The organism is Streptomyces sp. NPDC126503, assembly GCF_040302405.1.
In the GTDB taxonomy this organism is placed as follows: domain Bacteria; phylum Actinomycetota; class Actinomycetes; order Streptomycetales; family Streptomycetaceae; genus Streptomyces; species Streptomyces gulbargensis.
Genome location: NZ_JBEORS010000001.1, coordinates 1 through 53,570, shown reverse-complemented (window position 1 = coordinate 53,570; position 53,570 = coordinate 1). Strand labels below are relative to the sequence as shown.

General features: G+C 74.3%; 57 protein-coding genes, 1 other RNA gene and 1 riboswitch (1 of these 59 running past the window's edge). Of the genes, 30 read left to right on the top strand and 28 right to left on the bottom strand.

Annotated features, from left to right (window positions below; all coding sequences use genetic code 11):
- The 3 genes in view from ABTY40_RS00290 to ABTY40_RS00280 are tightly spaced (each overlapping or abutting the next) and all read right to left on the bottom strand, a layout consistent with a single transcriptional unit that may run on beyond the window.
- Positions 1–929, bottom strand: the 5' portion of a protein-coding gene (locus ABTY40_RS00290) for an energy-coupling factor transporter transmembrane component T (protein ID WP_352057460.1). 229 nt of this gene lie to the left of the window's left edge; only the first 929 of its 1,158 coding nucleotides appear in the window; it begins with the start codon at positions 927–929; the stop codon falls past the left edge of the window.
- Positions 926–1,612 carry an SCO2322 family protein gene (locus tag ABTY40_RS00285; protein WP_352057459.1) on the bottom strand — a complete coding sequence of 229 codons (687 nt, stop codon included), beginning with the start codon at positions 1,610–1,612 and terminating at the stop codon, positions 926–928. Before ABTY40_RS00285 ends, ABTY40_RS00290 begins: the two co-directional genes overlap by 4 nt.
- The gene (locus ABTY40_RS00280) at positions 1,609–2,868 is read right to left on the bottom strand and encodes an SCO2321 family membrane protein (protein ID WP_352057458.1); all 1,260 of its coding nucleotides are present in this window, start codon (positions 2,866–2,868) and stop codon (positions 1,609–1,611) included. Before ABTY40_RS00280 ends, ABTY40_RS00285 begins: the two co-directional genes overlap by 4 nt.
- A 107-nt stretch (positions 2,869–2,975) precedes the next feature.
- Positions 2,976–3,037, bottom strand: a riboswitch (cobalamin riboswitch).
- Positions 3,038–3,209: 172 nt separating this feature from the next.
- Here ABTY40_RS00280 and ABTY40_RS00275 point away from each other — a divergent pair.
- From ABTY40_RS00275 to ABTY40_RS00265, 3 genes are all read left to right on the top strand, one after another.
- Entirely contained in the window at positions 3,210–3,818 is a 609-nt protein-coding gene (locus ABTY40_RS00275) for a hypothetical protein (protein ID WP_352057457.1), read from the top strand.
- Between the two features lie 174 nt (positions 3,819–3,992).
- Positions 3,993–4,643 (top strand): hypothetical protein, encoded by a 651-nt coding sequence (locus ABTY40_RS00270; protein ID WP_352057456.1) that lies wholly within the window; start codon positions 3,993–3,995, stop codon positions 4,641–4,643.
- 99 nt (positions 4,644–4,742) lie between these two features.
- Positions 4,743–5,288, top strand: coding sequence for a hypothetical protein (locus tag ABTY40_RS00265; protein ID WP_352057455.1), 546 nt, complete (start codon positions 4,743–4,745; stop codon positions 5,286–5,288).
- A gap of 45 nt (positions 5,289–5,333) precedes the next feature.
- Here ABTY40_RS00265 and ABTY40_RS00260 read toward each other — a convergent pair whose 3' ends face one another.
- Positions 5,334–5,969 (bottom strand): TetR family transcriptional regulator, encoded by a 636-nt coding sequence (locus ABTY40_RS00260; RefSeq protein ID WP_352057454.1) that lies wholly within the window; start codon positions 5,967–5,969, stop codon positions 5,334–5,336.
- A gap of 216 nt (positions 5,970–6,185) precedes the next feature.
- On the opposite strand from ABTY40_RS00260, the gene ABTY40_RS00255 reads away from it, so the two are divergent.
- The 4 genes from ABTY40_RS00255 (at position 6,186) to ABTY40_RS00240 (ending at position 10,243) form a co-directional block, all read left to right on the top strand.
- The gene (locus tag ABTY40_RS00255) at positions 6,186–7,544 is read left to right on the top strand and encodes a glycosyltransferase family 4 protein (protein WP_352057453.1); all 1,359 of its coding nucleotides are present in this window, start codon (positions 6,186–6,188) and stop codon (positions 7,542–7,544) included.
- Between the two features lie 202 nt (positions 7,545–7,746).
- On the top strand, positions 7,747–8,481 hold the full coding sequence (locus ABTY40_RS00250) for a class I SAM-dependent methyltransferase (RefSeq protein WP_352057452.1): 735 nt from the start codon (positions 7,747–7,749) through the stop codon (positions 8,479–8,481).
- Positions 8,478–9,554, top strand: coding sequence for a prenyltransferase/squalene oxidase repeat-containing protein (locus tag ABTY40_RS00245; protein WP_352057451.1), 1,077 nt, complete (start codon positions 8,478–8,480; stop codon positions 9,552–9,554). The genes ABTY40_RS00250 and ABTY40_RS00245 overlap by 4 nt, the downstream gene beginning before the upstream one ends.
- Before the next feature lie 128 nt (positions 9,555–9,682).
- Positions 9,683–10,243: a hypothetical protein gene (locus tag ABTY40_RS00240; RefSeq protein ID WP_352057450.1), complete on the top strand. Its 561-nt coding sequence runs from the start codon at positions 9,683–9,685 to the stop codon at positions 10,241–10,243.
- An 83-nt stretch (positions 10,244–10,326) separates the two neighbouring features.
- Here ABTY40_RS00240 and ABTY40_RS00235 read toward each other — a convergent pair whose 3' ends face one another.
- From ABTY40_RS00235 to ABTY40_RS00220, 4 genes are all read right to left on the bottom strand, one after another.
- Entirely contained in the window at positions 10,327–11,226 is a 900-nt protein-coding gene (locus ABTY40_RS00235; RefSeq protein WP_352057449.1) for a DUF5336 domain-containing protein, read from the bottom strand.
- Between the two features lie 101 nt (positions 11,227–11,327).
- Positions 11,328–12,245 (bottom strand): N-acetylmuramoyl-L-alanine amidase, encoded by a 918-nt coding sequence (locus tag ABTY40_RS00230; RefSeq protein WP_352057448.1) that lies wholly within the window; start codon positions 12,243–12,245, stop codon positions 11,328–11,330.
- Between the two features lie 270 nt (positions 12,246–12,515).
- A complete protein-coding gene (locus tag ABTY40_RS00225) occupies positions 12,516–13,148 on the bottom strand; it encodes a class I SAM-dependent methyltransferase (protein WP_352057447.1) in 633 nt (210 codons plus the stop codon).
- A 50-nt stretch (positions 13,149–13,198) separates the two neighbouring features.
- Positions 13,199–13,606, bottom strand: coding sequence for an ATP-binding protein (locus ABTY40_RS00220; protein ID WP_352057446.1), 408 nt, complete (start codon positions 13,604–13,606; stop codon positions 13,199–13,201).
- An 84-nt stretch (positions 13,607–13,690) separates the two neighbouring features.
- Between ABTY40_RS00220 and ABTY40_RS00215 the strand changes: the two genes are divergently transcribed.
- Together ABTY40_RS00215 and ABTY40_RS00210 are read left to right on the top strand one after the other, a co-directional pair.
- Positions 13,691–14,539 carry a helix-turn-helix domain-containing protein gene (locus tag ABTY40_RS00215; protein WP_352057445.1) on the top strand — a complete coding sequence of 283 codons (849 nt, stop codon included), beginning with the start codon at positions 13,691–13,693 and terminating at the stop codon, positions 14,537–14,539.
- The gene (locus tag ABTY40_RS00210; RefSeq protein ID WP_352057444.1) at positions 14,499–14,777 is read left to right on the top strand and encodes a DUF397 domain-containing protein; all 279 of its coding nucleotides are present in this window, start codon (positions 14,499–14,501) and stop codon (positions 14,775–14,777) included. The genes ABTY40_RS00215 and ABTY40_RS00210 overlap by 41 nt, the downstream gene beginning before the upstream one ends.
- Before the next feature lie 59 nt (positions 14,778–14,836).
- On the opposite strand, the gene ABTY40_RS00205 is transcribed toward ABTY40_RS00210, so the two are convergent.
- A complete protein-coding gene (locus tag ABTY40_RS00205; protein ID WP_352057443.1) occupies positions 14,837–15,223 on the bottom strand; it encodes a sigma-70 family RNA polymerase sigma factor family protein in 387 nt (128 codons plus the stop codon).
- Positions 15,224–15,329: 106 nt separating this feature from the next.
- On the opposite strand from ABTY40_RS00205, the gene ABTY40_RS00200 reads away from it, so the two are divergent.
- Both ABTY40_RS00200 and ABTY40_RS00195 read left to right on the top strand, forming a co-directional pair.
- Complete coding sequence (locus tag ABTY40_RS00200; protein WP_352057442.1) at positions 15,330–16,823, top strand: MFS transporter; 1,494 nt, start codon at positions 15,330–15,332, stop codon at positions 16,821–16,823.
- On the top strand, positions 16,820–18,109 hold the full coding sequence (locus tag ABTY40_RS00195; protein ID WP_352057441.1) for a phospholipase D-like domain-containing protein: 1,290 nt from the start codon (positions 16,820–16,822) through the stop codon (positions 18,107–18,109). Before ABTY40_RS00200 ends, ABTY40_RS00195 begins: the two co-directional genes overlap by 4 nt.
- Positions 18,110–18,134: 25 nt before the next feature.
- Here the strand turns inward: ABTY40_RS00195 and ABTY40_RS00190 are convergent, their stop codons facing one another.
- Positions 18,135–19,040: an arginase family protein gene (locus tag ABTY40_RS00190; protein ID WP_352057440.1), complete on the bottom strand. Its 906-nt coding sequence runs from the start codon at positions 19,038–19,040 to the stop codon at positions 18,135–18,137.
- 128 nt (positions 19,041–19,168) lie between these two features.
- Here ABTY40_RS00190 and ABTY40_RS00185 point away from each other — a divergent pair, with 128 nt between their 5' ends.
- Positions 19,169–19,855, top strand: coding sequence for a hypothetical protein (locus ABTY40_RS00185; RefSeq protein WP_352057439.1), 687 nt, complete (start codon positions 19,169–19,171; stop codon positions 19,853–19,855).
- Between the two features lie 90 nt (positions 19,856–19,945).
- Here the strand turns inward: ABTY40_RS00185 and ABTY40_RS00180 are convergent, their stop codons facing one another.
- The 3 genes from ABTY40_RS00180 to ABTY40_RS00170 form a co-directional block, all read right to left on the bottom strand.
- The gene (locus ABTY40_RS00180; protein ID WP_352057438.1) at positions 19,946–20,323 is read right to left on the bottom strand and encodes a restriction system modified-DNA reader domain-containing protein; all 378 of its coding nucleotides are present in this window, start codon (positions 20,321–20,323) and stop codon (positions 19,946–19,948) included.
- A gap of 240 nt (positions 20,324–20,563) precedes the next feature.
- Positions 20,564–20,701 (bottom strand): hypothetical protein, encoded by a 138-nt coding sequence (locus ABTY40_RS00175; RefSeq protein ID WP_352057437.1) that lies wholly within the window; start codon positions 20,699–20,701, stop codon positions 20,564–20,566.
- A 47-nt stretch (positions 20,702–20,748) separates the two neighbouring features.
- Positions 20,749–21,897, bottom strand: a complete 1,149-nt coding sequence (locus tag ABTY40_RS00170; protein ID WP_352057436.1) for a hypothetical protein — start codon at positions 21,895–21,897, stop codon at positions 20,749–20,751.
- Positions 21,898–22,214: 317 nt separating this feature from the next.
- On the opposite strand from ABTY40_RS00170, the gene ABTY40_RS00165 reads away from it, so the two are divergent.
- From ABTY40_RS00165 to ABTY40_RS00150, 4 genes are all read left to right on the top strand, one after another.
- Positions 22,215–23,255 carry an ABC transporter substrate-binding protein gene (locus ABTY40_RS00165; RefSeq protein WP_352057435.1) on the top strand — a complete coding sequence of 347 codons (1,041 nt, stop codon included), beginning with the start codon at positions 22,215–22,217 and terminating at the stop codon, positions 23,253–23,255.
- A gap of 152 nt (positions 23,256–23,407) precedes the next feature.
- Positions 23,408–24,226: a Nif3-like dinuclear metal center hexameric protein gene (locus tag ABTY40_RS00160; protein ID WP_352057434.1), complete on the top strand. Its 819-nt coding sequence runs from the start codon at positions 23,408–23,410 to the stop codon at positions 24,224–24,226.
- On the top strand, positions 24,223–24,966 hold the full coding sequence (locus ABTY40_RS00155) for a zinc ribbon domain-containing protein (protein ID WP_352057828.1): 744 nt from the start codon (positions 24,223–24,225) through the stop codon (positions 24,964–24,966). The genes ABTY40_RS00160 and ABTY40_RS00155 overlap by 4 nt, the downstream gene beginning before the upstream one ends.
- Complete coding sequence (locus tag ABTY40_RS00150; protein ID WP_352057433.1) at positions 24,966–26,531, top strand: bifunctional RNase H/acid phosphatase; 1,566 nt, start codon at positions 24,966–24,968, stop codon at positions 26,529–26,531. The genes ABTY40_RS00155 and ABTY40_RS00150 overlap by 1 nt, the downstream gene beginning before the upstream one ends.
- Before the next feature lie 37 nt (positions 26,532–26,568).
- On the opposite strand, the gene eda is transcribed toward ABTY40_RS00150, so the two are convergent.
- Together eda and yaaA are read right to left on the bottom strand one after the other, a co-directional pair.
- Positions 26,569–27,210, bottom strand: coding sequence for a bifunctional 4-hydroxy-2-oxoglutarate aldolase/2-dehydro-3-deoxy-phosphogluconate aldolase (eda, locus tag ABTY40_RS00145; RefSeq protein ID WP_352057432.1), 642 nt, complete (start codon positions 27,208–27,210; stop codon positions 26,569–26,571).
- 65 nt (positions 27,211–27,275) lie between these two features.
- Positions 27,276–28,043: a peroxide stress protein YaaA gene (gene yaaA / locus ABTY40_RS00140; RefSeq protein ID WP_352057431.1), complete on the bottom strand. Its 768-nt coding sequence runs from the start codon at positions 28,041–28,043 to the stop codon at positions 27,276–27,278.
- Between the two features lie 94 nt (positions 28,044–28,137).
- Between yaaA and ABTY40_RS00135 the strand changes: the two genes are divergently transcribed.
- Positions 28,138–29,580: an RNB domain-containing ribonuclease gene (locus ABTY40_RS00135; RefSeq protein ID WP_352057430.1), complete on the top strand. Its 1,443-nt coding sequence runs from the start codon at positions 28,138–28,140 to the stop codon at positions 29,578–29,580.
- Here the strand turns inward: ABTY40_RS00135 and ABTY40_RS00130 are convergent.
- Positions 29,525–30,514 (bottom strand): hypothetical protein, encoded by a 990-nt coding sequence (locus ABTY40_RS00130; RefSeq protein ID WP_502990445.1) that lies wholly within the window; start codon positions 30,512–30,514, stop codon positions 29,525–29,527. The genes ABTY40_RS00135 and ABTY40_RS00130 overlap by 56 nt on opposite strands.
- A complete protein-coding gene (locus ABTY40_RS00125) occupies positions 30,511–31,263 on the bottom strand; it encodes a MerR family transcriptional regulator (protein ID WP_352057429.1) in 753 nt (250 codons plus the stop codon). The genes ABTY40_RS00130 and ABTY40_RS00125 overlap by 4 nt, the downstream gene beginning before the upstream one ends.
- A gap of 95 nt (positions 31,264–31,358) precedes the next feature.
- On the opposite strand from ABTY40_RS00125, the gene rnpB reads away from it, so the two are divergent.
- Positions 31,359–31,757: RNase P RNA component class A (rnpB, locus tag ABTY40_RS00120), an RNA gene on the top strand.
- 31 nt (positions 31,758–31,788) lie between these two features.
- Here rnpB and ABTY40_RS00115 read toward each other — a convergent pair.
- Entirely contained in the window at positions 31,789–32,937 is a 1,149-nt protein-coding gene (locus ABTY40_RS00115; protein WP_352057428.1) for a Fic family protein, read from the bottom strand.
- Positions 32,938–33,104: 167 nt separating this feature from the next.
- On the opposite strand from ABTY40_RS00115, the gene ABTY40_RS00110 reads away from it, so the two are divergent.
- A complete protein-coding gene (locus ABTY40_RS00110; RefSeq protein WP_352057427.1) occupies positions 33,105–33,743 on the top strand; it encodes a flavin reductase family protein in 639 nt (212 codons plus the stop codon).
- A 52-nt stretch (positions 33,744–33,795) separates the two neighbouring features.
- Here ABTY40_RS00110 and ABTY40_RS00105 read toward each other — a convergent pair whose 3' ends face one another.
- Positions 33,796–34,230 carry a hypothetical protein gene (locus ABTY40_RS00105; protein ID WP_352057426.1) on the bottom strand — a complete coding sequence of 145 codons (435 nt, stop codon included), beginning with the start codon at positions 34,228–34,230 and terminating at the stop codon, positions 33,796–33,798.
- 175 nt (positions 34,231–34,405) lie between these two features.
- Between ABTY40_RS00105 and ABTY40_RS00100 the strand changes: the two genes are divergently transcribed.
- Positions 34,406–34,729 carry a nuclear transport factor 2 family protein gene (locus tag ABTY40_RS00100; protein ID WP_345289536.1) on the top strand — a complete coding sequence of 108 codons (324 nt, stop codon included), beginning with the start codon at positions 34,406–34,408 and terminating at the stop codon, positions 34,727–34,729.
- Positions 34,730–34,790: 61 nt separating this feature from the next.
- Here the strand turns inward: ABTY40_RS00100 and ABTY40_RS00095 are convergent, their stop codons facing one another.
- Positions 34,791–35,567 (bottom strand): SDR family oxidoreductase, encoded by a 777-nt coding sequence (locus ABTY40_RS00095; protein ID WP_352057425.1) that lies wholly within the window; start codon positions 35,565–35,567, stop codon positions 34,791–34,793.
- A 102-nt stretch (positions 35,568–35,669) separates the two neighbouring features.
- On the opposite strand from ABTY40_RS00095, the gene ABTY40_RS00090 reads away from it, so the two are divergent.
- Positions 35,670–37,301: an alkaline phosphatase D family protein gene (locus tag ABTY40_RS00090; RefSeq protein WP_352057424.1), complete on the top strand. Its 1,632-nt coding sequence runs from the start codon at positions 35,670–35,672 to the stop codon at positions 37,299–37,301.
- A 74-nt stretch (positions 37,302–37,375) separates the two neighbouring features.
- Here the strand turns inward: ABTY40_RS00090 and ABTY40_RS00085 are convergent, their stop codons facing one another.
- On the bottom strand, positions 37,376–38,458 hold the full coding sequence (locus ABTY40_RS00085; RefSeq protein ID WP_352057423.1) for a Gfo/Idh/MocA family protein: 1,083 nt from the start codon (positions 38,456–38,458) through the stop codon (positions 37,376–37,378).
- 50 nt (positions 38,459–38,508) lie between these two features.
- Here ABTY40_RS00085 and ABTY40_RS00080 point away from each other — a divergent pair, with 50 nt between their 5' ends.
- The gene (locus tag ABTY40_RS00080) at positions 38,509–39,876 is read left to right on the top strand and encodes a Bcr/CflA family multidrug efflux MFS transporter (RefSeq protein WP_502990466.1); all 1,368 of its coding nucleotides are present in this window, start codon (positions 38,509–38,511) and stop codon (positions 39,874–39,876) included.
- 63 nt (positions 39,877–39,939) lie between these two features.
- A complete protein-coding gene (locus ABTY40_RS00075) occupies positions 39,940–40,926 on the top strand; it encodes a small ribosomal subunit Rsm22 family protein (protein ID WP_352057421.1) in 987 nt (328 codons plus the stop codon).
- 25 nt (positions 40,927–40,951) lie between these two features.
- Here the strand turns inward: ABTY40_RS00075 and ddaH are convergent, their stop codons facing one another.
- Complete coding sequence (gene ddaH / locus ABTY40_RS00070) at positions 40,952–41,782, bottom strand: dimethylargininase (protein WP_352057420.1); 831 nt, start codon at positions 41,780–41,782, stop codon at positions 40,952–40,954.
- Between the two features lie 246 nt (positions 41,783–42,028).
- Here ddaH and ABTY40_RS00065 point away from each other — a divergent pair, with 246 nt between their 5' ends.
- Positions 42,029–42,715, top strand: a complete 687-nt coding sequence (locus ABTY40_RS00065) for a TetR/AcrR family transcriptional regulator (protein WP_352057419.1) — start codon at positions 42,029–42,031, stop codon at positions 42,713–42,715.
- Between the two features lie 149 nt (positions 42,716–42,864).
- On the top strand, positions 42,865–43,644 hold the full coding sequence (locus tag ABTY40_RS00060; RefSeq protein WP_352057418.1) for a bifunctional DNA primase/polymerase: 780 nt from the start codon (positions 42,865–42,867) through the stop codon (positions 43,642–43,644).
- Between the two features lie 98 nt (positions 43,645–43,742).
- Here the strand turns inward: ABTY40_RS00060 and ABTY40_RS00055 are convergent, their stop codons facing one another.
- Positions 43,743–44,831: an SCO2278 family lipoprotein gene (locus tag ABTY40_RS00055; protein WP_352057417.1), complete on the bottom strand. Its 1,089-nt coding sequence runs from the start codon at positions 44,829–44,831 to the stop codon at positions 43,743–43,745.
- A 154-nt stretch (positions 44,832–44,985) separates the two neighbouring features.
- Between ABTY40_RS00055 and ABTY40_RS00050 the strand changes: the two genes are divergently transcribed.
- Entirely contained in the window at positions 44,986–45,669 is a 684-nt protein-coding gene (locus tag ABTY40_RS00050; RefSeq protein ID WP_352057416.1) for a PhzF family phenazine biosynthesis protein, read from the top strand.
- A gap of 21 nt (positions 45,670–45,690) precedes the next feature.
- On the opposite strand, the gene ABTY40_RS00045 is transcribed toward ABTY40_RS00050, so the two are convergent.
- Positions 45,691–46,341, bottom strand: coding sequence for a biliverdin-producing heme oxygenase (locus tag ABTY40_RS00045; RefSeq protein ID WP_352057415.1), 651 nt, complete (start codon positions 46,339–46,341; stop codon positions 45,691–45,693).
- A 113-nt stretch (positions 46,342–46,454) separates the two neighbouring features.
- Positions 46,455–47,312: a type I methionyl aminopeptidase gene (map, locus tag ABTY40_RS00040; RefSeq protein ID WP_352057414.1), complete on the bottom strand. Its 858-nt coding sequence runs from the start codon at positions 47,310–47,312 to the stop codon at positions 46,455–46,457.
- 61 nt (positions 47,313–47,373) lie between these two features.
- Here map and ABTY40_RS00035 point away from each other — a divergent pair, with 61 nt between their 5' ends.
- A complete protein-coding gene (locus ABTY40_RS00035; RefSeq protein WP_352057413.1) occupies positions 47,374–47,604 on the top strand; it encodes a hypothetical protein in 231 nt (76 codons plus the stop codon).
- A 172-nt stretch (positions 47,605–47,776) separates the two neighbouring features.
- Here ABTY40_RS00035 and ABTY40_RS00030 read toward each other — a convergent pair whose 3' ends face one another.
- Together ABTY40_RS00030 and ABTY40_RS00025 are read right to left on the bottom strand one after the other, a co-directional pair.
- Positions 47,777–49,114 carry an MFS transporter gene (locus ABTY40_RS00030; RefSeq protein ID WP_352057412.1) on the bottom strand — a complete coding sequence of 446 codons (1,338 nt, stop codon included), beginning with the start codon at positions 49,112–49,114 and terminating at the stop codon, positions 47,777–47,779.
- Between the two features lie 76 nt (positions 49,115–49,190).
- Positions 49,191–49,793 carry a hypothetical protein gene (locus ABTY40_RS00025; RefSeq protein ID WP_352057411.1) on the bottom strand — a complete coding sequence of 201 codons (603 nt, stop codon included), beginning with the start codon at positions 49,791–49,793 and terminating at the stop codon, positions 49,191–49,193.
- Positions 49,794–49,899: 106 nt separating this feature from the next.
- Here ABTY40_RS00025 and npdG point away from each other — a divergent pair, with 106 nt between their 5' ends.
- Both npdG and ABTY40_RS00015 read left to right on the top strand, forming a co-directional pair.
- Positions 49,900–50,670, top strand: a complete 771-nt coding sequence (gene npdG, locus ABTY40_RS00020) for an NADPH-dependent F420 reductase (protein ID WP_352057410.1) — start codon at positions 49,900–49,902, stop codon at positions 50,668–50,670.
- A gap of 110 nt (positions 50,671–50,780) precedes the next feature.
- Complete coding sequence (locus ABTY40_RS00015) at positions 50,781–50,948, top strand: hypothetical protein (protein ID WP_345289831.1); 168 nt, start codon at positions 50,781–50,783, stop codon at positions 50,946–50,948.
- Positions 50,949–50,962: 14 nt separating this feature from the next.
- Here ABTY40_RS00015 and ABTY40_RS00010 read toward each other — a convergent pair whose 3' ends face one another.
- Positions 50,963–51,757, bottom strand: coding sequence for a site-2 protease family protein (locus tag ABTY40_RS00010; protein WP_352057409.1), 795 nt, complete (start codon positions 51,755–51,757; stop codon positions 50,963–50,965).
- Positions 51,758–51,896: 139 nt separating this feature from the next.
- Between ABTY40_RS00010 and ABTY40_RS00005 the strand changes: the two genes are divergently transcribed.
- Positions 51,897–53,570: AfsR/SARP family transcriptional regulator (locus ABTY40_RS00005; protein ID WP_352057408.1), on the top strand; the 1,674-nt coding region annotated here is incomplete at its 3' end.

Sequence of the window (53,570 nt, the reverse complement as noted above, 5' to 3'; positions counted from 1 at the left end):
ACGGTTCGGCGCCCGCCGAGCCGGAGCCCCGCGAGGGCGGCGAGCAGCCCCGCGCCGAGCAACGGCAGCCCGTACCCGGCGCCCTCCGCGGCGAGCAGCCCGTACGAACCGGCGCACACACCGAGGAGACCGCCCAGGACCAGCAGGTTCGTGGTGCGGCGTACGGAGTCGGGGACGAGGGCGGTCCGCCCGTAGCCGCGCGCGTCCATGGAGGCGGCCACGGCGATCGACCGCTCCAGGGCCCCTTCCAGGACCGGCAGGCCGATCTGGAGCACCGCGCGCACCCCGCCCGTGGGCCGGCCCCGCAGGCGGCGGGCGGTGCGCAGCCGCACCACGTCGGCGACCAGGTTCGGGGCGAAGGTCATCGCCACGACGACCGCGACCCCGGCCTCGTACAGGGCGCCCGGCAGCGACTTCAGCAGCCGCGCCGGGTTGGCGAGCGCGTTGGCGGCGCCCACGCAGATCAGCAGGGTCGCCAGCTTGGCGCCGTCGTACACGGCGAAGACCAGCTGCTCGGCCGTCACCCGGCCCCCGATCCGTACCCCCCGCGCCCAGTCGGGCAACGGCACCTCGGGCAGCGTGAACAGGGCGGTCGTGCCCGGGATCGGCGAACCGAGGACCAGCGAGAAGACGACCCGCAGGAGCACGACGAACAGGCCGAGCTTCACGAACGCGCCGTACGAGCGGGCCCAGGGCGCGTCCGTGCGGCGGGCCGCGACCACATAGCCCGCGACGGCGACGATCAGGCCGAGGAGGAGCGGATTGGTGGTGCGGGAGGCGGCGACGGCGAGTCCGAGCGCCCAGAGCCACCAGGCCCCGGCGTGCAGCGCGTTGGACCGGTTCGCCTCCGGGGCCGCGAGCCCGGCCCCGGCGGTGACGATAAGGCCTCCGGGACCGGGCGTGCGGGTGGTACGGCGGGCGGGGGTCATCCGCGCCGGCGGGCCTTCCAGACGGCGGCGCCGCCGAGGGCCAGCACGGCCGCGCCGCCGACGAGCACGCCGAGCGACGGGCCGCCGCCCGAGGGCGTGGACGCGGTGCCGGTCTCCCCGGACGCGGGCGCGGCCGGCGGGGCGTCGGCGACCTGCTCGCCGCAGCCCTTCGCCGGGTAGCCGGCGATCCCGCAGAGCAGGGCCGTGCTGTTGTACCGGAGCGGCTTGACGACCGCGGCCAGGGCGTCGGCGGCCGTCGCCGGCTCCGGGACCTGCGCGCAGCCGGTCCGCAGGACGTCGCGGGGCGGGGTCTCCCCGGGCGGGGCGTCCTTGGGGCCGCCGAAGTCGACGACGACGGCGACCCGCTTCGTCCCCTGCCGCTCGGGCACGTCCCCGCAGATCCGGGCGGCGTCCGGGGCGGTGGAGGGCCGGGCCGCGTCGGCGGAGTCGGCGCTGAGCGCGAAACGGAAGCCGATCGCGGAGCCGTCGGCCGGCCGGGCGGTCGCCGGGCCCTGTGTGGCATACGTCCAGCGGCCGGCGTCGGCCTCCCAGAAGGACCAGTAGCGGTATCCGGCGGCCTCGGCCGAGGGGGCCGCCGCGGCGAGCGCGAGGAGCGCCCCGGCCGAGGCGCCCGCCACCCGGACACGAGTACGGCCGCGGCTGCGGAGGCGGACCGTGGTCACTTCTTGCGGCCGCTCAGGAGGAAGCCGATGCCGACCCCGACGACCGTGCCGATGCCGATGATCCACCAGAGGTCGAAGCCGCCCTCGTCGTCGTCGCTGGTGGAGGAGGCGGAGGTGTCCGGGGTCTTGGGGGCCGGGCCGGTGGCGTTGAGCTGCTCGACCAGGTCGGCCTCACCGAAGTCGCGCGGGTCGGCCTCCATGGCGCGGGCGGCCAGGATCAGCTGCGCGTAGGCGGCGGGGCCGTTCTCCTTCGCCCAGGCGGCGGAGTTCTGCTCCAGCCACTGGAGCGCGGGCTCCGCCTGCCGGCCGACACCGGCGGCGGCGAGCGCGACGACGGCGTCGGCGGTGTTGCCGAAGTCGGGCTTCTCGGCCGGGTCGGTCGCGCCCGGCATCGGCGGGGTGGTCAGGTGACCGGACTTCACGAGCGCCTTCGCCAGGTACGAGGCGCCGTTGAGGGCGGCCCGCTCGGCGGTGGGCTCGGGCAGGTCGACGCAGGTGGGCGCCTGCGGCGGGGAGGCCTTGGTGGCGGCGACGCCCTTGCCGAGGCCGGCCAGGACCGCGGCGGCCGTCGCGTCGGCGTTGGCGAGCAGCTTGCCCGCCTTGTCCGGCTGGTAGGCGAAGGCGCCGGGGCCCGTCTCGTCCTCGCAGGGGAGGGCGAAGGTGAGGAGCGCGTCGTAGGGGGTGCGGCCCGTGGGCGAGGTGAAGGAGGTGGGCTTCACGCCGGTCGCCGCGAGGGCGCTGACCACGATGGACGTGGAGTTGGCGTCGCTGGCGCCGCCGGGGCTGTAACTCCAGCCGCCGTCCTTGTTCTGCACGGACCGCAGCCACGTGGTGCCGGCCTTGACGGCCTTGTCGGCCTTGGCCGGGTCCGCGGCCTGGCGGCGGACGGCGGCCAGCGCCTGTACGGCGACGGCGGTGGCGTTGCTGTCCCGCAGGGTCTTCGCGTCGCACGGCTTGCCGGTGTCCGCCCGGTAGGAGGCGAAGGACCCGTCGGCGCACTGCTGGGCGACGAGCCAGTCCACGGCACGGTCGGCGGGCTGGTAGCCCGTGGCGCGCTGGGCGAGGAAGGCGAGCGACTGGCGCCACACGCCGTCGTAGGTGGGGTCGCCCGTGCCGTACAGGCCGGAGGCGTTCCCCGAGGCGGTGGCGGCCGGCGCGGACGGCGACGGCGTGGCGGAGGCGACGCCGGTGGCTCCCGCGCCGAGCACGACTGCGGCGGCGGCGAGCGCGGCGGCGCCGCGGCGGACGGTGTTCATGGGGCCCTCTCCTGCGGCCGGTCACCGGTACGCCTCACGGCACCAGGCTCCGGCTCCGTAATCCTCGACGGGTGCCGGCCGTCACGTCCCGGGCGGGGCATTCCGACTCGCCGCGCTCGCGACGAGGCGGCTCACGGTTGCGGGTCAGTGCCGGATTCGCACCGGCTTCCCCCCGTACGGGGCATGATGACGACGCGCCCACTCTACCGGCCCGTACGCGCCGCTCCCGGGGGTGGGAGCCGCCTCACACCGGCGCGGGCGGGCGGCCGGACCCGCCCGGCGGAGTCCCCGGCCCCTGTGTGACACTCCCCGCACAAGCGTGCGACAAGGGTGGGGAAGACATGGGGAACACACGGGTGACGGCCGTCGCCGGAGCGATGGCGGCGGCGCTTCTGGCGGCGGGGTGCGGGCCGGGTGGGTCGAGCACGGGCGCCGCGCCGTCTTCCCGCGCCCCGGCCGCCTCCGTGTTCGCCACCCCGGCCTCCACCACCGGCCCCTTCGGTCAGAGGGCGGTGTACGACGAGATCGCGGCGGTCGCGACCGCGGCGAAACTGCCCGGCTTCGAGATACCGCAGTTCGACGACTCCAGCCCCAGCCGGTCCGCCACCGCCCCAGCCACGGAGAAGGAGCGGGTGGTGCGGCGAGCCATGGCCTGCTCCGCCATATGGGGCTCCCTCCCCAGTCCCGTCGACCTGGTGGGGGACGGGTTCGACAAGGCGGTCGCCGACTTCCGGTGGAGGGGCTGGACGGTCGGGGAACCGGAGGAGGAGACCCGGGACGACGGTGCCACCGTGCAGCGCGTCATCCTCACGAACCGGGGCTGGACCATGGTCGCCGGGCGCCATGTGCTGGGGGAGGACGTCCCGGTCGAAACCCTCCTCTTCCTGGCGAGAGAAGACGTCTGCATGGAGCAATTCACCGACCGGGAGTTGGACCTCCTCGGCTGGTGAGGGCGTACAGCCCTGACCGGGACCGCCGTCACGTCCCGGTCAGGGCTGTACGACTCGCCGCGCTCGCGGCGGAGCGGCGCACGGTTGCGGGTCCGTGCCGGATGCGCAGTCGGCGGAGTCCCCGGCCCCTGTGTGAGACTCCCCGCACAAGCGTGCGACGAGGGTGGGGAAGACATGGGGAACACACGGGTGGCGGCCGTCGCCGGAGCGATGGCGGCGGCGCTGCTGGCGGCGGGGTGCGGGCCCGGTGGCGCGGGTACGGGCTCCGCTCCCGCGCCGGTCTCGGGCACCCCGGCCGCCTCCGCCCCCGCCGCCCCGGCCTCCACCACCGGTCCCTTCGGACGGAGGGCGGTGTACGACGAGATCATGGCGGTCGTGACCGCGGCGAAACTGCCGGGCTCCGGCACCCCGGGGATCGGCGGCCCCACGCCCGGCCGGACCGCCCCCGCCCCCACCCCGACCACGGAGAAGGAGCGGGTGGCGCAACGCGCCATGGCCTGCTCCGCCGTCTGGGCCACCTACGCGCGTCCCGCCGACGGGACGGGGGACCGGTTCGACGAGGCGATCACCGACCTCCGGTGGAGGGGCTGGTCGGCCGGGGAGCCGCGGGAGGAGAAGATCGGCGACAAGGGCGACACGATGCGGAGTGTCGCCCTCACGAAGCGGGGCTGGACGCTGAACGCCACGCACCAGGTCATGCGGGAGATGGTCACGGGCGACAACCTCCTCTTCATCGCCACGGAGGACGCGTGCATGAAGCGGTTCACCGCGCGGGAGCTGGAGCTCCTGGAGGAGGGGCCGGATCGCGGGGACGAACAACCCTGACCGACACGGCCGTTGGGTCGGGGTGTCGTTCCCGCGTGCAAAACTGGGCCCTTGATCACGGGGGCAACGGGCCTTCGTGCGCGCGAGTTCGGGAGAGTTGTGCGCAAGGCGAAGTGGGTGGCCGCGGCCGCCGGTGTGGTGATGCTGGTCGCGGGCTGCGGCGGCGAGGGCGCGGACAAGTCCGGCGCGGGCAAGGGCGGTTCGGCCTCGGCGGCCCCGTCCGCCTCGGGCGGCTCCGGGGGCTCCGGTTCGGACGGCGGGAAGCTGGACGCCGCCGCGGTGGGCAAGGAGATCGAGACGGCGGCGACGGTGGCCGGTTTCAGCGAGGACCCGTCGGGCGACCCGGTGGCCCCCGAGCTCAAGGAGTGCATGGTCTCCTGGGCGGCCGACAGCGAGAAGGCCGCCGACCCGAAGAAGTCCTTCGCGGACACCGTCGCCGGACTCACCAAGGGCGGCTGGGCCGAGGGCCAGACCTTCTCCCAGGCCGGTTCGGAGATGAAGACCCTGACCAAGTCCAACTGGACGCTCAAGGCCAGCGGTCACCTCAGCGGCCCGCTGAAGGTCGTCCTCTTCGTCGGCACCGACACCGGTCCGGAGTGCGCGGCCCTCTTCGCCGCCGACCTGGAGAAGAACAAGAAGTCCTGACGGGAGGCGGTCGGCCGGGCCCCGCCACGGGGCCCGCCGGCGCCCTCACCCGGCCGGCGCGTGCTCCGGGGCCCGCCCGGACAGGGCGATCAGCCGGCAGGCCGTCTCTATGTCGATCCTCACCTGCGCGATCGAGGCGCGCCCGGACAGCCAGGTGATCAGCGCCGAGTGCCAGGTGTACTCGATGACCCGCACCACCGACAGCTGCTCCGGCGTCGGCCGCTCGGTCCCCATCGCGTCCAGGATGATCGCCGTCGTCAGCCGCGAGACCGTGTCGACCTCCGGGCTCACGCTGCGGTCCGCGAAGGTCAGCGCCCGCACCATCGCGTCGGCGAGCTGCGGTTCCCGCTGGAGCGCCCGGAAGGCGCGCATCAGCGTCTCCGCCACCCGCTCCGCCGGGTCCTCGCCCGCCGGGGGCCGCCTGCGCAGAGTGGTGTGCAGGTGCTGGAGCTGGTCCTGCATCGTCGCCACCAGCAGATGGATCTTGGAGGGGAAGTAGCGGTACAGCGTCCCGAGGGCCACTCCGGCCGCCTCCGCGACCTCCCGCATCTGCACCGCCTCGAAACCGCCCCGCGCCGCCAGCTGCGCGCTCGCGTCGAGAATGCGCCGTCGCCGGGCCTCCTGGCGCTCCGTGAGGTGCGGTGGCGCCGGTCTGTGGTCCGCTCTGCTGTCTGCGGTCATGGATTCCCGTTCCGTGCGGTGGGAGCGACAGTATGGCGGCCCTCCGGCCGTGGCGTGAATCACCCGTTCCGGCTCTCACCGCGGAGCTACCTGCCGGTAGATTCTGTGCTCCTTGAACGATCAAGAAGATGCATGAGCGATCGACTCTGTAACTTGTTCTAGATTAGCGCGAGCGGATACGCTCGCGCGAAAACGCACGCTCGAAGGGGGTCGCGCATGACCGCTGAGGCCATAGAGGCAGGCCCCCGGCAGGGCGACACCGCCACCGGTGACCGTCCGTTGCGGATCGCTCTCCTGACGTACAAGGGCAACCCCTTCTGCGGCGGCCAGGGCGTCTACGTACGGCACCTCTCGCGCGAGCTCGCCCGGCTCGGGCACACCGTCGAGGTCATCGGCTCCCAGCCGTACCCCGTCCTGGACGAGAGCCCCGACGGCACGCCCCTCGCGGGGCTCTCCCTCACCGAGATCGCCAGTCTCGACCTCTACCGCTCGCCCGACCCCTTCCGCACCCCCCGGCGCGAGGAGTTCCGCGACTGGATCGACGCGCTCGAAGTGGCCACCATGTGGACCGGCGGCTTCCCCGAGCCGCTCACCTTCTCCCTGCGCGCCCGGCGCCTGCTCGCCGCCCGCCGCGGCGACTTCGACGTCGTGCACGACAACCAGACCCTCGGGTACGGGCTCCTCGGCGGGCCGCGCGCGATCGGCGCGCCGCTCGTCACCACGATCCACCACCCCATCACCGTCGACCGGCAGCTCGAACTCGACGCCGCCGCCGACTGGAAGCGCCGCACCTCGGTCCGCCGCTGGTACGCCTTCACCCGCATGCAGAAGCGGGTCGCCCGCCGGCTGCCGTCGGTCCTGACCGTCTCCGGCAGCTCCCGCCAGGAGATCGTCGAGCACCTCGGCGTCCGCGAGGACCGCGTCAAGGTCGTCCACATCGGTGCCGACACCGCTCTCTGGTCCCCGGACCCTTCCGTCGCCGAGGTGCCCGGACGGATCGTCACCACCTCCAGCGCCGACGTCCCCCTGAAGGGCCTCGTCCATCTGGTCGAGGCGCTCGCGAAGCTCCGCACCGAGCACCCGGACGCCCACCTCGTCGTCGTCGGCAAGCGCGCCGAGGACGGGCCGGTCGCGCAGGCCATCGAGCGGTACGGGCTCGGCGGCGCCGTCGAGTTCGTCAAGGGCATCAGCGACGCCGAGCTGGTGGACCTGGTGCGCTCCGCCCAGATCTCCTGCGTCCCCTCCCTCTACGAGGGGTTCTCGCTGCCCGCCGCCGAGGCGATGGCCACCGGCACCCCGCTCGTCGCCACCACCGGGGGCGCGATCCCCGAGGTCGCCGGGACCGACGGGGAGACCTGTCTGGCCGTGCCGCCCGGCGACGCGGGCGCGCTGGCCGCCGCCCTCGGCCGGCTCCTCGGCGACGCGGAACTCCGCGCCCGCCTCGGCGCGGCCGGACGCGCCCGGGTCCTGGACCGCTTCACCTGGGCCCGCGCGGCCCAGGGCACCGCCGAGCTGTACCGCGAGGCCGTCGCGCGCCAGGGCGCCCCCGCGCCCCGCGGAGGCACCCGCCCGTGACCCCCGCCGCGCCCACCCGGCCGCACCCGACGGCGCCCGCCCCCGCCCCGGTTCCCGCGCGCCACCCGGCCGCCGCCGAGCCCGCGCCCCCGCACCAGACCGTCGCCCCGTCCGTCCCGACCGTCGTCCCGACCGCCCCGGCGCCCGCGCCGGTGCGCGGCCGGCCGCATCACCACCGTCCCGACCGCGAAGGCAGGCCCTCGTGCTGACCGTCGACTTCACCCGCTTCCCGCTCGCTCCCGGCGACCGCGTGCTCGACCTGGGCTGCGGCGCGGGCCGGCACGCCTTCGAGTGCTACCGGCGCGGCGCCCGGGTCGTGGCCCTCGACCGGAACGGCGAGGAGATCCGCGAGGTCGCCAAGTGGTTCGCCGCCATGAAGGAGGCCGGCGAGGCGCCCGCCGGGGCCACCGCCACCGCCATGGAGGGCGACGCCCTCAACCTGCCCTTCCCCGACGCCTCCTTCGACGTCGTCATCATCTCCGAGGTGATGGAGCACATCCCGGACGACAAGGGCGTGCTCGCCGAGATGGTCCGCGTCCTCAGGCCCGGCGGCCGGATCGCGATCACCGTCCCGCGCTACGGCCCGGAGAAGATCTGCTGGACGCTCTCCGACGCCTACCACGAGGTCGAGGGCGGCCACATCCGCATCTACAAGGCGGACGAACTGCTCGGCAGGATCCGCGAGGCCGGCCTCAAGCCGTACGGAACCCACCACGCGCACGCCCTGCACTCGCCGTACTGGTGGCTGAAGTGCGCCTTCGGCGTCGACAACGACAAGGCGCTGCCCGTCCGCGCGTACCACAAGCTGCTGGTCTGGGACATCATGAAGAAGCCCGCCCTCACCCGGGTCGCCGAGCAGCTGCTCAACCCGGTCGTCGGCAAGAGCTTCGTGGCGTACGCGACCAAGCCCCACCTCCCGAAGGCCGACGCGCAGTGACCTCGCCCGAACGGATCGCGGAGCACCTGGTCCTGCCGGGGGTCCTCACCGCCGCCCAGGCCGCCGAGACCGCCGCCGGCATCCTCGCCGCCCAGCGCGAGGACGGCGCCATCCCCTGGTTCCGGGGCCACCACCTGGACCCGTGGGACCACACCGAGGCCGCGATGGCCCTGGACACGGCGGGCGAGCACGAGGCCGCCGCCCGCGCCTACGACTGGCTGGCCCGGCACCAGAACCCGGACGGTTCCTGGTACGCGGCCTACCACGACGGCGACGCGGAGCGGGTGACCGACCGGAGCCGGGAGACCAACTTCGTCGCGTACATCGCCGTCGGGGTCTGGCACCACTACCTGTCGACCGGCGACGACGCCTTCCTCGACCGCATGTGGCCGACCGTCTACGCGGCCGTCGAGTTCGTCCTCGCCCTCCAGCGGCCCGGCGGCCAGATCGGCTGGAAGCGCGAGGCCGACGGCACCCCCGTCGAGGACGCCCTACTCACCGGCAGCTCCTCCATCCACCAGGCGCTGCGCTGCGCCCTGGCCATCGCCGAGGCCCGCGAGGAGCCGCAGCCGGACTGGGAGCTCGCCGCCGGGGCGCTGCGGCACGCGATACGCCACCACCCCGAGCGTTTCCTCGACAAGTCCCGTTACTCCATGGACTGGTACTACCCGGTCCTGGGCGGTGCGGTGACGGGCGCGGAGGCGCGGGAGCGGATCGACGCGCAGTGGGACGCGTTCGTCGTCCCCGGGCTCGGCGTGCGCTGCGTGCTGCCCAACCCGTGGGTCACGGGCGGCGAGAGCTGCGAGCTCGCCCTCGCCCTGTGGGCGATGGGGGAGTCCGACCGGGCCCTCGCCGTCCTCCAGGACATCCAGCACCTGCGGGCCGCGGACGGCGGCTACTGGACCGGATACGTCTTCGAGGGCGACCGGGCCTTCTGGCCGGAGGAGCGGACCACCTGGACCGCCGGCTCCCTGCTCCTGGCGGTGGCGGCGCTCGGCGGCGACGAGGCGACCGTCGCGGTCTTCGGGGGCGAACGCCTCCCGCGCGGCCTCGAACCCGACTGCTGCGCCTGACGGCGGGTGCGGGCGGAGCCCTGCCCGCACCCCACCGGCCGTCACTCCGACGGGGTGCCCGGGGGTGCGTCCGCCCCGGGGCCGGGCGAGGCTGACGGCACAGTCCCCGACGCCCCAGGAGTCCCACCGTGCCCCCCTTCGTCCGCGCGCGCCGTGCCCTCGTCGCCGTCCTGCTGTCCGGCACGCTCCTCGCCACGACCGCCGCCTGCGGCGGTGACGACAAGCAGAGCGGTACGGCGAACGGGCAGGCCACCCCGTCGGTCTCGGCGACCGCCGAGCGGCAGAAGCTGGCCAAGACCCGGTTCGTCGCCAACGCGGGTCTCGCCGCGGGCGCCACGTACCAGTGGATCGTCAAGCCGTACCGCGCGGGCACCTTCAAGAAGGGCGCCGACGGCCGCACCGTGGCCCTGGTGAAGGCGGGTCTCGCCGGCGCCTTCGCCTACAACCGGCTCAAGGCCGCCGTGAACAACGCCAAGGGCGACCCGCTCCTGTCGAAGGCGGTCGCCCCGCTCAGCGCGGGCATCGACTCGCTCAAGGACATGGGCACCAAGCTCAGGAAGGGCGAGGCGACGAGCGGTGACGTCGGCGCGTTCGAGAAGGTCATCAACAGCGTGAAGGACGCGGGCCGCAGCGCCGGCGCCGACGTCGTCGACAAGGTGCCGAGCACCTCCCAGCTCAGCGGCGGCTGAACCCCTTCCGTACGCCGACGGCCCCCCGCCCGGAGAGATCCGGGACCGGGGGGCCGCTGCCGTACGGGTGCGGGGCCGGGGTCCTAGCCGCGCTGGATGCCCGTGGTGTCCTGGAGGACGCCGCGGCGGCCGTCCTGCGTCTGCGCCACGAGCGCGGAGCCGCGCTGGTCCACGGCCAGGTACCAGGTGCCGGGCGCCAGCTCGGCGATCTGCGACGGCGAACCGTCCTCCGCGTACAGCGGGCGGGCGACCGGGACCGCGAACCAGAACGGCGCGAAGTCCGAGGCGGTCTGCGCCGGAGCGGCCTGCGCCTGCTGGGCGGCCTGCGGCTCGGGCTGCGCCGGCGACTGGTCGTGCGGGGCGGCCTGCTGGTGCTGCGGCTGCGCGGCGGCGGCGTGCGCGCCGTACGGCTGGCCGCCACCGCCCTGCGAGGCGTCCTGCGGGCCGCCGTAGGGCTGCTGCTGGACGCCCGGGTAGCCGTAGCCGCCGGCGACGCCCGGCTGACCCGGCTGGCCGTGCTGCATGCCGTACGGCTGCGGGGTCTGCGGGCGCGGCGCGCCGAGGAGCGGGGCCTTCAGGGCGGGGACCAGCGGACCGGCCACGGCGGCACCGGCCATCACGAGCGCGGCGATCAGGCCGAGGATCAGGCCGGCACCGGCGTTGTGCGACTCGAACAGCCACATGAGCATGGTCCACGCCGAGGCGATGGTGAAGGCCGTGCCGAGCTGGCCGAGCTCCAGGCCGACGACCTTGCGGGCCTGCGGCAGACCGTGCGAGAGGACGACCAGGGCGGCACCGGCGATGCCGAGGAAGACGGCGCCCCAGCCGAGCTGGGACAGCTCCCAGGAGTTCGTGGACGGCACCTGGTCGCAGATCGCCGCGCTGGCGTCACAGCCGCTGATGTCGAGGAACGAGGCGATGAACAGCACCAGCGCTGCACCGATCAGCACGCCATCGCCTCGAGTGAGGGAGCGGATATTCACGTAAGAGTCCTTCGTCGGGTCGTCGTCGTGTCGGGCTGGCGCCGGAGTCTTGGGCACGGGGGCGGCCCCATCGTACGGAGCGAATCTATCGCCCGCCGGTTCTACCCCTCGAGGTAGGTCTCGATGCCGTCGGCGAGGCCGAGGGCCGCCTTCTGCCGCCACGCGGCCGACGTGAGCAGCCGGGCGTCCTCCGGATCACGCATATTGCCGCATTCGACGAAGACCTTGGGGACGGTCGACAGATTGAGGCCGCCGAGATCCGACCGGACGTCCAACCCGGTACCGGAGCCGATGTAGTTGGAGGGCGCCGTTCCGGTGGCGCGGCGGAACTCCGTCACGATGTTCCGCCCCAGTTCGCGCGAGGGGCCGACGATCGCCGTGGTGTCGGCGGAGCCCTCCTTGACGAGGGCGGGCAGGATCACGTGGTAGCCGCGGTTGCCGGTGCCCGAGCCGTCCGCGTGGACGGAGACGACGGCGTCCGCGTGGGTCTTGTTGCCGATCCGGGCGCGCTCGTCGATGCAGGGGCCCCAGGGCCGGTCGGCGTCGTGGGTGAGGACCACCGTGGCGCCGCGCGCCGTGAGCAGGTCCCGCAGCCGGTGGGAGACGTCGAGGGTGAAGGAGGCCTCGGTGTACCCGGCGTTCGTGGAGGTGCCGGTGGTGTCGCACTCCTTGCGGCCGGTACCGATGTCCACCTTCTGGTTGATCTCCGAGGTGTGGCGGAAGTTACCGGGGTTGTGGCCGGGGTCGATGACGACGGTCCGCCCGGCGAGCGGCCCCGCCCCGGCGGTCGTCGTGGTCGCGGTCGCGGTAGCGGACGGGCTCGGGTCGCCGGGAGCGGTGGGGCCGCCGGTGGTGCGGGGCCCGGTCGTCCCGCCGCCCTTGCCGGGTGCGTGCCCGCCGGGCCGCGCGGCCTGCCCGTCGCCGCAGCCCGCGAGGAGGGCGGCGGAGGCGAGGAAGGTGAGCGCCAGGGCGAGGGGGCGGCGGGCGGTCCGGCGGCGGTGAAGGTGGTCGTACGGCACCCCGCGACTTTAGGCCCTGGGCGGGCCGAAATCCCGTACCGGTGGCCGACGGCTCGGTACCGGCTCGATACCGGCCCGGTGCGGAGGCGGCGGGTTCCGTGCACGCCGTGCGGAACCGGTGAAGGGTGGAGCGGGCGGGTGGAGGCCGTCCGGGGGACGCGCCCGCCCCCGGCCCGACCGGCCGGGGCGCGGCGCCCGGGCCTCCGCGCGACCGGCATCCGGCCCGGGGTCACCGCGCGACCGGCCCCGGGGTGACCGGACCCGCTGCCGTCAGCGGCGGCGCAGCACCCGCAGGGAGTCGGTGACCGAGACCTCCTCGAAGTCCCCCGACTCCAGGGCGCGGAGGTAGATGCGGTACGGCGCCTGGCCGCCGTCCGCCGGGTCGGGGAAGACGTCGTGGATGACGAGCAGGCCGCCCTGGGCGACCTTCGGCGCCCAGCCCTCGTAGTCGCCGGAGGCGTGCTCGTCGGTGTGCCCGCCGTCGATGAAGACGAGGCCGAGCCGACCCGCCCACACCTTCGCGACCTGCGGCGAGCGGCCGACGACGGCGATGACGTGCTCCTCCAGGCCCGCCTTCCGCAGGGTCCTGCGGAAGGTCGGCAGGGTGTCCATGACGCCGACCTCCGGGTCGACCACGGTCGGGTCGTGGTACTCCCAGCCCGGCTGCTGCTCCTCGCTGCCCCGGTGGTGGTCCACGGTGACCGCGACCGTCCCGGCCTCCCGGGCCGCCTCCGCCAGGAGGATCGTGGAGCGCCCGCAGTAGGTGCCGACCTCCAGGAGCGGAAGGCCGAGCTTCGCCGCCTCGGCGGCCGCCCCGTACAGCGCGAGACCCTCCCCGACCGGCATGAATCCCTTCGCGGCCTCGAAGGCGGCAAGGATCTCGGGGCGGGGCTCGGCGGGCATGGGCAGGTCCTCCTACTGGCGGGTACGCGGGTACGGGCGCCCATCGTGCCTCATGCGTCGCACTCGAACCACACCGTCTTCCCGCCGCCCGTCTCCTCCACCCCCCAGCGGTCCGTCACGGCCTCCACCAGCACGAGTCCGCGCCCGCCTTCGTCCAGTGGGCCGGCGGCCTTGGCGGCGAGGCTGCCCGGCACGGCGTCGGCGACCTCCACCCGCAGCCCGTGCGGTTCGCGGAGGATGAGCACCGAGCAGCGGTGGTCCGGCACGTGCCGGACGACGTTGGCCACCAGCTCCGTCAGCGCGAGCCCGGCGGCATCGGACAGCCGGTCGAGTTCCCAACGCGTGAGGAACATGCGCAGGATGCGACGCATGTGACCGGCCGAGTGCTCACCCACGGTGAACCCCATGCGGTAGCTCGACGCAAGCTCCGCAGGGTAGAGGTCAGTTACCTGATTCATGCCACCAGGATGGAGTCATCCGGTTACGCTCGGCTACGGACAGGACGCAACGCTTCGACGCGTGAGCTTGGGGGTGACCTCGCCGTGGCCAACATCCGTGACCTGGATCCCAGCGCCTCACCGCTGGACTACTACGGGTCCGAACTCCGCCGTCTGAGGGAGGAGGCCGGACTCAACCAGCCGCAGCTGGGCAAGATCCTCTACTGCACGGGCTCGCTCATCGGCCAGATAGAAACGGCGAAGAAGGTCCCCACCAGGCGTTTCTCGGAGCAACTGGATGCCGCGTTGATGACCGGCGGACTGTTCTCGCGCCTGGTGGGGCTGGTGCTGCGGTGCCAGCTCCCGACCTGGTTCCAGCCGTTCGCGGAGATGGAGGCGAAGGCGGCCTACCTCTCCTCGTTCCAGGCGCAGTTGGTCTACGGTCTGCTCCAGACCGAGGCGTACGCCCGGGCCGTTCTCGGTGTACGGACCGAGGGCGACCTGGACGCCAAGGTCGCCGCCCGCATGGAACGGCAGCGGATTCTGGAACGGGACACGCCACCCCTGCTCTGGGTGGTCCTGAGCGAGGCGGCCCTCCGCCAGGAGATCGGCGGCCGGGACGTGATGCGGGACCAACTCGCCCACCTGTTGCGAATGCAGGAACGGGAGTGGGTGAAGATCCAGATCCTCCCCTTCGAGGCCGGGGCACACACCGGACTGATGGGCTCCTTCAGCTTGCTGCGGTTCGAGGACGATCCCGATCTCGTCTACACCGAGGACTTCGTGCAGGGGCACATGACCGCCGATCAGGCCGCCTTCCGCGAGGGCTCGCTCCGTTACGATCACCTTCGAGCGGCCGCCCTCTCGGTCGAGGGTTCGGCCGAGCTGATCGCCCGCGTGATGGAGGAGCACTATGGGGACCGACCTGAACCTGACGGCCGCGCGCTGGCGTAAGTCCTCGTACAGCGGGGACACCGGCGGAGAGTGCGTCGAATGCGCCCCGCTCGGCACCGCCAACTGGCGCAAGTCCTCGTACAGCGGTGACACCGGCGGCAACTGCGTCGAGGTCGCCGACCTCGCCGCGCACGTCGCCGTCCGCGACTCCAAGGACCCGGAAGGGCCGGCCTTCCTCGCCACCCCCGCCGCCTTCGCCGCCTTCGTACGGGCGGCGGCCGGCGGACACCTCGCCTGAGTCGAACGCGGCCCCGGAGGCTCCACCGCCTCCGGGGCCGCGCCGTGTCCACCTCCCCTTCAGCGGCGCAGCACCGTCTCCCGCTCCATGTGCGAGAGCTTCCCGGGATTCCGCACGGCGTACAGCCCGGTGATCAGCCCGCCCTCGACCCGCAGCACCAGCACGGTGTCGACCTCGCCGTCCCGCCGGAAGACGAGCGCCGGACGGCCGTTCACCTCCACCGCGTGCAACGTCATCCCCGCCGCCATCCGCACGACACCGGCGGCCAGCAGACGGGCCACCTTGTCGGCCCCGGCGATCGGCCGCGGCGCCGCCCTCCGCACCTCGCCACCGTCGCCCACGGACACCACGCCCGGCGCGAGAGCCCCCAGCAGAGCGTCCAGTTCACCCGTCTCGACGGCCTTCCGGAACGCGTCGAGCGCCCCGCGCGTCTGCGCAGGCGACACCGGGCCGCCCCCGTCCACAGGACACCGCCGGTCCGTGACAGTCCGCCCCCGGTCCCGGGACCAAAGTCTCATGTACGGGGCGGGGAGGGTCTGGGACCATGACGGGATGCCGCAGACCGACCCGGCCGGTACGGCCCTCCCCACCACCGCACCGCACTCCGCCACCGCTTCCCCCACCCGTACCCCACGGCCCTGGCTCGTGGTCCTGACCGCCTGCGCGGGACAGTTCCTCGTCGTCCTCGACGTCTCCGTCATGAACGTCGCCCTGCCGTCCCTCCGTGCCGACCTCGGCCTCTCGCCGCTCGGGCTGCAATGGGTGCTCAACGCCTACGCCATCGCCTTCGCCGGCTTCATGCTGCTCGGCGGGCGGGCCGCCGACCTCTACGGGCGCAAGGCGATGTTCCTCGGCGGTCTCGGCCTGTTCACCGCCGCCTCCGTCGTCGGCGGCCTCGCCCCCGAGGGCGGCTACCTGATCGCCGCCCGCGCCGCGCAGGGCCTCGGCGCCGCCGTGCTCTCGCCCGCGACCCTCACCCTCGTCACCTCCGCCGTCCCCGCCGGGGCCGCCCGCACCCGGGCGATAGGCACCTGGACGGCGGTCGGCGCCGCCGGGGGAGCGGCGGGCGGCTTCGTCGGCGGCCTCCTCGTGGACCTGCTCTCCTGGCGGTGGGTCCTCCTCGTCAACGCGCCCGTCGGCGTCCTCGTCCTCGCCGCCGCCGTCCTCTGGCTGCGGGAGAGCCGCACCGGCGGCGGCCGGCGCCTCGACCTGCCCGGGGCCGTCCTCGTCACGGCGGGCCTCGCCGTCCTCGCGTACGGCATCGTGCAGACCGAACTCACCGGCTGGACCGCCCCCGCGACCCTGCTGCCGCTCCTCGGCGGACTGGCCCTGCTGGCCGTGTTCGTGGCCGTGGAGGCCCGTACCGCCGCGCCCCTCGTACCCCTGGGCATCTTTCGCAACCGGGCCGTGACGGCGGCCAACGCCGGGATCCTGCTGTGCGGCTCCAGCTCTTTCGGCATGTGGTTCTTCATGACGGTGTACGCGCAGAACGTCCTCGGCTACACCCCGCTCCAGGCCGGACTCGCGCTCGTGCCCAGCTCCCTGGCCGTCCTGCTCGGCTCCAAGGCCGCCCCGCGCCTCATGCCGTTCACCGGCGCCCGCGGACTCGCCGTCGCCGGCATCCTCGTCGCCGCGGCCGGCTTCGCCTGGCAGTCGGCCCTGAGCACCGACGGGACCTTCGCCGGGACGATCCTCGGCCCCGGCATCCTCATGATGGGCGGCATCGGCCTGGCCACCACCCCGCTGGCCGCGCTCGCCACCTCCGGCGCGGCCCCGGGCGACGCCGGCCTCGTCTCCGGACTCGTCAACACCTCCCGCACCATGGGGGGCGCGATCGGCCTCGCGGTCCTCACCACGGTCGCCGCCGCGGCCACCCCTCTGACCGGCGGCACCGGCGAACCGGCCCCGGCCGCCCTCGTCCTCGGCTACGCCACCGCCTTCCGCGTCTCGGCGGCCGTGCTGCTCGTGGCGGCCGTCCTCATGCTGCTGTGGCTGCCCAGGCCGGCGGGAGCCGGCCGGAAGGAGCGGGCGACAATGCCCGCATGACCATGATCACAGGCAGGTTCCGATCCGCCGTCGCCGCGCTCGCCGTGGGCGCCTCGCTCACCCTGGCGCCCTCCGCGTCGGCGGAACCGGTCCTCGCCGTCACCACCGGCGCCCTGTTCAACGACCCGACCAGCACCGACCCGGCCGCCACGGGACGGATCCTCTTCCACCTGACCGGCCTCGTCGACGGCGCCGAAGCGGGCTCGTCCATCCGGATCTCGCTCTACCTCTTCCACTCGCAGTACATGGCCGACAAGCTGGGCGCCGCCCACCGGCGCGGGGTCACCGTGCAGGTGATCCTCGACAGCGACAGCTCCTCGCGGGCCGCCGACAGCCTGCGGAGCCAGCTGGCGGAGCCGGGCGCCGCCGGGTCCTGGGTGCGCACCTGCAAGGTCCGGGAGGCCTGCCTCGCCCGGGACCCCGGGACCACGGCGGCCGACCCGGACGGGACGTACGACAACGTCAACCACAACAAGTTCTTCCTCTTCTCCCGTACCAAGGGGAAGGGGACCGTCCCCGTGGACGACGTGGTGGTGCAGTCCTCCGGGAACCTCACCGGCAACGACACGGCGAAGTGGTGGAACGACGCGCTCACCGTGGCCGGCAACACCACCCTCTCCAGCGCCTACGCGGCGTACTTCGAGGCGCAGGCGGCGGCCGCCGCCGGGCAGGCGCCGCAGGTCGCCGACTACGCCCACGACACGCAGGCGGGCCCGGCCAAGGTCTACTTCTTCCCCCGGTCGACCACCGACCCGGTCGTCAACATCCTCAAGACGGTGGCCCCCGCCGGCACCGCCACGCCCTGCGCCGGGAACTCCCCGGGCGTCGGCACCCCCGACGGCCGGACGAGGATCCGCATCGCCCAGGGGCACATCACCCGCACCGCCGTCGCTCAGCAGTTGTGGAACCTCGCCGAGGCCGGCTGCCACGTCGAGATCGTGTACCGGTCCCTGGAGAACTGGACGGTGGACGGCACCCCCATGTCCCAGGTGGCCTCCTGGCTCTCCCGCCCGACCTCCGGCAAGGGCCGCGTCATCCTCCACGACCTCGACAACGACGGCCGCGGCGGCACCGACAGCCACACCAAGTACCTGCTGGTGGAGGGCACGTACCTCGGCGGCGTGGACAAGCGGATCGTCTTCACCGGCAGCCACACCTACACGGGGACGGCCCTCACCTACAACGACGAGACGCTCCTCAAGTACGAGGACCCCGCCGTCTTCGCGCAGTACGTCGCCAACTTCGAGGCCCAGCGCGGGGCTTCGCTCGCGGAGCGCGACCTGTAGCCCGGGACGCCCGGGGAAGCGCCGGTCAAGCGCGGGCGAAGGCGTCGACCACGATGTCGGCGAGCAGCGCGCCCGCCGTGCCGTCCGGGTCCAGATCGGGGTCGTAGATGGTGACGTTGAACCCGGCGCAGAGCGGAGAGGCGAGCAACGGCCGCAGGAGCTCCACGAGTTCGCCGGGCTGCAGCCCGTCCGGGTCTGGGCTGTCCACGGCCGGCATCACGGACGGGTCCAGCACGTCGGCGTCCAGGTGCACCCAGAAGCCGGACACGACCCCGCTCTCGAAGGACTGCGCGGTGGCCCGCGCGAGCGTCCGGGCGCCCCACTCGCGCAGATGGCCGACGGTCACCAACGGGACCTTCAGGGCGGCCAGCTCCACGCAGTCCGCGTCCTCCCGAAAGGCGTCCCGGATCCCGAAGAACCGCAGGTCCTCGTCGCGCAGATAGGGCTTGAGGCCCTCCAGATCGGTCAGGTCGTCCTGCCCGCGCCCGGTGGCCAGCGCGACCTCCTCGCCGCCGGCCGCGCCGATCCGGTCCGAGATGCCCGGGTGCCGGAAGTCCGGCGAGGCGTCGACCGCGACCAGCCCGTACCGCCCCAGGCGGCGCAGCGCGAGCGAGGCACCGAGCTGGATCGAGCAGTCGCCCCCGAGCACGACGGGGAAGTCCCCGGCGCGGACGTGGTGCTCGATCCGGTCGGCCAGCCTGCGCGTGTACGAGGCGAGCGCGGCGGCGTTGAAGACCCCGTCGCCCTCCCGCCAGTCCCCGCGGTCGTACCGCGGCGGCACCACCACCCCGCCCTCCAGCGCACCGAGCCGCCGCAGGAGGCCCTGCTCCCGCAGGGCGCCGGCGAGCTTGTAGCAGCCGGGCACGGTGCCGGGGGCGGGCGGGCGCAGCCCCAGGTTGGACGGGGCGTCGAGCACGACGAGATTCCGCATGCGCCCATCCTCCGCGACGGGGGGCGGCCCCACCACCGGATTCGACGGAAGCCCGCACGGGCGCGCCCCGGTGATCATAAGATCGTCGCGACCGCCGTGGAGGCGGGCGGACAGAGGGAGTTGCGGCCATGGCGACAGGTGTCGGCGACGGGCCCGCCGCGGAGGCCCCGGGCCCCGGACAGCGCGTACTGGACCTGGTGGACAAGGCGATCGACCTCCAGAGCCCCCTGGTCCGCAGGAACATCGACCGGGCCCGGCAGCGGAAGCCCGACGCCACCCCCGAACAGGTCATCCGCACCCTGGAGCGGATGTACATCAGCGCCCTGGCCGGGACGGGAGCCGCGGTCGGCGGGGCCGCCGCCGCGCCCGGCGTCGGCACGACCGTCTCCCTCGCCCTCTCGGCCGGCGAGGCCCTCTCCTCCCTCGAACTGAGCGCCCTCTTCGCCCTCTCGGTCGCCGATGTCCACGGCGTCTCCCTCGACGAGATCGAGCGCCGCCGCACGATCGTCCTGGGCGTCCTCCTCGGCGGCAGCGGCTCCACCACCATCACCAAGGTCGCCGAACGCACCGGCCGGCACTGGGGCCGCCAGGTCGTCGCCAAGGTGCCGGTCGAGACACTGCGCCGCATCAACGGGATCCTCGGCCGGAATTTCATCACCAAGTACGGCACCAAGCAGGGCATCATCGTCCTCGGCCGCGTCGCCCCCTTCGGCATCGGCGCCGTCATCGGCGGCGGCGCCAACGCCGCCCTCGCCACCCTCACGGTCCGCTCCGCCCGCCGCGCCTTCGGCCCGGCCCCGGAGGCGTGGGACTGAGGGGCGGTCGGGAGTCTGCCCGCAGGTCCGCGCCGCGTCGAATACCGGGCGCTCCGGCGACGCGACGCGCAGAAGCGCGGCACGCGGTGCCTACGACGAGTGGCGCAGCGACCCGATGATCACGCCGTCCCGTTCCCGGCGCCAGGCGGTCCACCCGTCCGCCTGCGACCCCGCTGCGGCGACGGCCGCACCGGACGGTGTGCGGTACGGCTTGCCCTCGAACGACATCCAACCGTTCTCCAGGACCGTCGCCTCGTGACGCACGCCCAGGCGCGGACGGGACCAGTAGAGCTTCTCGCCGACCCGCAGGTCACCCGCCTCGATCATGGGTGCCAGGCCTCCGGGGGTGGTCTGGGTGGCCGATGTCTCCGTGGCGGCCTCCGGAGTGATGTCGATGTGCAGGTCCTCCCCGACCGTCCTGGTCTGCACGGTGACACCGGGGATGGCGACGCGGATGATGACACTCATGGATACCTCCGAGCCTTGTCAATCTGACTCTTCTGAGGCTACGGGTCCCGTGAGTCGTCGTCAAGTAGGGCCCTGTGCTTCGATTCGGGGGCGCTCGCCGGTTGTCGGCGCCCTCTGGGTGGGATCGCATCTTGGCGGTCTCCCGTCGCCGTCTCGTCGGCGCCACCCCCGAACCGCGAAGGGCCCCGGGAAGCCAGTGGCTTCCCGGGGCCCTTCGTACGTCCCGCTCCCCTCGCGGGATCAGCGCGCCTGCGCGTCGGGCTCACGGCGGTGGCGGCCGTGCGGCGAGGACGCGGAGTCCTCCACCGGCGCGGCCTGACCGCGGTGCCTTCCGGAGCCGTGCCGCTCCTGCCCGTCCGTGCTGCTGCTCTCCGACATGGTGGAACTCACCCCGTAGCAATCGATCTTGTGGTGCGGCCCGGAGTCTAACGAGCGGGTCGACGGTCCGTCAGGGGAGCCTGCTGCAAAGGCACCGGGCGGCACACCCGGGGCTCCTCGACCACCACGACCGGCTGCGGGGCGGGCTCCGGCGGCACCGCGAGGGACGCCAGTCCGCACGGCGCCCCGGGCGTCGCGTACGGGAGCCGCAGCACCCCCTCCGCCGTCCACAGGCCCGCGCCCGCCAGCCATCCGGCCGGCGCCGCCAGCTGCCGCATCCGGCGGGCGGACGGCCTCCAGACCCCCACCCAGCTCCCGGCCGCCGCGTCGATCCGCAGCGCCACCGCGCAGCTCTCCGGCATCAGCACCTGCCCCGGCTGCACCGCGAACGGCGTCACCGCCGCGTCGTCGAGCCGCAGGCACTCCGGGAAGCGCACCGGCAGCAGGCTCCCCAGGACCCCCCAGCCGAGCCGCTCGTGCCCCGGCGACGGCGCGTCCGAACGGATCAGGAGCAGGCCGCTCTCCGGGTCCGCGAGCAGCAGCCGGTCGTCGCTCTCCTCCGTGATCTGGAGCAGCGGCGTCACCTCCCCGCCCCGCTCCAGATCGATCGCCACCGTCTTCACGGGGCCGCCGCCGAGCCGCCGGTCCAGGGCCAGCATCCGGCCCGTACGGTCCAGCCAGACCCCGCCCGAGCAGTGGCCGCGCACCTCGGCGACCTGCTCGGGCCCGAAGGCCCCGCCCGCCACCAGCCACAGCGTCGTCGTCTCGGGGCCGACGCACATCGCGTACGCGCAGATGCCGTCCGGCGACGGCGGCAGCAGGACCAGCCGCTCGGAACCGGGCGCCTCGACCGCGCCCAGCTGGAGTTCACCGGTGCCGGGGCCGGTGGGGTACAGCAGCGAGAACGTGTTCCGCCGCCCGTCCACGCGACGGGCGACGAGGACCCGGCCGTCGGCCAGGGGCAGGAGCTGTGTGCCGCGCTCCTCCGGCTGGCCGAGGGGGAGCGGCACGGCGTACGGCTCCGGGCCGTCGAGGGTCCACCGCTCCGCGTACAGGGCGTCCCCGGCACCCGCGAGCCTGGCGGCGTAGGCACCGTTCGCCGTGATGGTGAACCCGGTCGGCCATCCATTACCAGGGGCACGGTCCCCGTCGTGATCGTCGTCCTCGGCCGTGGTCTCGATGGCACACGCTGTCATCGACTCGTCACCTCCAGCGACGACGCTAGTTTTCGCACTTCCAGCCGAACAACACGAGCAGGGTCACTTCACACATAAGGGTGGCCGTCCGGTGATTCTGCTGAGGGGAGGGGGCCCGTTGTGCTGATGGGGAGGAAGGTACGTAAGGTAAGGCGACCCTAAGCGGACCCTGTGGCTCCGCTGTCACCCTCGTGAGCTCGGCGTACGCCCGCGCGCGCCCGGAGGTCCGTACGCCCGCCCGCCCCGGGTGCGCACGACCGGCCGGCCGCCGCGCCCGGACCCGCCGCACTCCACGTACCGGAAGAGGAGCCCCGCCCATGTCCTTCCGCCGCCGCGGCACCGCCGCAGCCGTCGCCCTCGCCGCCGCGCTCTCCCTCGCGGCCTGCGGAGGCGGCGACACCGCCTCCTCCGACCCGGCCAAGAAGGAGGACACGGCCAAGAAGAAGGACGTCGCCGCCGGCGGCAAGGACTTCGGCGACGCCGCAGCCAAGACCGCGGCCATGGGCACGGACGCCAAGCCGGGCCAGTTCCCGCGCACCCTCACCCACGCCATGGGCACCACCGAACTGAAGGCCGCCCCCAAGCGGGTCGTCGTCCTCGACGTCGGCGAGCTCGACAACGTCGTCTCGCTCGGCTTCCAGCCCGTCGGCTACGCCCCCTCCGAGGGCGACGACGGCATCCCCGGCTACCTGAAGAAGGACGCCGGCGCCCCCAAGTCCGTCGGCACCATCAACAACCTCAACCTGGAGGCCATCGCCAACCTCCAGCCCGACCTCATCCTCGGCAGCCGGCTCCGCGCCGCCGACAAGTACGACGAGCTGTCGAAGATCGCGCCGACCGTGTTCTCCATCCGTCCGGGCTTCACCTGGAAGGAGAACTACCTCCTCAACGCCGCCGCCCTCGACAGGACCGCCGAGGCCAAGGCCGAGCTGGCCGCGTACGAGACCAAGGCGAAGCGGCTCGGCACCGACATCGGCCCGGACAAGCCGACCGTCTCCATGGTCCGCTACCTCCCGGGCAAGATCCGCCTGTACGCCAAGGCCTCCTTCATCGGCACCATCCTGGAGGACGCCGGCCTGCCCCGGCCGAAGAACCAGCAGATCGACGAGCTGGCCGCGGAGATCAGCCCCGAGAAGATCGACGAGGCCGACGCCGACTGGATCTTCACCGGAGTGTACGGCGACCCGAAGGCCACCAAGCGCGACGCCGCCCAGGCCAACCCGCTCTGGAAGAACCTCAAGGCCGTCAAGGCCGGCCGGGCCAAGGACGTCCCGGACGAGACCTGGTACCTCGGCCTCGGCGTGACCGCCGCGAACAGCGTCCTGGACGACCTGCGCGCGGACCTCGTGAAGAAGTAGGAAGAGGCAGCAGGGGAGGGGGGGCGCCGAGCCCGGACGTCCGGCCCGGGGGCCCTGGCCCCGGGACCCGGGGGGCGGCGCCCCTCCCGGCGGCGCGGTGCTTGTCCACAGGCCCGGACGGCGGGGCGCGGAGGACAGGTAGCCTTTCCCCCGTGCCCCGTCTGTCTGAAGTCATCGCCGCACTCGACGCCCTCTGGCCGCCCGAGCGGGCCGAGACGTGGGACGCCGTCGGCACGGTCTGTGGCGACCCCGACGCCGAGGTCCGCCGCGTGCTGTTCGCCGTCGACCCCGTGCAGGAGATCGCCGACGAGGCGATCGCCCTCGGCGCCGACCTGATCGTCACCCACCACCCGCTCTATCTGCGCGGGACGACGACCGTCGCCGCGGGCCACTTCAAGGGCCGCGTCGTCCACAGCCTCATCAAGCACGACATCGCCCTCCACGTCGCGCACACCAACGCCGACACCGCCGACCCGGGCGTCTCCGACGCCCTCGCCGGCGCCCTCGGGATCCGCGTCACCGGACCGCTCGTCCCCGAGAACAACCTCGGCCGGATCTGCGAGCTGGACCGTCCGGAGACGCTGGGCGAGTTCGCCGCCCGCGCCGCCGAGCGGCTGCCCGCCACCGCGCAGGGCATCCGGGTCGCCGGCGACCCGGGGATGACCGTGCGCCGTGTCGCCGTCAGCGGCGGTTCCGGCGACAGCCTCTTCGACGCCGTACGGGCCGCCGGTGCGGACGCCTTCCTCACCGCCGACCTGCGCCACCACCCGGTCTCGGAGGCGACGCAGCACTCCCCGCTGGGACTGGTCGACGCCGCCCACTGGGCCACCGAATGGCCCTGGTGCGAGCAGGCCGCCGCCCAGCTCGACGAGATCTCCGACCGTCACGGCTGGGACCTCCGCGTCCACGTCTCGAAGACGGTCACCGACCCCTGGTCCTCCCACCACACCTCTCCTGGAGCCCCCAACTGAACGCCGCGCCCGCCGACCAGATCCGCCTCCTCGACGTCCAGGCCCTGGACGTACGCCTCCAGCAGCTCGCGCACAAGCGCCGGTCCCTGCCCGAGCACGCCGAGATCGAGGGGCTCACCAAGGACCTCACCCAGCTGCGCGACCTGCTCGTCGCCGCGCAGACCGAGGAGAGCGACTGCGCCCGCGAGCAGACCAAGGCCGAGCAGGACGTCGACCAGGTCCGTCAGCGGTCCGCCCGCGACCAGCAGCGGCTCGACTCCGGCGCCGTCTCCTCCCCGAAGGACCTGGAGAACCTCCAGCGCGAGATCACCTCGCTCGCCAAGCGCCAGGGCGACCTGGAGGAGATCGTCCTGGAGGTCATGGAGCGCCGCGAGTCCGCCCAGGAGCGGGTCACCGAGCTGACCGGCCGGGTCGAGGCCGTGCAGGCCAAGGCCGACGACGCCACCGCGCGCCGCGACGCCGCCGAGGCCGAGCTGGACGCCGAGGTTGCCACCGTCACCAAGGAGCGCGAGCTCGTCGCCGGGTCCGTCCCGGCCGACCTGCTCAAGCTGTACGAGAAGCTGCGCGAGCAGCAGGGCGGCGTCGGCGCGGCCCGCCTCTACCAGCGCAAGTGCGAGGGCTGCCACATCGAGCTCAACATCACCGAGCTGAACGAGGTCCGCGCCGCCGCCAAGGACACGGTCCTGCGCTGCGAGAACTGCCGCCGCATCCTGGTCCGCACGGCGGAGTCCGGCCTGTAATGCGCGAGCTCGTGGTCGAGGCCGACGGCGGCTCCCGGGGCAACCCCGGGCCCGCCGGGTACGGCGCGGTCGTCCTCGACCCGGCGACGGGCGAGACGCTCGCGGAGGCCGCCGAGTACATCGGCGTCGCCACGAACAACGTCGCCGAGTACCGGGGGCTCGTCGCGGGCCTGAAGGCGGCCCGCGCGCTGTTCCCGGACGCCCTGGTGCACGTCCGGATGGACTCCAAGCTGGTCGTGGAGCAGATGTCCGGCCGCTGGAAGATCAAGCACCCGGACATGAAGCCGCTCGCCGCGGAGGCCGCCCGGATCTTCCCGGCCGGCCAGGTCCGCTACGAGTGGATCCCGCGCGAGCGGAACAAGCACGCCGACCGCCTGGCCAACGAGGCCATGGACGCCGGCCGCGCCGGCCGCCGCTGGGAGCCCTCCGGCTCGACGGCTGCCCTCGACGCCTCCGCCGCCCGCAACGCGGCGGCGCCCCCCGCCGGCCCGCCCGGCGACGCCACGGCGGGCGCCGCCCGCGCCCGCGCGGCCCTGGCGGCGACCCGCCGGGCGACGCCGGAGGGCGGGGACGAAGGCCTCTTCGCCACGGAGCCGGTGACCGGAGCCGTGTCCGCGACCGGTGCCGGGGGCGAAGGCCTTTTCGGTGCGGGGACGGAGACCGGGCCCTCGCCCGCCTCAGGCGCCGGGGCGACCCGCGCGGACGCGGGGGACGAGGGCCTGTTCGGTGCCGAGGCGCTGGGCGGCGCCGGACACGCGACGACGCCGGAGGCTCCGGCCCCGGGCGCCTCCGCCACCACACCCGCCTCGCCCGCCACCGGGGACTTCGAGGCCGAGGCGGGCAAGGCCCAGGAGCCGGGTACGCGCGCGCGGCGCCCGGCCGTCGTACCGGCGGGAATCGTCGCGGACAGCCGGCGGGGCTGGACGGGCGGGCCCGACATGGCGGCGCCCGCGACGTTCGTGCTGCTGCGGCACGGGGAGACCGCGCTCACGCCCGAGAAGCGGTTCTCGGGGAGCGGGGGCTCCGACCCCGAACTGTCCCCGGTGGGCCTGCGCCAGGCCGAGGCCGTCGCCGCCGCGCTCGCCGCGCGCGGCACCGTCCAGGAGATCGTCAGCTCTCCGCTGACCCGCTGCCGCCAGACCGCGGCCGCCGTCGCCGCCCGCCTCGGGCTCGACGTGCGCGTCGAGCAGGGCCTGCGGGAGACCGATTTCGGGGCGTGGGAGGGCATGACCTTCGCCGAGGTGCGGGAGCGGTACCCGGAGGACCTCGACGCCTGGCTGTCGTCCCCGAAGGCCGCCCCGACGGGCGGCGGCGAGAGCTTCGCCGCCGTCACCCGCCGGGTGTCCGCCGCCCGCGACCGGCTGACCGCCGCGTACCCGGGCCGCACGGTCCTCGTCGTCTCGCACGTCACCCCGATCAAGACCCTGATCCGCCTCGCCCTCGGCGCCCCGCCGGAGTCCCTGTTCCGGATGGAGCTGTCGGCGGCGGCGCTCTCGGCGGTGGCCTACTACGCGGACGGCAACGCCTCGGTACGGCTCCTCAACGACACCTCGCACCTGCGGTAGGCGCGCCCGGTCCGGGCCCCGGACCGGGGCCCGGTCGTCACCCCGCCGCCACCGCGCTCCGCAGCCCCGCCGCCTCCCGCGCCAGCGCTTCGACGCGGGGCCAGTCGCGGGCCGCGAGGGCGTCGGGCGGAAGCATCCACGTACCGCCGACGCAGGAGACGTTCGGCAGGGACAGGTACGCGGGGGCCGAACCGGCGGAGATGCCGCCGGTGGGGCAGAAGCGGGCGCCGGGGAGCGGGCCCGCCAGGGACTTCAGGTACGGGACGCCGCCCGCCGCCTCCGCCGGGAAGAACTTCATCGCCTCCACGCCCCGCTCCAGGAGCGCGACGACCTCCGACGCCGTGGAGACCCCCGGCAGGAACGGCACGCCGGAGTCCCCGAGCGCGCCGAGGAGCCGTTCGGTCCAGCCGGGGCTCACCAGGAAGCGGGCACCCGCCCCGACCGCCGCCGCGACGGCCTCCGCCGTGACGACGGTGCCGGCGCCGACGACCGCCTCCGGCACCTCCGCCGCCACCGCGCGCACCGCGTCCAGCGCCGCCGGCGTGCGCAGGGTGATCTCGATCAGCGGCAGGCCGCCGGCCGCGAGGGCGCGGGCCAGGGGCACCGCGTCCGCCGCGTCCTCGATCACCACGACGGGGACGACAGGGACTTCCGGGGCAAGGTCGAAGACGCTCGTCATGGCCCCATCCTGCCCACGGCGAGCGAAACCTGCAACGAGCGTTGCGCAGAGTGCAACGGGTGTGGCTAGTGGATCTCGTCCACCAGCACGTCCAGCGCCCCGGCCCTGCCGCCCTCCTCCACCACGTACCCCAGCTCCCGCAGCGCCCCGGCCAGCTCGGCCGGCGACCCCGGCTCGGCCCCCGCCTCCAGCAGGCTCCGTACGATCCGGCCCTTCGTCGCCTTGTTGAAGTGGCTCACCACCTTCCGCGTCGGCGCGTGCAGCACCCGCACCGTCGCCGTCCGGGCCGCCACCTCACCCTTGGGCCTCCACGCCGTCGCGTAGGCCGCCGAGCGCAGATCGAGCACCAGCCCGTCCCCGGCCGCCTCCGGCAGCACCGACGCCATCGCGCCCCGCCAGTGCGCCCCCAGCGCCCCGAGCCCCGGCAGCTTCACGCCCATCGAGCAGCGGTACGACGGGATGCGGTCCGACACGCGGACCGCGCCCCACAGCCCCGAGAAGACCAGCAGCGACCGCTCGGCCCGCTCCCGCGCCGCCGCGCCGAGCGTGGCCAGACCCAGCGCGTCGTACAGCACGCCCGTGTAGATCTCCCCGGCCGGCCGCGCGCCCGCCGTCCGCAGCTCCGCGTTCTTCGCGACCTCGCCCCGAAGCCCCTCGCTCAGCCCGAGCACCTCGCGGGCCTTCTCCTCGTCGGCCGCGCACAGCTCGACCAGCTCGTCCAGGACCGCCGCCCGCGCCTCCGCGAGCCCCGGCAGGGACAGCGACTCCGGCTTCAGCGGCGCCCCGGTCCCCGAGGACGCCTTGCCTTCGGAGGGCGGCAACAGCACGAGCACGGTGGTTCTCCTTCGTACGGGGGAAACGGGGGTGCGGCCCCGGACAGCCAGCGTACGAGGTGCCGCCCACCGCTCCGCCCCCTACGCTCGGTCCATGCCCCGCCGCCCCCTCCACGTGACCGGCGCAGCCGAGGCTCCCCTGCGGGCCGCCCTGCGCGCGCTGCGGACCGAACTCGCGGTCCCCGACTCCTTCCCGCCCGGTGTGCTCGCCGAGGCCGAGGCCGCCGCCAAGGCCCCGCGCCTTCCCGCGTACGACGCCACCGACCTGCCCCTGCTCACCATCGACCCGCCCGGCTCCACCGACCTCGACCAGGCCATGCACCTGGCCCGCCGGGCCGACGGCGGCTACCGCGTCCACTACGCCATCGCCGACGTCGCCGCCTTCGTCACCCCCGGCGGCGCCCTCGACGCCGAGGCCCACCGGCGGGTCCTCACCCTCTACTTCCCCGACGACAAGGTCCCCCTCCACCCGCCCGTCCTCTCCGAGGGCGCCGCCAGCCTCCTGCCCGGCGAACCCCGGCCCGCCCTGCTGTGGCGCATCGACCTCGACGCCGAGGGCCGCCGCGTCGCCACCGACGTCCGCCGCGCCCTCGTCCGCAGCCGCGCCCGGCTCGACTACGCGGGCGTGCAGCGGCGGATCGACGCGGGCACCGCCGAGGAACCCCTCGCCCTGCTCCGCGAGATCGGCCGCCTCCGCGAGGCCCTCGAAATCGAACGCGGCGGGATCTCCCTCAACGTCCCCGAGCAGGAGATCGTCGCGCACGACCACAGCTACTCCCTCGTCTACCGGGCCCCGCTCCCCGCCGACGGCTGGAACGCGCAGATCTCCCTGCTCACCGGCATGGCCGCCGCCGACCTCATGACCGCCGCCGGCACCGGCGTCCTCCGCACCCTGCCCACCGCCCCCGACGGCGCCGTCGCCCGGCTGCGCCGCTCCGCGCACGCCCTCGGCGTCGACTGGCCGCACCACGTCCCCTACGCGGAGGTCGTCCGCACCGCCGACCCCGCCAACCCGCGCCACGCCGCCTTCCTCCAGGAGTGCACGACCCTGCTGCGCGGCGCCGGCTACACCGTCTTCACCGACGGCCACGTCCCCACCCCGGCCGTGCACGCCGCCGTCGCCGACGAGTACACCCACTGCACCGCGCCCCTGCGGCGCCTCGTCGACCGCTACGCGGGCGAACTGTGCGTGGCGGCCGTCGCCGGGAACGAACCGCCCGAGTGGGTCCGGTCCGCGCTGCCCGCCCTGCCCGACACCATGGCCACGGGCACGCGCCGCGCGAGCGCCGTCGAACGCGAGAGCGTCGACGTGATCGAGGCGGCGCTCCTCGGCGGGCGGATCGGCGAGGTCTTCGACGCGTACGTCATCGACGTGAAGGAGCGCGAACCGGCCGTCGGCACCGTGCACCTGGAGGACCCGGCCGTCGTCGCCCGCGTCGCGGGCGGCACGGCCCCGCTGCCGCTGGGGGAGTGGCTGCGGGTCAGGCTGGCCGAGGCGGATCCGGGACGGGCGAAGGTGCTGTTCGCGCCCGCGTGAGCGCCTCCTCCACCGCGCGGACCAGCGCGGTGGGGTCGTCCGCGTGACAGCGGACCAGCCGTACGGGCCGGGGCGCGCCCAGCAGCCGGGGCGCGTCCACCGGCGCGTTCAGCTCGATCGTGACGGAGGTCTGCGAGCCGACCGCCAGGTTCAGCTCCCCCTCCGCCCTCCCGTGCGTGAACAGCGTCTCCCGGCGTACGGCGGCGATCCGCTCCAGCGGCACGCGCACGTCCACGTGGGCCGCCTGCCGCAGCCGCAGGGCGTCCCCGAGGAGCAGGTGCGGGCGGGTGGCCGAGGCCGCGTGCAGCCCGAGGACGAACAGGACGGTGTACACGTCCAGGACGAGGACCACGGCGTGGGCCACGGGCAGGTCGGCGAGCAGGTACGACATGCCGGCCGTCTCCACCACGCACACGAACGCGAAGCCGTACATCATCGCCGCCTGGTCCCGGGCGTGCGGGAACACCGCCCGCGCGCCCGCCACCCCGTGCGGCCGGCGCGCCACCCACCGGCCGAGGCTCGCCATCAGCCGCAGCTCGTGCCCGATCAGCCGCGCCACGGTCTCCGGCACCAGCTCCGCCACCGCCTCCCGCCGCGAGAGCCCCCGCCGCCGCAGCCGCGTCCACACGACCACTTCGGCCAGGAGGAGCGCCACGACGAGGGCCTCGGCGACGGCGAGGACGGCCTCCGGTATCCGCGCCCCGGCCACCAGACAGACCGCCAGCACCAGCTCGGCCGGCAGGACCGCGTACGCCACCCACCGCAGACCCCGCGCCACCGGGCCGCGCCGCCCCGGCACCGGCGCCCCGGCCCGCCCGTCGGTCCCGGCCTTCCCACCCCCCGGCGCGGGGCTCTCGGCTCCCGAACCTCCCGGCGCCGGTCGCGCGACCCGCGCGCCGCCCTCCCGCTCCCGCTGCCCTCCGCCGACCGTCACCGCGGCCCCTCCTTCCGTTCCCGCACCCACCGCATCGCGAGCCGTACGGCCGCCTCCTGGCCGGGGGAGAGATCGGCGAACAAGACGTCGGCGAGACCCCCGGACCCCTCCGCCGGCAGCTCGGTCCCGCCGACCTCGTCCGGCAGACAGCCGGCGAGCGCCCGGGCCGCCTCCGCGACCCGCGGATCGTCCGCCGCCGCGCCGGCCAGCGCGTCGAGCAGCCCGTACACCTCCCGGGCGCTGCCGGCCGTACGCCGCAGCAGCTCCATCAGCCGGGCCCGCTCCTCCTCCGGCACGACCGTGTCGAGCAGGGCCAGGATCTCCCGGTCCTTCACGGCCATGGGGGAGTCGGGCAGCTCGCCCAGCCCGGCGAGGATCCCGGACAGCTCCGGCGACACCGGGCCTTCGGTGGTCAGCCGCCCCGCCCGCGCCTCGCCCAGCAGTTCCGCGAGCCGCGCCCGCCGGGCCCGTACGACGGCCTCCTGACGCGCGAGGTCCTCGTCCAGCTCCTCCAGGACCTCCACCAGCTCCCGCCCCTCGTCGTCCGCGAGCACGTCCCGCACCTCGTCGAGCCCGAGCCCCAGCTCCGCCAGCCGCCGCACCCGCGCGAGCAGCACCGCGTCCCGCACGCCGTACTCCCGGTATCCGTTCGCCCGCCGCGCGGGCTCGGGCAGCAGCCCGAGATGGTGGTAGTGCCGCACGGCCCGGGGGGTCACCCCCACGAGCGCGGCGATCTCGCCGATCCGCATGGCCCCAGTAGAAACCCTGCCGTCGCGACAAGGTCAAGCACCGCTGCGCGGCCCGGCCGCCCCGAAACGGCGGGTAGCATGGTCGGCACGGCAGACGAGCCGGGCGGGCGGCCGCGTGGGGATCCCCGGATCCCCCCGAGGAACGTCCGGGCTCCACAGAGCAGGGTGGTGGCTAACGGCCACCCGGGGTGACCCGCGGGACAGTGCCACAGAAAACAGACCGCCGGGGGCCTCGGCCCTCGGTAAGGGTGAAACGGTGGTGTAAGAGACCACCAGCGCCTGAGGTGACTCAGGCGGCTCGGTAAACCCCACCCGGAGCAAGGTCAAGAGGGGACGCCCCGGCGTCCCTGCGCGAATGTTCGAGGGCTGCTCGCCCGAGTTCGCGGGTAGACCGCACGAGACCGGCGGCAACGCCGGTCCTAGATGGATGGCCGTCACCCCGACGACCGCGAGGTCCCGGGGCACAGAACCCGGCGTACAGCCCGACTCGTCTGCCCCTCACTCTCACGGCCCGTCAGGGCGCCGTCATACTCCGCTCTCGTACGGATTGCGAATGGTGTGGCGGGCGGACGCCGTATCCAGAACGTCCTGCGGAAAGCGCGCCCCGGGCACGTAGTAGCGGCCCTTGGTGTTGCCGACCGGGGTGAGGAGGTCCCGGCGCATCAGGTGCTGCATGTCGCGCTGAGCCTGCTGTTCACTGATTCCTTCCGCCTTCTCGTAGCGGGAGCGGCGTACCCGGCCGGTGATGGCGACCTCGTGCAGGGCGGTGATCTGACGCTCGGTGACGGCGAGCGTCTCGCGCTGTTCTTCGAGCTGGATCCAGCACCTGTTGGAACGGTCGACGCGGTGCTGGACGCTCTGAGTCTGCTCGTGATAGGCGCGGAGGTTGAACCGCACCCAAGGGCCGGTGTCCCGAGACGGGCTGTAGACGGGGCCGCCGACCTCGCGGAGCACTTTGTAGTAGTCCCAGGTGTGTCCAGGCATGCCCAGCCACGCCTCGATCGAGGAGAACTCAGGGGCGAGAACGCCTTCCCGGGCGATCAGGAGGGTCTGCAGGGAGCGGGACATCCGTCCGTTGCCGTCGGCCCACGGGTGGATCTTGACCAGGTTGAAGTGCGCCATCGCGGCCCGGACCAGCGGGTCCGCCTCGAGGTCGCCGGTGTTGAGCCAATCGATCAGTTCATCCATGAGGCCCGCCACGGCGTCTTCGTGCGGGCCTTCGTATTCGGTGGCGTGGGGGTCACCGACGGCGGTGATGAAGACCGGGCCGCGGCGCCACTGTCCGGCGAGCTTGCGGGGGTGGTGGTGCCCCTGGAGCATCCAGTGCAGCGCGTTGAGCAGACCCTTGCTGTACTCGAAGTCCGGGGCGTCATGCAGTGACTGGATGTAGGTCATGGCCTGCTGATAGGCCACGGTCTCCGCTCGATCGGCCTCGGTGACGTCGACCTTCTCCTGGGCGTCGTCCATGAGGTCAGCGACATCGCGAGCGTCGACCTTGTAACCCTCGATGGTGTTGGACGCGGCAATGGCCGACGCGGTCAGATGCCGGCGCAGGTCAAGGGTCCACTTGGTCGGAGCCTGCTGTACGGCGTCCCGCAGAGCGCGTCGCATCTCGGCGACTTCGGCCAGGACCTGGCGGTCAGCGGCGGACAGCCGCGGAGTGGAGTACAGCATGACGTAATGATACCCGTACGGTGTCATTACGTCGCACCGTGGGCGGCCCGGCCCAACGCGATGTCGGGATTCCGCCAGCGGCGGCCGCGCCCCGGGCGGGAGAGTCGGAGCGGCCCGCGAGGGGATCGCGGGTTCCGTCGTCCGGCGCTCTGTGGAAGGTGCGGCCCATGCACGTCGTCCCCGGGATCAAGGTCCTGTACTTCGGGACTCCCGTGGTGCTCGTCAGTTCGCTCAACGAGGACGGCACGGCGAACCTCGCGCCGATGTCCTCCGCCTGGTGGCTCGGGCAGTCCTGCATGCTCGGGCTCGGGAACAGCGCCCGGACCACCGAGAATCTGCTGCGGGACGGGGAGTGCGTGCTCAGTCTGCCGTCGGCGGCGATGGCCGGGGCCGTCGACCGGCTGGCGCTCACCACGGGAAGGCCGGACGTGCCGGAGCGCAAGGCCGCCCAGGGTTACCGGTACGAGCCCGACAAGTTCGGGACGGCCGGCCTGACCGAGCAGGCGTCGGAGCTGGTGGGGGCGCCGCGGGTCGCGGAGTGTCCCGTGCAGCTGGAGTGCCGGGTCGTGGCGGCCCATCCGTTCGGGGGGACGGACACGCGAGCCACCGCCTTCGAGGTCCGGGTGCTCCGGACGCACGTGGAGGAGGAGCTGGTCATCCCGGGGACGCGGTACGTGGACCCGGTCGGCTGGGACCCGCTGATCATGAAGTTCTGCGAGTTCTTCGGTGGCGGGGAGCAGGTGCACCCCTCGCGGCTCGCCGGGGGATGGGCCATGCCGCACCGGCGCCCGCCCGCCTCCGTCTGATCGCCCCGCGCCGGCCGCTGCGGGGCGACGGCGAGCACCCCCGCGCCGCCGGTCAGGCCAGGACTTCCAGCCTCCAGTAAGGAGCCCGGTCGTCCGTGCGCACCAGGACCGGCTTCGGGCCGGGCGTGCGGGGCTCGAAGAGGTCCCGGCCGAGGGCCAGGCCGCGCCGGTCGATCACGTAGGTGCCGTCCCGGAGGTCCGCGAGCGAGGTGAGCGTGGTGGCGCCCTCGTCGTCCACGTACTGGAGGCGCCACACGGAGGCCTCCGTGGTGTCCGGGCGGACGGCCGCCGGCGCGCGGTCCGTGCCGGTGGCGGCGATCACCTCGTCCGTGCCCTTCAGGGCGAAGCGGAACCCGCCGTCCGTCAGGCGCACGGACCATTCGGCGGCTCGTTCCCCCGGTGCCGGGAGGGCGACGAGCCCCCCGTCCCGGACCCCCACCGGAGTCCCCTTGGCGTACAGCTTGACGACCTTCGCGGCGTCCGACATCGCTCCTCCTGAGCTGGCTCCGGCTGCGGCATATGCCCCGATCCTGCCCGGAAGGCCCGGCTCCGGGCCGGAGAACACGCGCGGCCGTCGTCCGTGTCGGTCATCCGGGGCAGCCCGCGGGGGCCGTTCGGCGCGCACCGCGCCCCGGGGCGGGCCCCCGGTGTACGGGTGGGGCATGACCATCCCCGTGCACCAGCTCAGCGACCCGGCCGTCCGCGCCTTCGTCACCGCCCTCAACGCCCACGACGAGGAGGCGCTCCTCCACGCCCTCACCCCCGACGCGACCATGTCCGACGACGGCTCCGACCGTGATCTGCGGAAGTGGCTCGACAGCGAGGTGCTGGCCTCGCGCGGACACATGGACGTCGAGAAGGAGACGGACGGCGGGCGCGCGCTCGTCGCCCGCTACCGCAACGACACCTGGGGCGAGATGCGGACCGCCTGGCGCTTCACCGTCGAGGACGGCCGCGTGTCCCGCTTCGAGGCCGGCCAGGCCTGAGGCGACGGTCCCCGGGGCGCCCCGCGGTGGCCGGCCGGCCACCCCGGGGCGCCGCGCCCCCTCAGCCCCGCCCGATGTACGGCATCGTCGTCGCCATCACCGTCGCGAACTGGACGTTCGCCTCCAGCGGCAGCCCCGCCATGTGCACCACCGTCGCCGCCACGTCCGCCGCGTCCATCACCGGCTCCGGCGCCAGCCGGCCGTCCGCCTGGAGGATGCCGGTCTGCATGCGGGCCGTCATCTCCGTCGCCGCGTTCCCGATGTCGATCTGGCCGCAGGCGATCCGGTACGGGCGGCCGTCCAGCGACAGGGACTTCGTCAGGCCCGTCATCGCGTGCTTCGTCGCCGTGTACGCGATCGAGTGCGGGCGCGGTACGTGCGCCGAGATCGAGCCGTTGTTGATGATCCGGCCGCCCTGCGGGTCCTGCTCCTTCATCGCCCGGAAGGCCGCCTGGGCGCACAGGAACGCGCCCGTGAGGTTGACGTCGACCACCGCGCGCCAGGTCTCCGGGTCCAGGTCCTCCACCGGGACGCCGCCGCCCGCGAACGTACCGGCGTTGTTGAACAGCAGGTCGACGCGCCCGTACCGGTCCCGTACCGCCGAGAAGAGGGCCGCCACCCGCGCGGCGGACGTGACGTCCGTCGGCACGCACAGGAAGTCGCCGTCCGGGAGGGCCGCCGCCGTCTCCCGCAGGGCCTCCTCCCGGCGGCCCGCCAGGGCCACCGACCAGCCCGCCTCCGCGAGGGCCAGCGCCACGCTCCGGCCGATGCCCGAACCCGCTCCCGTCACCACTGCGATGCTCATGGCCGCGCAGCGTACGCCAGACGCGTGCCCCATGAACTCATCCGTCCGACACGTGGATGTCCTGTCCCCGACAACAGGATGACGCCCCGCACGCCTCGAATACCGGACGGACATCATCCGTCAGGGGAGGGGCACATGACTCAGGGACAGCAGCACGACCGGGAACTCCGCGCCGCCGCACGCCACTTCGGCCGCCGCCGGTTCCTCACCGTCACCGGCGCCGCCGCGGCGCTCGCCTTCGCCACCCAGCTGCCCGCGGCGGGTACCGCGGCCGCCGCCGAACTCGACGCCCGCCGCCTCACCGAGGACCCGTTCACCCTGGGCGTCGCCTCCGGCGACCCGCTGCCGGGCTCCGTCCTCCTCTGGACCCGGCTCGCGCCGCGCCCCTTCGAACCGGGCGGCGGACTGCCCGCCCGCCGGGTCTCCGTCCACTGGGAGCTCGCCCGCGACGAGCGCTTCACCCGTGTCGTACGGCGCGGCCGGGCCACCGCCCACCCCGAGTTCAGCCACACCGTCCACGTCGAGGCCGAACACCTGGAGCCGGGCCGCGCCTTCTTCTACCGCTTCCGCGCCGGCGACTGGACCAGCCCGGTCGGCCGCACGCGTACCGCCCCCGCCCCGGGGGACCGGCCCGCCGGGCTCACCCTGGCCGCCGTCTCCTGCCAGGCCTACCACGACGGCTACTTCACCGCCTACCGCCACCTGGCCGACGAGGACCTCGACGTCGTCCTCCACCTCGGCGACTACCTGTACGAGTACGCCGTGAACGCCACCGGCGGCGCCCGCGCCTACACCGACCGCACCCTCCCGGCCGTCTTCAACCGCGAGACGATCACCCTGGAGGACTACCGGCTCCGCTACGGGCTCTACAAGTCCGACCCCGACCTGCGGGCCGCCCACGCCGCCCACCCCTTCGTCGTCACCTGGGACGACCACGAGACCGAGAACAACTACGCCGGCGGCACGCCCGAGAACGGCGTCCCGCCCGAGGAGTTCCTGCTCCGCCGCGCCGCCGCCTACCGCGCCTACTGGGAGCACCAGCCGCTGCGCCACCCCCAGCTGCCCGAGGGCCCGGACATGCGGCTGTACCGGCGGCTGCGCTTCGGGCGCCTCGCCCAGTTCGACATCCTCGACACCCGGCAGTACCGCTCCGACCAGGCGTACGGGGACGGCTGGCAGGTCCCGGGCCCCGCGTCCGAGGACCCGGCGCGCACCATGACCGGCGCCGCGCAGGAACGCTGGCTGCTCGACGGCTGGCGCGCCTCCGACGCCCGCTGGAACCTCCTGCCGCAGCAGGTCGTGTTCTCCGAGCGCCGCGACCGGCCCACCGCCGACTTCAAGGTGTCCATGGACTCCTGGGACGGCTACCCGGCCTCCCGGCAGCGGGTCCTCGCGGGCGCGGAGGCCGCCGGGGTGGAGAACCTGATGGTGCTCACCGGGGACGTCCACGTCGGCTACGGCTTCGACATCAAGGCCGACTTCCGCGACCCGTCCTCCCGGACCCTCGGCACCGAGATCGTCGCCACCTCCATCGCCAGCGGCAAGGACGGCGCCGACCGTCCCGCGAACTACGACCGGCTGATGCAGGCCAATGGGCACCTGAAGTTCTTCAACGGGCGGCGCGGTTACGTCACCGTCGCGCTCACCGAGGACAGCGCCCGCGCCGACTTCCGTACGGTCCCGTACGTGACGACCCCGGGCGCCCCCGTCACCACCGCCGCCTCCTTCGTCACGGAGGCGGGGAACCAGGGGCTCACGCCGGCGTGACGAGCAGGTCCCGGGCCGGTGCGGCGGCCCGGGACTCAGGCCGGCGTGATGACGGGATCCCGGGCCGGCCGGGCTCAGGCCGGCGTGACCACCGGCTCGGCGCGGCCCACCGCCGGCGGGACGGTGCCGGCCTCCCGGGGATAGCGGACGCCGACGCGCTCACGCACCGCGTCGAGCGTCCGCATCACCGCGAGCGTGCCCTCCAGCGGCACCAGCGGCGACTCCTTCTCACCCCCGCGCAGACACCGCATCACCTCGGCCGCCTCGTGCCGCAGCGAATGCGGGTCGTCCGCGTTCACGAACTCCTCCGGCTCCGCGCCCCCGTTGCGCACCAGCGTGAACCGCTCGGGGAAGAAGAAACCGCGCGGGACGTCGATCCGGCCCTCCGTCCCCGTCACCGATGCCGTCAGCGGAGTGTCCGCCACGATCGAGCAGGACAGCAGCGCCGACGCGCCCGACTCCCAGCCCAGCAGCATCCCGGTGTTGAGGTCCACCCCCTCGGGGGAGAGCAGCGCGTGCGCCTGGACGGCGGACGGCTCGCCGAGCAGCAGCTGTGCGAACGACACCGGGTAGACTCCCAGGTCGAGCAGCGCCCCGCCGCCGACGGCCGGGTCGCGCAGCCGGTGGCCCGGGCCGAACGGCCCCGCGAGCCCGAAGTCCGCCTGAACCGTGCGGACTTCGCCGATCGCCCCGTCCCGTACCAGCTCCGCGAGGCGCCGGATCAGCGGATTGCAGTACATCCACATGGCCTCCATCAGGAAGAGGCCCCGGTCCCGGGCGATGCCCACCAGCTCCTCCGCCTCACCGGAGTTGAGCGTGAAGGCCTTCTCGCAGAGGACCGCCTTTCCCGCCTCCAGGGCGCGTCCGGCCGCCTCCCGGTGCGCGTGGTGCGGCGTCGCGACGTACACCACGTCCACCTCCGCGTCGGCGAAGAGGCCCGCCCAGCCCCCGTACGCCCGGGGAATCCCGAACCGGTCCGCGAAGGCCCGCGCCGACGCCTCCGTACGGGACGCCACCGACACGACCTCAGCGCCCTCCAGGCCCCCCACGTCGGAGGTGAACCGCTCCGCTATCCCGCCGGTCGCGAGCACGCCCCAGCGCACCGTCCGGTTCCCGACCTTGTTCCCGTCCATCCCCACCCCACAGGTCTCGACCATGCCGATCGAGCTGAGAGCATAGGCAAGGATTCAACGAAATGGAGCTGTCGATGCCGGAGAGCGGCAAGACCACGACGCACGGACCCATATCCCCGACCCCCGAACCGGCCGCCGCCCCTCCGGCGGACGGCGACCCCGCCGCCCGCTCCGGCACGTCCGCGACGGGCGCCGCCACCCCGGCCGGGCCCCCCGCCCCCACCGCCGCGCTCCGGCGGGCCGGTCTGCTCGTCACCCTCGTCCTCGGCGGCCTCACCGCCCTCCCGCCGCTCTCCATGGACATGTACCTCCCGGCCCTGCCCGAGGTCACCCGCGCCCTGCACGCCCCCGCCGCCACCATCCAGCTCACCCTGACCGCCTGCCTCGCCGGCATGGCCGTCGGTCAGCTCGTCGTCGGGCCGATGAGCGACAAGTGGGGGCGCCGCCGGCCGCTCCTCGCCGGCATGGCCGTGTACGTCCTCGCCACCGCCGTCTGCGCCCTCGCCCCGACCGCCGACCTCCTCATCGCCTTCCGGCTGCTCCAGGGACTCGCGGGCGCCGCCGCCATCGTCATCGCCCGTGCCGTCGTCCGCGACCTGTACGACGGCGTCGAGATGGCCCGCTTCTTCTCCACCCTCATGCTGATCTCCGGGGCCGCGCCCATCGTCGCCCCGCTCATCGGCGGCCAGATCCTGCGGATCACCGACTGGCGGGGCGTCTTCCACGTCCTCGCCGTGATCGGGCTCCTGCTCACCGTCGTCGTCTGGCGCTTCCTCGGCGAGACGCTGCCCGCCGAACGCCGCCACCAGGGCGGCGTCGCCGACGCCCTGCGGACGATGCGCGGCCTGCTCGCCGACCGGGTCTTCACCGGCTACATGCTCGCCGGCGGCCTCGCCTTCGCCGCGCTCTTCGCCTACATCACCGCCTCGCCCTACGTCGTCCAGGAGATCTACGGCGCCTCGCCGCAGACCTTCAGCCTCCTCTTCGGCCTCAACTCGGTCGGCCTCGTCGCCGTCGGCCAGATCAACGGCAAGCTGCTCGTCGGCCGCGTCAGCCTGGACAAGGTGCTCGGCTGGGGACTCGCCGCCATCCTGCTCGCCGCCGCCGCGCTGCTCCTCATGACCACCGGGGTCTTCGGGGAACCCGGACTGGTGCCGATCGCGGCCGGACTCTTCGTCCTGATGTCGGCGATGGGTCTCGCCATGCCCAACACCAACGCGCAGGCGCTCATGCGCACCCCGCACGCCGCCGGCTCCGCCTCCGCGCTCCTCGGCACCTCCTCCTTCCTCATCGGCGCGGTCGCCTCCCCGCTCGTCGGCATCGCCGGGGAGCGGACGGCGGTGCCGATGGCCGCCGTGCAGCTCGCCTGCGCCGTCCTCGCCCTCGGCTGCTTCCTCGGCCTCTGCCGCCCCTGGCGGCGCCCGGTGGCCACCGGCAGCTGAGACGGCCCGCCCCCGAAGCCGGGGGGCCGGTTCCGGACACGCGGGGGCGCCTAGACTGTCTCGGTGAACGCCTCTCCTCCCTCCGCCGAGTCCCTGCGCGCCGCCCTCGCCGGGCTCCTCGACGGGCTGCCGCCCTCCCGGGCCGCGAAGGCCGTCGAGCGGCTCATCACCAACTACCGGGGCACCACCCCGACGGACGCCCCCGTGCTGCGCGACCGCTCCGACGTCGCCGCCTACGCCGCGTACCGGATGCCCGCCACCTTCGAGGCGGTACGGGGCGCCCTCGCCGCGCTGCGCGAGGCGGCACCCGGCTGGGCGCCCGGCACGCACACGGACGTCGGCGGCGGCACCGGCGCGGCGAGCTGGGCCGTCGCCGGGGCCTGGGAGGAGAACCCGCCCCGGACCACCGTCCTGGACTGGGCCGAGCCGGCCCTCGCGCTCGGCCGCGAACTGGCCCGGGGCGTCCTCGACGCCGAGTGGCGGCGCGAACAGGTCGGCACGGCGCTGCGCCTCGCCGACACGGACCTCGTCACCGTCTCGTACGTGCTCAAGGAGCTGACCGTCGCCGACCGGACCGCCCTGGTCACCGAGGCCGCCCGCGCCGCCCGGGGCGCGGTCGTCATCGTCGAGCCCGGCACCCCCGACGGCTACGAGCGGATCATCGCCGCCCGCGACCAGCTCGTCGGCGCGGGCTTCACGGTCGCCGCGCCCTGCCCCCACAGCGGGGCCTGCCCGATCGTGCCCGGCACCGACTGGTGCCACTTCTCCGCCCGCGTCACCCGCTCCTCCCTGCACCGCCGGGTGAAGGGCGGCTCGCTGCCGTACGAGGACGAGAAGTACGCGTACGTGGCGGCGGTCCGGTTCCCGGTGACCCCGGCGGCCGCCCGGATCACCCGCAGGCCGCAGATCCGCAAGGGCCAGGTGCTCCTGGAGCTCTGCGGCCCGGACGGTCTCGCGCGCGAGACCGTCACCAAGCGGCACGGCGCGCTCTACAAGGAGGCCAGGGACGCCGAGTGGGGCGACCCCTGGCCCCCGGGGGAGCCGGCCTGATCCGGCCTGACCCGGAAGAACGACCCTAGGGCCGCAGCTCCTGGGTGCAGCACTTCACGCTGCCGCCGCCCTTGAGCAGCTCGCTCAGGTCCATGCCGATCGGCTCGAAGCCGCGGCGCCGCAGCGGTTCGAAGAGGCCCACCGCCGTCTGCGGGAGCAGCACGTGGCGGCCGTCGCTGACCGCGTTCATGCCGAGCGCCGCCGCGTCCTCCTCGGTGGCGAGCAGGGCGTCGGGGAAGAGCCGGGCGAGGACCGCGCGGCTGCCGGGGGAGAAGGCGCCGGGGTAGTACATGACCTCGTCGCGGGCGTCGTCCAGGACGCACAGCGCGGTGTCCAGGTGGTAGTAGCGCGGGTCCACCAGCTCCAGGCCGATCACCGGGCGGCCGAAGAACTCCTGCGCCTCGTCGTGGGAGAGCGGGCTGGAGCGGAAGCCGCGCCCGGCGAGGATCCAGGAGGAGGTGACGGCGAAGTCGCCCTCGCCCTCGTTCACGTGGTCCGGCTCGCGCAGGTCCTCCTCCGCCCAGCCGTTCCTGCGGAACCAGGCCAGGTGGACGGCCGCCTCGTCGGTGCGTTCGGGATACGCGAACTTCGCGCCGAGGACCCGGCCGTCGACGACGGTGGCGCCGTTCGCGGCGAACACCATGTCGGGGAGGGCGGGGTGCGGGTCGAGCAGCTCCACGGTGTGGCCGAGCGAGCGGTAGCGGTCGCGCAGGTCCTCCCACTGGGCGAGGGCCAGCGGAAGGTCGACCGGCTTCGTGGGGTCCATCCACGGGTTGATGGAGTACGTCACCGTGAAGTGCGTGGGTGGGCACATCAGGTAACGGCGGGGCGAGGGCGTGCGCGGAGTGGGGCGCAATGCGGGCTCCTCACGAACGGACGGACGGAAGAACCGAGAATCGGTGTCCCCATGGTCCGCTCCCGGAGGCCCGCGCGCTGTGGACCGTTCGGGTGGTTCGGAGCGGTGCCGCCGGGTCGTCGGCGGGGCGGGGGGAGACGGGTGAGGACAGGGGAACCCGTGGTGCGGGGGAGGCGGGCCGACCGATTCCGGCCCGGTCCGCCGCTGGCGAGACGTACCGTCTCGTGAGCTGCTAGATTGAGCACCATGTCTTCCGATCCCCGGCCGACCCGGACTCCCCAGGCCCCCCGGACGTCCGCGACACCCGCGGCGCCCGGGAAGGCCAAGGCGCCCGACGCCTCCCGCCGCAGCGAGCGCTCCCGCCGCGCCATCTTCGACGCCGCCCTCGCCCTCGTCTCGGAGACCGGCTACGCGAAGACCACCATCGAGGGCATCGCCGCCCGTGCCGGTGTCGGCAAGCAGACCATCTACCGCTGGTGGCCCTCCAAGGCCGCGGTCCTCCTCGACGCCTTCCTCGACCTCGCGGCCCGAGCGAACGAGGCCCTCGGCGGCACCGCCGAGAGTGAGATCCCCGACACCGGCGACCTCGCCGCCGACCTGAAGTACGTCCTGCGCGCCACCGTCGACGAGATGAACGACCCCGCCTTCGAGGTGCCCACCCGGGCCCTGGCCGCCGAGGGGATCGTGGACCCCGACCTCGGCGCCCGCTTCACCGAGGCCCTGCTCGAACCCCAGCTCGCGTACTACACGCGCCGCATCGAGGCCGCCCGCCGGGCGGGCGACATCGCCCCGGACACCGACCCGCGCCTCGCCGTCGAACTGCTCGTCGGCCCCCTCCACCACCGCTGGATCCACCGCACCCTGCCGCTCACCCACGCCTACGCCGACGCCCTGGTCGACCACGTCCTGCGCGGCCTGGCACCGCGCCCCTGAGGGCCCTGGACGGCTCCCGCCGGGCCCCTCCCCGGGGCCGCCGGGGTCCCGCGTTCCGCACCCCGGTTCCCCACTCCGGTCACCCGGAGCGCAGGATGGTGGGACCATGGGCAGAGCCGAACGGGCGAGCATGAGGTGTGAGGGGATAGATGGGCGACGGTATCGGCCGCTACCGCGGCACGGAGAGCAAACTCGCACAGTGGCTGCGCAGGCGCCCCAAACGGACCGCGGCCGAAGACCAGAACGACCGCGAGAAGCTGCTCCTGGCCGTCGCCGCCGCCGGGCTGCCCCTCGCCCCCGCCGCGTACCCCGTCGGCTACAGCTGCTCCTGTGAGCGGATCGGCTGTCCCACCCCCGCCCGCCACCCCGTCTCCTTCGCCTGGCAGACCCAGTCGACCACCGACCGCGCGCAGGTCGAGCGCTGGGCGCGGAACGAGCCCCGGGCCAACTTCATCACCGCCACCGGCATGGTCCACGACGTCCTGGACGTGCCGCTGTCCGCCGGCCGCGCCGCCCTGGAACGCCTCCTCGCCGAAGGCGTCGACGTCGGCCCGGTCGCCGAGTCCCCCGACAGCGTCGGCGACGCCGGCCGGATGCTGTTCTTCACCGCCACCCGCGGCACCCCCGAGGACGAGGACGAATGGTGGCCGTGCGAGCTCGACTGCCATCCCGAGACCATGGACGAGCACCCCGGACTGCGCTGGCACTGCCGCGGCAGCTACGTCCTCGTCCCGCCCGCCCGGCTCCCCGGTGACGAGGACGCCCATCCCGCCGTCACCTGGGTCCGCGGCCCCGAACACGCCCTGCCCGACCCGCTGAACCTCCTGGAAGCCCTCACCGACGCCTGCGCCCGGCACGTCGCCGCGCGGGAGTCGGAGCACGGCGAGGGCGACGCGGCCCACGAGATCGCCTGGCCACTGACCCGCTGACCCGCTTGAGCCGGGGCCGCGCTGAGCCGCCTGAGCCGGGGCCGCGCCGGCCGTGCTGAGCCCGCACCGCGCTGAGCTGCTTGAGCCGGGGCCCCGCGTCAGGAGCCCTCGGCCGCCACCACGCCCTGGAGGCGGCCCAGGACCACGACCCCTTCGCTGTCCGCGCCCGCCGGCTTCACCAGCGCCGCCTGGTCCGACACCCACTCCTTGGTGACCGTGCGCGAGACCTCGCCGGTCATCAGCGCCTTCACCTCCGGCGCCACCTTCGGCCGGTAGCCCTGCGCCGCCGTCTGCCGCTCGAAGTACCGGGTCGCGAAGAGGACGAGCGCGCCCCCGTCCTTGGTCCGCAGCCCCAGCGGCGCGAAGTCACCCTGATCGGCGACCTGGTCGAGGTACTGGGTGGCGAGCCCCGGCCGCTTGGCCGCCTTCAGCCGGTCCGCGCGCCAGCGCGTGGTGTGCGGGCCCGCCGCGAGCGGCCCCTGCTCCCCGTCCTTCAGGAACGCCACGTACCGGGCCCCGAGGTCCTCCGGCGCGACCGACAGGGCCGAGGCGCCCTCGCCCTCGCCCTCACCACCCGCGCCCGCGCCGGCGGCGACGGGGACCGCGTACCCCTCCTCCTCGGCGAACTCGGGCACCGTGTCCGTACCGAGGATCACCAGGTGCGCGACCTCCCACGGCTGGTCGGGCCCGTTCCGTACGAAGGTCAGCAGCCAGCGGTTGTCGGCGGCACCCTCGTCGACGTCCCGGTTCGAGTCGGCGTCCGCGAGGAACCAGCGCGGCCAGCCCGCCTTGCGCGGCAGCGCGAACCGCGCGTCCGTCAGCTCCAGCGGCAGGTGGTTCGGGTTCCCGCCCGGGGCGGTGACCGCCCGCGCGCGCAGCCCCGCCTGATTGATCGCCCCGAACGGCCCGGTGACCCGCCCCGCCGCGAGGGCCGGGTCGTGCTTCTTGTCGGCCCGGTTGTACGCGGCGGTGAACTCCGCCAGCGCCCGCGCGGCCTCCTCCCGGCCGGCCGGCGGCAGCAGCTCCAGCTCGCCGTGCACGGTCACGCAGCCGCTCGCCGTCAGCGCGAGCGCGAGCGCCGCCGCGGTCGTCGCGACCCCGCGCGCCGCGCGCACCGGCAGCCGCGTACGCGCCTGCGGTTCCGACTCCGACCGGGACTGCTCCAGCGGTCGCCTCAGCCTTCTCATCGGTCGCCTTCTGCTCCTCCACCCGGCACGGACGCCCCCGACCTTATCGGGGCCGGGAAGGGAGCGGATCCGGGGACCGGGCACCGTGACCGGGCCGGGACCGGAATCCGTGGTGCGCCCCTGCCGTCCGGTTCCCGGGTGGTTCAATTCCGACATGAACACGACCGCGTACGGCAGTTCCGCCACCGAGATCGACGTCCTCCGGGTCTTCTGCGCGGGCGACGGCCGGCACGGCAACAGGCTCGGGGTCGTACGGGACGGGCGCGGGCACGCCGACGAGGCCGCCCGGCAGGCCCTGGCCAAGGAACTCGGCTTCAGCGAGACCGTGTTCGTCGACGATCCCGAGCGCGGGATCGTCGACATCTACACCCCGGGCGTGCGCCTGCCCTTCGCCGGGCACCCGCTCGTCGGCGCCGCCTGGCTGCTCGACCTGGAGGTCGTGCGCCCGCCCGCGGGCGAGGTGTGGGTGCGCGGGGACGGCGAGTTCACCTGGATCGAGGCCCGCGCCGAGTGGGCGCCGCCGCGCACCCTGCGCCGGTACGGCTCCGCCGCCGAGGTGGAGGCGCTGGAGGTGCCCGCGCCCGGCGAGTGGATCTACGCCTGGGCGTGGGAGGAGGAGGCCGCCGGCCGGATCCGCGCCCGCGCCTTCCCCGGGCGCGGCGACGGCATCGACGAGGACGAGGCCACCGGCGCGGCGGCCCTGCTGCTCACGGCCGAACTCGGCCGGGCCCTGAACATCACCCAGGGCCGCGGCTCCCAGCTCCTCACCGCCCCCGGCCCCGGCGGCGTCGTGGAACTCGGCGGCCGGGTCCTCCTGGAGGCCACGCTCACCCGGTGACGGGTCCCCGCTCCCGCCGCTTCACGCGCTGAGCGGGAACTCGGCTCCCAGCTCGCGGAAGACGGCCGTGTTGAAGGCGAAGGCGCGCCGGCACTCGTCCACGATCCGCTGCTTCTCCAGGTCGTCGGCGTTCACCCCGTCGAGCAGTTCCCGGTACGCCCGCTTGAACGCGGCCGGGTTGCCGATCTCCTCGAAGACGTAGAACCGCACGCCGTCGCCCTTGCGCGCGAACCCCCACGTCCGCTCGGCCTTGTCGCGGATGATCTGACCGCCCGACAGGTCGCCGAGGTAACGGGTGTAGTGGTGGGCCACATAACCGGCCGGCCAGTCACGGGCGCACGCCGCGACCCGCTCGGCGTACGCGGCGGTGGCCGGCAGCGCGGAGGCACGGGCGCGCCAGCCGTCGCCCCGCAGGTGGGCGAGGTCCCGCTCCAGGGCGGCCGTGCGGAACAGCTCCGGCCGCACGAACGGTCCGGCGACCGGGTCGTCACGCAGCGCCTCCGCGCCCTCCTCCAGGGCGCGGTAGACGAACCAGAGCTGCTCCGTGTAGCGCGCGTAGGCGTCGACGCCCAGGCGTCCGCCCAGGAGGTCGGTCATGAAGGACGACGTCTCCGCCTCCGTGTGCTGCTCGTGCGACGCCGTGCGGATGAGCGTGGAGAAGGGCGTGTCCAAGGCGGGCCTCCGGGACCGATGGGACGGGAACCGATGACGATCCTGCCTACTTAGGCATACCTAAGTCAACGGTTCCCGACGTCCTGTCGGTAAGACGCTACCCGCTTCGGGGGTCAGGGCAACGTGAGAATTTCGGCCCCGTTCTCGGTCACCACGAGGGTGTGCTCGAACTGCGCGGTCCGCTTCCGGTCCTTGGTCACCACGGTCCAGCCGTCCTCCCACATGTCGTACTCGTGGGTGCCGAGGGTCAGCATCGGCTCGATCGTGAAGGTCATGCCCGGCTTGATGACCGTGGTGTGGTGCGGGGAGTCGTAGTGCGGCACGATCAGGCCGGAGTGGAAGGACGAGTTGATGCCGTGCCCGGTGAAGTCCCGCACGACGCCGTAGCCGAAGCGCTTGGCGTACGACTCGATGACCCGGCCGATGATGTTGATCTGGCGGCCCGGCCTGACGGCCTTGATGGCGCGGTTCAGGGACTCCCGGGTCCGCTCCACCAGCAGCCGCGACTCCTCGTCCACGTCGCCGCAGAGGTAGGTGGCGTTGTTGTCGCCGTGCACGCCGTGGATGTAGGCGGTGACGTCCAGGTTCACGATGTCGCCGTCCCGCAGCACCGTGGAGTCCGGGATGCCGTGACAGATGACCTCGTTGACCGAGGCGCACAGCGACTTCGGGAAGCCGCGGTAGCCCAGCGTCGACGGGTAGGCGCCGTGGTCGCACATGAACTCGTGCGCGACCCGGTCGAGCTCGTCGGTGGTGACGCCCGGGGCGATGTGCTTGGCGGCCTCCTCCATCGCCTGCGCGGCGATGCGGCCGGCGATCCGCATCCGCTCGATGGTGTCGGAATCCTGCACCTCGGGCCCCGTGTACGGGGCCGGGGCGGGCTTCCCCACGTACTCGGGGCGGCGGATGGAGCCGGGGACGGAGCGGTGGGGGGAGAGCTCCCCCGGTACGAGAAGCGACTGGCCAGACATGCCAGCGAGTCTAACGACCACGGGTGGGGCAGCATGGTCTCGGAGGAAGGAGCCCCCGACGATGGCCCTGTTCAAGAAGCGCACCGCCGGAAAGCCGGGCGAATGGTTCTACTGCCTGGAGCACAAGAAGGTCGAGGAAGGCCCCGAGTGCCCGGCGAAGAGCCGTTTCGGCCCGTACCCCAGCCGGGAGGAGGCCGCCCACGCCCTGGAGACCGCCCGTGAGCGGAACCTGGAATGGGAGACGGACCCCCGCTGGCACGACGCCGCCGGGAAGGACGAGAACCCGGACTAGCCCGCACGTCCTGCCGCGCGGCCGGGGCCTCCTCCTCGCCGGGCGCCGGAAAGGAGGAGGCCCCGGGCGTCGCGGACACCGACCGTGACGCGCGCCGCCCCGAGCGCCGTCCGCCTCCGGCCTCGGCGGGCGGTGAGGACGGCGGCGTCCCGGCCGGCCGACGAGGGCGGGCTCAGACGGCTCCGGTGGTCCCCGACCCGGCGCCGTCCTGGGCCGGAGGCATCGCGCCCGTCCGCGTGGCGGCGTCCCGCTGCGCGGCCCTGCGGGCGAGCGAGTCCTCGTCCGTCTCGGAGTCGTACGTAAGGAGTTTCGGCAGCGCCAGGCAGAGCAGGCCCACGGAGGCCACGCAGGCCAGGCCGCCCGACCAGACCGCCGCCCGGGTCCCCGTCCAGCCGGCCATCGCGCCCGCCCGGACCTGACCCAGCTGCGGGCCCACGCTGTAGGAGAGCACCTCGATGCCCGCCAGCCGGCCGCGCAGCTCCTCCGGGACGGTCTGGTTCCAGATGGTCGAGCGGCCCAGACCGCTCAGCATGTCGCCGGCGCCCGCGCACGCCAGGCAGAGCAGCACCAGCCAGATGTTCCCGAACCAGCCGGCCGCCGCGATCGCCACGCCCCAGCCCGCCGCGCCGAAGACCACCAGCAGGCCGTGGCGCCGTACCCGCGACGTCCAGCCGCTGGTCAGGCCCAGGACCAGCGAGCCCACCGAGCCCGCCGCGTACATCAGGCCCAGCGCCCAGTCCGCGTCCAGCTCGTCCGCGAGGAACGGGAAGATCGTGTTCGGGAAGGCGAAGAACATCGCGGCCAGGTCCACCGCGTACGTCCCGAGCAGCACGGGCCGCGACCAGGCGTACCGCGCCCCCTCCGCGATGCCCCGCAGCGAGGGCTTCTCGGCGTCGTGCGCGGGCGGCGCGGGCGACAGACGACGGCAGAGCAGCACCGAGAGCGCGAAACCGGCCACCGTCAGCGCGTAGGCGGGGGCGTGACCCGCGTACGCCACCACCAGCCCCGCGATCGCCGGCCCCGCGACGGCGCCCAACTGCCACCGCAGCGAGTTCAGGGCGGCCGCCGCCGTCTGGTGCTCGTGCGGCACGATCCGGGCGAAGAGCGAGTCCAGGGCGGGCCGCTGGAGCCCGGCCAGCGCCGACACCCCGGCCGCCACCACGTACAGCGGCCACAGCATCGGCTCCGGGAGCAGGGCGTTCAGGAACAGCAGCAGGGCCAGCAGACCGAGCCCCGCCTCCGTCCCGAGGATCACCTTCCGCCGGTCGACCGCGTCGGCGAGCGCCCCGCCGTACAGGCCGAACACCACCAGCGGCACCAGCTCGACCGCGCCCATGGCGCCGACCGCGAGCGGCGAACCCGTCAGCTCCTTGATCTGCAGCGGCAGCGCGATCATCGCCGTGGCGCCGCTGAAGTAGGTGACGAGCCCCTGGACCCACAGCAGCCGGAAGTCGCGCGAGGCGCGCCACGGCGCCAGGTCGGGCAGCACGGCGGAGAGCTTGGAGAACACGAGGAGACATGCTCCGTCCGCCCGGCGCCGCCCGGCAACCGGATTACCCGGTGCGTCCCGCCCCCGGGGGGCGGGCTCACCAGCGCGGCGGGGGAGGGGCCGTCAGCCGGTCCGCGAGCCGGGCCAGCCGGTCGGCGAACCGGCGCCGGCCGCGCGGCGAGGGCAGGCTGTTCTCCCCGGCCGCCGCGCTCACCAGGTGCTGCACGGTGTCCAGGTCCACCTCCGCGCCCTCCGTCACGGTGAGCTCCTCGTGCGCGAGCCCCCGCACCTCCGCGTCCCCGCCGTCCAGGGCCAGCACCGTCGCCCCCGCCCGGCGGGCGTCGTGCACGCGCTGGAGCAGCCCGGCGTCCGGCCGCTCCGGCGCCACCAGGAGCAGCGTCGACCCGCGCCCGGCCGCCGCGAGCCGGCCGAGGCCGACCGCCAGATGCGCCGGATCACCCGGCCGCACCCGGTGCCGCACCAGCGTCGGGGCCAGCTCCGGCAGCCCGGACCAGGCCGACTCGTCCACCAGGTGCGCGGCCAGGTGCCAGGGCTCGTACTCCTCCGTGCCCACCAGCAGCAGCCCGCCCCGGTGCGGTACGACCGAGGCGCGGAGGGCACCGGCGAACCGGCGTGCGGCCCGCGGCCACTCCGTCCCGGCGAGCACCTCCCGCAGCAACGCGACCCGAACGGCATCCATGGGGCCGCATCCTGCACCAGGCGGCGCCCGTACGTGGCCCGTTGCCGCCGGTTCCACCCGTACGGGCAAGGCCAGGCGCACCCGACCGGTCGGTAATGTCGGGGTCATGACTTCCACGACGGAACCCCTGGACCCCTCGGCCTCCAAGGCCCCCCTGGCCGCCGCTCCCGTGGTCCCCCCGCTGGCCACCGAGCCCCGGAAGGCCCCCAAGGACCCCTGGGACCTCCCCGACGTCTCCGGCCTCGTCGTCGGCGTCCTCGGCGGCACCGGCGAACAGGGCCGCGGCCTCGCCTACCGGCTCGCCAAGGCCGGGCAGAAGGTCGTCCTCGGCTCCCGCGCGGCGGAACGCGCCCGGGAGGCGGCCGCGGAGATCGGCCTCGGTGTCGAGGGCGCCGACAACGCCGAGTGCGCCCGCCGCAGCGACGTCGTCATCGTCGCCGTGCCGTGGGACGGCCACGCCAGGACCCTGGAATCCCTCCGCGGGGAACTCACCGGCAAGCTCGTCGTCGACTGCGTCAACCCGCTCGGCTTCGACAAGAAGGGCGCCTACGCCCTCAAGCCCGCGGAGGGCTCCGCCGCCGAGCAGGCCGCGGCCCTGCTCCCGGACTCCCGGGTGACCGCGGCCTTCCACCACCTCTCCGCCGTCCTCCTCCAGGACACCACCGTCGAGGAGATCGACACCGACGTGATGGTCCTCGGCGAGGAGCGCGCCGACGTGGAGATCGTCCAGGCCCTCGCCGGGCGCGTCCCCGGCATGCGCGGCGTCTTCGCCGGCCGCCTGCGCAACGCCCACCAGGTGGAGTCCCTGGTCGCCAACCTGATCTCCGTCAACCGCCGTTACAAGGCGCACGCGGGCCTGCGGATCACCGACGTCTGAGCCGGGACCGCCCCCGGACGGAGGCCGAGTCCGGACGCTTCGGGGCATGGGGGACACTGGACGGGCACCACCAGCCGCACGCACCGGTACCCGAACAGGAGCCGACCCCCATGCCCCGCCTCGCTCTCTACGCCCTCGTCGTCTGCGCCCTGGCCGTCGCCGCGGCCGTGGTCTCCTTCGTCCAGGGCAGCTTCCTCGGCATCGTGTGGGTGCTCCTCGCGGGCCTCTCCTCCAACATGGCCTGGTACTACATCCGCCGCGCGAAGGCCGGGGCGTAGGGCCCGGCCCCCGGTCAGACCGCGCAGAACTCCGGCGCGTCCGTCCAGAAGCGGAACAGCTGCGAGCCGCAGTACCGGGTCAGCTCCGGCACCCCGAGGCCCCGCATCAGCGCGTCGATCGCGTCGAAGAAGGCCGCGTTGACCGCCGGGACGAACAGCAGGGCGATCACCACGAAGAAGCCGTACGGCGCGTACGGCTCGACCTGCCGCCGCACCTTGTACGACAGCCAGGGCTCCAGCACCCCGTAGCCGTCGAGCCCGGGCACCGGCAGCAGGTTCAGGAGCGCCGCCGTCACCTGGAGGAACGCCAGGAAGGCCAGGGCGTACCGGAAGGCGACCGGCACGCCGTCGAGCGCGTCCAGCCAGAACGGGGCCGTGCAGACGAGGGCGAAGAGGACGTTGGCCAGCGGGCCCGCCGCCGAGACGAGACTGTGCTTCCAGCGGCCCTTGATCCGCCCCTGCTCGATGAAGACCGCGCCGCCCGGCAGGCCGATCCCGCCCATGATCACGAACAGCAGCGGCAGGACGACGCTCAGCACGGCGTGGGTGTACGCCAGCGGGTTCAGCGTCAGATAGCCCTTGGCGCCCACGGTGACGTCGCCGCCGTGCAGGGCGGTGCGGGCGTGCGCGTACTCGTGGAGACACAGCGACACCACCCACGCCGAGACCACGAAGAGGAAGACGGCCAGACCGGGGGAGGCGGCGAAGTCCGTCCACACCGCCCAGCCGGTCACGGCCATGACGGCGAGGATCGCCAGGAAGACGGGACTGACCCGCCGCTCGTGGCGCCGGGTGGTGGCCGTGGTCATCGGGGGCTCCCAGGGGACGGAGGAGTGGGCGGGCCGTGCATCGGTCTGCGGGAAACGTACCGGTGGGCCGCCCGAGTTCCACCCCCGAGGTGCCGGTGCGGGACGGCAACGGTCCCGCGCGGGACGGCGCTCACGGAGAATGGGGGGCGTGCGCTACTCCGTCCTCGGCCCGACCCGGGTCCACGCCCCCGACGGCACCGGCGTGGCGGTCGGCGGCCCCCGGCTGCGGGCGCTCCTCACGGTCCTGGCCCTGCGGGCCGGACGGACCGTGCCCGCCGGCACCCTCGTCGACGAGGTGTGGCACGGCACGGAGCCGCCCGCCGACGCCGTCGCCGCGCTCCAGGCCCTCGTCGGGCGGCTCCGCCGGGCGATCGGCCCGGACCGCGTCCTCTCCGCCGTGGGCGGCTACCGCCTCGCCGCCGATCCGGCGGACGTGGACCTCCACCGCTTCGCGCGCCTCACCGCCGACGGCACGGCCGCGCTCGACGCCGGGGACCCGGGCCGCGCCGCCGCGCTCCTGGACGAGGCCCTCGGCCTGTGGCGGGAGCCGCCCCTCGCCGACCTGCCGGACCGGGAGGCGGAGGCCACCCGCTGGGAGGCCTGCCACCTCGACGCCCGCCGCGCCCGTCTCGGCGCCGCCCTGGCCCTCGGCGACGCGGCCTCCGCCCTCCCCGACCTCACCGCCCTCTGCGCGGCCCACCCCCTGGACGAGCCCCTCCACGCCCTGCGCATCCGCGCCCTGCGCGCCACGGACCGCCCGGCGGAAGCGCTCGCCGCCTACGAAACCCTCCGCCGCGCCCTCTCCGCCCACCTCGGCACCACCCCGTCGCCGCCCCTCCTCGCCCTCCACGCCGAACTCCTGAATCCGGAGGCGGCGCCCACCGCCGGGACCGGGTCCGGCCCCACGCCTGTGGGGGAGCACGGGACGGCCGCCGCGCCGCCCGGCAACCTCCGGGCACGGCTGACCAGCTTCGTCGGGCGGGAGCAGGAGATCGCCGCGATCCGGGACGACCTCGATGCGTCGCGGCTCGTGACGCTGCTCGGGACCGGCGGGGCCGGGAAGACGCGGCTCTCGCAGGAGGTGGCCGAGCGGGTCGCCCGATCCTGGCCCGACGGCGTATGGATGGCCGAACTCGCCGCCGTACGCGACCCGGAGGCCGTGCCCGAGGCGGTGCTCGCCGCCGTCGGCGCGCGGGAGACCGTGCTGCGCGGAGCCGGGGCCGAGGAGCTGCGCGGCGGGGGCGACCCTGTCGAGCGGCTCGTGGAGCACTGCGCCGGGCGCCGGATGCTGCTCCTGCTCGACAACTGCGAACACCTGCTGGGCCCGGCGGCCGGCCTGGCCGAGGAGCTGCTCGCCCGGTGTCCGGGGGTGCGGGTGCTGGCGACGAGCCGGGAGCCGTTGGGGGTGCCGGGTGAGGTGGTGCGGCCGGTGGGGCCGTTGCCGCGGGAGGCGGCGTTGCGGTTGCTGGGGGAGCGGGGTGCGGCGGCGCGGCCGGGTTTCCGGGTGGGGGAGGATCCGGTGGCGTCGGGTGAGGTGGTGCGGCGGCTGGACGGGTTGCCGCTGGCGATCGAGCTGGCGGCGGCCCGGTTGCGGGTGCTGACGGTGGGGCAGATCGCGGAGCGGCTGGACGACCGTTTCCGGTTGCTGACGTCGGGGGCGCGTACGGTGCTGCCGCGTCAGCAGACGCTGCGGGCGGTGGTGGACTGGTCGTGGGAGCTGCTGGATCCCGCGGAGCGGGCGGTGCTGGGCCGGTTGTCGGTGTTCACGGGCGGGTGTGATCTGGGGGCGGCGGAGGCGGTGTGTGCCGGTTTG

What these genes read in the sequence shown, in the direction of transcription:
- ABTY40_RS00280 (WP_352057458.1), bottom strand. Translation starts at nt 2,868, where the DNA reads ATGAACACCGTCCGCCGCGGCGCCGCCGCGCTCGCCGCCGCCGCAGTC.
- ABTY40_RS00275 (WP_352057457.1), top strand. Translation starts at nt 3,210, where the DNA reads ATGGGGAACACACGGGTGACGGCCGTCGCCGGAGCGATGGCGGCGGCG.
- ABTY40_RS00270 (WP_352057456.1), top strand. Translation starts at nt 3,993, where the DNA reads ATGGGGAACACACGGGTGGCGGCCGTCGCCGGAGCGATGGCGGCGGCG.
- ABTY40_RS00260 (WP_352057454.1), bottom strand. Translation starts at nt 5,969, where the DNA reads ATGACCGCAGACAGCAGAGCGGACCACAGACCGGCGCCACCGCACCTC.
- ABTY40_RS00255 (WP_352057453.1), top strand. Translation starts at nt 6,186, where the DNA reads ATGACCGCTGAGGCCATAGAGGCAGGCCCCCGGCAGGGCGACACCGCC.
- ABTY40_RS00225 (WP_352057447.1), bottom strand. Translation starts at nt 13,148, where the DNA reads ATGCCCGCCGAGCCCCGCCCCGAGATCCTTGCCGCCTTCGAGGCCGCG.
- ABTY40_RS00220 (WP_352057446.1), bottom strand. Translation starts at nt 13,606, where the DNA reads ATGAATCAGGTAACTGACCTCTACCCTGCGGAGCTTGCGTCGAGCTAC.
- ABTY40_RS00210 (WP_352057444.1), top strand. Translation starts at nt 14,499, where the DNA reads ATGGGGACCGACCTGAACCTGACGGCCGCGCGCTGGCGTAAGTCCTCG.
- ABTY40_RS00200 (WP_352057442.1), top strand. Translation starts at nt 15,330, where the DNA reads ATGCCGCAGACCGACCCGGCCGGTACGGCCCTCCCCACCACCGCACCG.
- ABTY40_RS00195 (WP_352057441.1), top strand. Translation starts at nt 16,820, where the DNA reads ATGACCATGATCACAGGCAGGTTCCGATCCGCCGTCGCCGCGCTCGCC.
- ABTY40_RS00190 (WP_352057440.1), bottom strand. Translation starts at nt 19,040, where the DNA reads ATGCGGAATCTCGTCGTGCTCGACGCCCCGTCCAACCTGGGGCTGCGC.
- ABTY40_RS00185 (WP_352057439.1), top strand. Translation starts at nt 19,169, where the DNA reads ATGGCGACAGGTGTCGGCGACGGGCCCGCCGCGGAGGCCCCGGGCCCC.
- ABTY40_RS00180 (WP_352057438.1), bottom strand. Translation starts at nt 20,323, where the DNA reads ATGAGTGTCATCATCCGCGTCGCCATCCCCGGTGTCACCGTGCAGACC.
- ABTY40_RS00175 (WP_352057437.1), bottom strand. Translation starts at nt 20,701, where the DNA reads ATGTCGGAGAGCAGCAGCACGGACGGGCAGGAGCGGCACGGCTCCGGA.
- ABTY40_RS00170 (WP_352057436.1), bottom strand. Translation starts at nt 21,897, where the DNA reads ATGACAGCGTGTGCCATCGAGACCACGGCCGAGGACGACGATCACGAC.
- ABTY40_RS00165 (WP_352057435.1), top strand. Translation starts at nt 22,215, where the DNA reads ATGTCCTTCCGCCGCCGCGGCACCGCCGCAGCCGTCGCCCTCGCCGCC.
- ABTY40_RS00150 (WP_352057433.1), top strand. Translation starts at nt 24,966, where the DNA reads ATGCGCGAGCTCGTGGTCGAGGCCGACGGCGGCTCCCGGGGCAACCCC.
- eda (WP_352057432.1), bottom strand. Translation starts at nt 27,210, where the DNA reads ATGACGAGCGTCTTCGACCTTGCCCCGGAAGTCCCTGTCGTCCCCGTC.
- ABTY40_RS00135 (WP_352057430.1), top strand. Translation starts at nt 28,138, where the DNA reads ATGCCCCGCCGCCCCCTCCACGTGACCGGCGCAGCCGAGGCTCCCCTG.
- ABTY40_RS00125 (WP_352057429.1), bottom strand. Translation starts at nt 31,263, where the DNA reads ATGCGGATCGGCGAGATCGCCGCGCTCGTGGGGGTGACCCCCCGGGCC.
- ABTY40_RS00115 (WP_352057428.1), bottom strand. Translation starts at nt 32,937, where the DNA reads ATGCTGTACTCCACTCCGCGGCTGTCCGCCGCTGACCGCCAGGTCCTG.
- ABTY40_RS00110 (WP_352057427.1), top strand. Translation starts at nt 33,105, where the DNA reads ATGCACGTCGTCCCCGGGATCAAGGTCCTGTACTTCGGGACTCCCGTG.
- ABTY40_RS00105 (WP_352057426.1), bottom strand. Translation starts at nt 34,230, where the DNA reads ATGTCGGACGCCGCGAAGGTCGTCAAGCTGTACGCCAAGGGGACTCCG.
- ABTY40_RS00100 (WP_345289536.1), top strand. Translation starts at nt 34,406, where the DNA reads ATGACCATCCCCGTGCACCAGCTCAGCGACCCGGCCGTCCGCGCCTTC.
- ABTY40_RS00095 (WP_352057425.1), bottom strand. Translation starts at nt 35,567, where the DNA reads ATGGGGCACGCGTCTGGCGTACGCTGCGCGGCCATGAGCATCGCAGTG.
- ABTY40_RS00090 (WP_352057424.1), top strand. Translation starts at nt 35,670, where the DNA reads ATGACTCAGGGACAGCAGCACGACCGGGAACTCCGCGCCGCCGCACGC.
- ABTY40_RS00085 (WP_352057423.1), bottom strand. Translation starts at nt 38,458, where the DNA reads ATGGTCGAGACCTGTGGGGTGGGGATGGACGGGAACAAGGTCGGGAAC.
- ABTY40_RS00080 (WP_502990466.1), top strand. Translation starts at nt 38,509, where the DNA reads ATGCCGGAGAGCGGCAAGACCACGACGCACGGACCCATATCCCCGACC.
- ABTY40_RS00065 (WP_352057419.1), top strand. Translation starts at nt 42,029, where the DNA reads ATGTCTTCCGATCCCCGGCCGACCCGGACTCCCCAGGCCCCCCGGACG.
- ABTY40_RS00060 (WP_352057418.1), top strand. Translation starts at nt 42,865, where the DNA reads ATGGGCGACGGTATCGGCCGCTACCGCGGCACGGAGAGCAAACTCGCA.
- ABTY40_RS00055 (WP_352057417.1), bottom strand. Translation starts at nt 44,831, where the DNA reads ATGAGAAGGCTGAGGCGACCGCTGGAGCAGTCCCGGTCGGAGTCGGAA.
- ABTY40_RS00050 (WP_352057416.1), top strand. Translation starts at nt 44,986, where the DNA reads ATGAACACGACCGCGTACGGCAGTTCCGCCACCGAGATCGACGTCCTC.
- map (WP_352057414.1), bottom strand. Translation starts at nt 47,312, where the DNA reads ATGTCTGGCCAGTCGCTTCTCGTACCGGGGGAGCTCTCCCCCCACCGC.
- ABTY40_RS00035 (WP_352057413.1), top strand. Translation starts at nt 47,374, where the DNA reads ATGGCCCTGTTCAAGAAGCGCACCGCCGGAAAGCCGGGCGAATGGTTC.
- ABTY40_RS00025 (WP_352057411.1), bottom strand. Translation starts at nt 49,793, where the DNA reads ATGGATGCCGTTCGGGTCGCGTTGCTGCGGGAGGTGCTCGCCGGGACG.
- npdG (WP_352057410.1), top strand. Translation starts at nt 49,900, where the DNA reads ATGACTTCCACGACGGAACCCCTGGACCCCTCGGCCTCCAAGGCCCCC.
- ABTY40_RS00015 (WP_345289831.1), top strand. Translation starts at nt 50,781, where the DNA reads ATGCCCCGCCTCGCTCTCTACGCCCTCGTCGTCTGCGCCCTGGCCGTC.
- ABTY40_RS00010 (WP_352057409.1), bottom strand. Translation starts at nt 51,757, where the DNA reads ATGACCACGGCCACCACCCGGCGCCACGAGCGGCGGGTCAGTCCCGTC.